Origin of the sequence: Phocaeicola acetigenes, assembly GCF_027529745.1 — a bacterium.
In the GTDB taxonomy this organism is placed as follows: Bacteria; Bacteroidota; Bacteroidia; order Bacteroidales; family Bacteroidaceae; genus Phocaeicola; species Phocaeicola acetigenes.
Window position 1 is genome coordinate 346029 of record NZ_JAPZVM010000003.1, and the last position, 57671, is coordinate 403699.

Genomic DNA, 57671 nt, shown 5'->3' on the forward strand with positions numbered 1-57671 from the left:
GTACCCGATTTTCTTTTTCTCCCCATAATACAGCTCCATGATATTGGAACAAATTAGCTTCTGTTATAGCTGCATACGTTCCATCTGGCAAACGAAATGTAGCGGGAGGAGCCAATAGTTCATTTTCCAAACTATCTACAGTCCGTTCTTGATAAGCTTGAATCCATCCATATTGAAAAGGACCGCTGGCATACCATACACGAGTAGAAGCTGGAAAAGTAAAAGCCGTTTGTTCTCCATAAATACAACGTGGTCCTTCAGACGGTATACGATAGCGGAAAGCCACTCCATCATCAAATTCACGGACATCTATGTAAAATGAAAGAGTTCCCTTACGTTTAACTTCATAACATTTTCCTCCCTGTCCCTTTGTTTCAACAGGAGTTATATTTACATCCTGCCCTAACAAGACATTATCCACATTCAAGCCTAAAGGAGAAGAATCTATTACAGAACGTCCTTCATAGCTTACATTATAAGAAAGCCTTTCTTTTTCAATACTTAGATTCATCTGAGCCTTTTGTCCCCATAAAGAGTTTGAAAAAAGCATCAGTGCACCCATACACACAATTTTATACTTCATTTCATCAAATATATTAGATTCTTACTCAAATACATACCAAGTATACCCTTTAGCAGGAATCTTGACAGTCAGTTCTATTTCAAACTCACGGTTCAAGCGGTAAACCACACGCTTTCCTTCCTGTTCTCGTACACTGACTTTTTCCTTCAGCCCAGTATAATACAAAGGAATTTGTATCTTACGAGTCATCTCCTTATCCGTTGGGTTAAAGAACATCGCCAGTCCCTTTTCCTTTCCTTTGGGATCCACATGCATCAGTCCATCCCAGTCACGTGCATCTGGCTTTCGCAAATGAATGATATCACTATTCAAAATCCGACGATACTTCTTATACCAATTTATAATTTCCATTACCACTCGTTTGGTTTCCGGAGTATCATACAAACGAGGTCCACGATAACAGGCTTGCACTCCTGCTCCATAGTTTTGAAACATCAGCATTTTATACTCATACAAATGTTCACTCAATGGTTCAAGAGTAGCAGCCTTGCCTCCCCCATGATATTCAACCAGTGGAACAAAACTCCAAAGAGAAGAAGGAATACGTTCCCAGGTACAATCGTAATTCAACTGACGGGTGTGAATCAATTGCCGGTCACGAGGCAAAGACCAGTTTACCTCCCGGTAGCCAATTCCAACTTTAGTTGAACCATTCAAGAAATAGAAATCCGGCACATTCAGATAGATACCATTCTCACACATCCAGTGATACAACTCGGTAATCTTATAAAACTGATTCCATTGAGAATCTTTCAAGCCTTTGTGATAAGCATGTGTGGTCGAAGCACAGACATCACCCGGATAAGAACCGTCGTGTTCGAAACAGCTCATTCCTGTTTTTTCAAAGAAGGTCTTTATCTTTCGGAAATAATCATATCCCCATTCACTACACAGACAAGGCGAACTGCCGAAATGCATACCACCACGTTTTCCAGTCTCCGGATTTATCACATCCACTTCATCACTGATCCACCGACTTGCCAACAAGGCATAGCATCCCATCTCTATTCCCTTGCTCTTTGCATAATCTACCAGTTTCTTCAGATGAGCTATATTTTCTTCCGACACATCTTCTGCATTGGCTCCAGAGCCAAAACTCAGGATAATCATTTCATAACCGGTCTCTGCACACTGATCAACAGCCTGACGCACCACTTCCGGATCGCTTGAGGTGAGATGCATAAAGATAGGATTCTCTGTAGTCCAAGGGGCTACCGTTTTATAGAAATGTCGGGTAAAAAGTCCTTTCCGTTCCCTGTCATCACTGTCAAAAGGCATTTCGTATACTCCAAACGACGAAAAGTGTTCTCCCGATTTTATCAACTGATCTGGACCTATAGGAGGAGCAACTTGCAAAATGCAAGGTGTCTGTAACAAATAATTACGTTGTGAAGTATAATCTTTGTCTTCGACCCATTTCTCTGTAATATCTGTCTCCTTCTCTGTAAAAGCACCGTTACAAGCATAATCGCTTTCTACATGAATATTGGGAAGACGGAATGTAGCAGGATCACCGGCACCCGGAGATTCCGGTTCAGCAAAAGCCAGATATTCCAATTGAAAATGATCGATATTCAACGGCATAGAGGAGCCATTCTCAACTTCAAACCATTTACGAATGACAGGAATCTTATCATAAATGGCAAAATGCAATTTCACTTTCACATCTCTCAGCTCTTTATCCCCACGTAAAGTAAAGATCAACTCCTTACCGGTGGCAGCTTCTTTATTCAAAGCCCAACGGCTACGTGCCCAACGAATGGATTCCTCTAAAGATTTTACCTCAAAATCTTCTACCAAGAATGACTCCGGAAGGGTATATAAATCATCCAACCATTCTTCCTTCAAATAAGCACGTTCGGGCTGACCACCCAAGCCTCCAAGTGTCCACTTCTTGCCATCAATCCATAAATTTCCCTCACTGCTGACAGCACGAAGCAAACTCTCACCCAACATACGGTTTGTAAAGTCTACTGTAGCCAAATTAGGGAATATACGAAAAGTACGAGAAACCATTGCATTGGCAATTACAATCCCTTTTCCATCTGCCGTACGATACACCCCGGCCTGCGACTTTTCCGGTGTAAGCAACCAGTCGAATGCTGTTTTCTCAGAAAGTAAACCATTCATAACAGGCAAGGATGATAATTTCTTTTCCAGATTCTGAACGACACTTTCAGACTGCGATGGTCCTTTCCCCATGGTACTTACATCCACTAATTGCGGTTTCTCACCTTGATAAGTCAATTGAGGAGAAACCAGCACCACATTGTCTCCACTTGCACCATCCTCCGTTGAATAAAATGCCATCTCCAAGATGTTGCCTTTTTCCAGATTTACATCTATAGTTTTCCATCCATCCGACGGACGAAGTACTCCACTATTATACACTTCCCGCCCGTCCAATTTCAAGACTAAAGACACACTTCCACAATCGACCTTTCCATCTTTTCCAACCAAGGCTCTGAATTGTTTCGTATTATCCGATGTTGTAGAGAATAAAAGCTTTGTTCCGTCAACCAAAGGCTGTACCATAAGAGATGAATCATTCACATCAATCTCAGTAGGAACCACCCCTACCTTTGCCGTAAATCGTATACACTTTCCGTCCAATTTAAGTTTAGCCAGTCCATTGGCATGAAAACCTACAACATCACTTCTTATCTTTCCTCCCATTAGGACAGGTTCGGCTGTTACAGATGTCCCCTTTGTCACTTTCCCATACTCCATCCACACTTTTGACAAATCCAGTTCTTCAAGTCCTACTTTCTGTTGCCCATACCCTGCTATATAGCAAAATAAAAGTCCCAAGACCCACAAGCTTTTCTTACTCATTATCATCTTATTTTTCATGTTATACATAATAGTGAAAATACTCTCCCCCAAGAATATTTTCCACTACTCTTTTAAGATATAAGGTTATCTCCATGAAAACAAAGTTACATAAGCTTTCCAAACAAAAAGATAGATTATTGTGCAATCATTATGCATTATATTCTGATTTGAATCTATAAATACATCTTTCAGAATACAAAGCCACAATATAAACAATCGATGCTTTTATAAAGAATAAAAAAAATCCTTCATGCTTCCCACCCATAAAAACAGGATGTCCACATGAAGGATATTAAAAATCGTAACTATTATTCTATTTACTCTACAATCAGTCTTAACTTATTTGCACCGGTACGTGCTTTTAACCAACTACGCATTTTTTCTTTCTCTGCCGTACTTAATTCTCTATTGCAATCGATAAAGGCAAAAGTCAAAGTATCCATACAGGCACTATCGACTTGCAACTGTAAGCCTTTCGAAACAGAAACAGCACGTACAGAAGGGAACAATACTTTCATCTCCTGTCCCATCTTTTTATCTAGCAAATTGGCACCGGAATAAGCGGACAGTTCTTCATGCAGCGAATCCAGTTCCTGTTTTTGACGAAGCAACTGCTGTTCACTGTTCTTATAGAAATCTTCCATCACCATCGACTTGATGTTGCTGATATCCATTCCGGCATTATTTACTCCCTGGAATACAACCAGGTTCGTATTCTTCAGTTTATATTGTTCCAGTTTCAGACGCAAGGCAGACAACTGTTCTTCCGGAATTTCTTTTCCTACCAATACAACCTTGATTTCACGCTTGGGATAAGACACCTCTCTACTCAATACCTGCGATTCCGGAGACTGTATTTCTGCGCTAATGAAACTATTTGCAGCACTTACATACAATGTTTCGCGTACAATACTATATGTCAAATAAATGGCAGGACACATCGTAGCAATGGCAATTCCCACGATATAGCGTTTTACCAACTTCTCCCGCGCCTTGTCTACAAACTCCTTTCTCTGAAAATGCATTACACGTACTCCAATGAAAGTAGCCAGACTGATGAACACGGAGTTGATAAAATACAAATAAAATGCTCCAAGGAAATAAAGCAAATTGCCTGTTGCCAGCCCAAAACCAGCTGTACAAAGCGGAGGCATCAAAGCAGTAGCAATAGCCACACCTGGAATCACATTTCCTTTTTCTTTTGTTGCCAGTGCCACAATCCCAGCCAAACCACCGACCAAAGCTATAAATACATCGTAAATGGTAGGGGAAGTACGGGCCAACAATTCCGACTGTACCTCGTCCAGCGGAGTAAAAGAAAAATAAATAGTAGCAGTAGTCACACTAAACAGAGTGGCTACCAGATAATTCTTGAGTGAACGCTTCATCAGCTCAAAGTCGTTCAGCCCCACAGAGAGTCCGACTCCCATAATCGGCCCCATCAGAGGAGAAATCAGCATGGCACCGATAATTACTGCTGTTGAGTTCACATTCAAGCCCAAAGAAGCAATGAAGGTTGCAAAAATCAAGACCCATAGATTGGTTCCCTTAAACTCAACTCCACTACGGATGGCATGGACCGTAATTTGCTCATCTTCTTTACTGCGATTCAAATCCAAATACTCATGGAAGAACTTACGAAGAAGGAACTTTCTGTCTTTTCTAACTTTCATCATGTTATTTCTTTATCAAACGGTTTAACACTGGAATATTTCGTACAGGCAAATCCTTTTTTAATACATAAACCACAAACACAATCAGCAAGGCAGTACGGAACGCCAAGCGGAAAAACAGATTTTCTATTATCACATATTGTGACAAGAAAAACAATACTCCTGCTAACAGCAAATACAAAAACATGCTATGCAGCGGATAATGCACCGGATATTTCTTCTGACCGATTACATACGACAATAAAGTGATTACGCCATAACCGGCTACCGAAGCCCAGGCAGAAGCTACATAGCCATAAAGCGGAACCAGCCAGATGTTCATCAGAAGCAAAATAGCACATCCGATAAGAGAGAAATAAGCTCCCCATCGTGTTTCATCGGTCAATTTATACCAGAAAGAAAGATTGAAGTAAATACCTTTCAATATTTCTGCCAACATCACAATAGCCACCACACTCAGCCCTTCCCAATAGTCGCGTGCTACCATGTACTTCAACACATCCATATAACACATCACAGCCAGAAAGGCTAGCAAAGAGAAAATAAAGAAGTACTTCATAGCCGATGCATATACCTTCCTGTTGTCTGCGTCCTTATTCTTACCGAATACAAAAGGCTCATAAGCATAACGGAATGCCTGAGTGAACATAGCCATTACCATAGCTACTTTACTGGTAGCACTATAAATACCCAATTGCACCAATCCTTCCTGACGATCGTCGAACAGGAACGGATAAATCATCTTATCAATGGTCTGATTCAGGATTCCTACCACTCCGAAAATCAATATAGGAAACGAATATGATATCATCCGTTTCATCAGGACTCTATCCATACGATAAGAGAATCCACGCAGTTCGGGAATAAAGAAAAACATCTGTACAGCCGACATAATCAGGTTGGATACAAAGATATATCCCACCAGATAATCCGGATTATAAAACCACGAAACAGTACTTGGTGCATGCTGAGCCAGATACGGGCAAAGCAGCAAAAAGAACAGATTCAGACCAATGTTTCCTATGATATTGAAAAGTTTGATGGCAGCAAACTTAATCGGGCGCTTCTTGTAACGTAAATACGCAAACGGAATACACTGAAAAGAATCCAATGCCACTACCACTATCATCATTCCTACATAATCGGGATGATCGGGATATTCCAAAAAAGAGGAAATGGGATGCAGGAAAAGCATACACAAGCTTACAAAACACAAGGAAAGCCCTCCTACAAACAGTAACGAATTAGCATATACTTTCTCCGGTTGCTCGTCCTGCTTGTTGGCAAAGCGGAAAAAACCGGTCTCCATGCCAAAAGTCAACAGCACCAGAATCAGAGCTGTATAAGCATATACATTCGATACCACTCCGTATCCTCCCGATGCTGCCGGAAGCACGGCTGTATAAAGCGGTACCAACAGATAATTGAGGAAACGGCCTACAATACTACTCAGACCATAAATAGCCGTATCTTTAGCCAATGATTTCAGTCCAGCCATAACATTTAATCAAATAAAGTTCGCTCTGTCTGATACAAGTTCTTTCCCAAATGCCGGTAAGCCAGTTCGGTTACTTCTCTTCCGCGTGGCGTACGTTTCAGGAAACCTTCCTTAATAAGAAAAGGCTCGTACACTTCTTCCAGTGTACCGGGATCCTCTCCCAATGCCGTAGCAATGGTAGTCAGTCCTACAGGTCCTCCCTTGAACTTGTCGATAATCGTACAGAGTATCTTGTTGTCTATTTCATCCAGACCATAACGGTCTATATTCAATGCCTCCAACGCATAACGGGCAATCTCTACATCAATGCGCCCCGAGCCTTTTACCTGCGCAAAGTCGCGTACACGGCGCAACAGTGCATTGGCTATACGCGGGGTACCCCGGCTACGCGAAGCAATCTCTCCTGCCGCATCCACATCGCAAGGGACTCCTAAAATACCAGCCGAACGCAAGATGATGCGCGAAAGTACAGAGTCGTCGTAATACTCCAGATGCAGATTGATACCAAAACGGGCGCGAAGAGGAGCTGTAAGCAATCCGCTTCGGGTAGTAGCTCCCACAAGAGTAAACGGATTCAGATCGATTTGAATACTCCGGGCAGAGGGGCCTTTGTCTATCATAATATCAATACGATAGTCTTCCATTGCCGAATACAGATATTCTTCCACAACCGGACTGAGACGATGTATCTCATCAATAAACAAGACATCGTTCGGTTCCAGACTGGTCAGTACTCCAGCCAGATCGCCGGGCTTATCAAGTACCGGACCGGAAGTGACCTTAAAGCCTACCCCCAACTCGTTGGCAATAATGTTACTCAATGTAGTTTTTCCCAGACCGGGAGGACCATGCAGCAACACATGATCCAGTGCCTCGGCACGAAGCCGCGCTGCCTTCACGAAGATACGCAGATTGTCCACCACTTTGTCCTGCCCGCTGAAGTCGCCAAACTGAAGCGGACGCAAAGCGTTTTCGAAATCGCGTTCTTTGCCGGAAGGTCTATAATCACGTATATCAAATTGTTCTTCCATGTATCTCTACTGTTACTCTAAGTATTTAGTATTTTCAAACAAATTCAGTCGTATACTTATGAGAACAAAAGTACAAATAAAAGAAGAATGAAGTACGAAAAACTCGTATCTTTGTTGAAATAACTAACTCAAACAAAGGTATGACAGCATATACAACTACCCGCCTTGTATTCTTCTCCCCTACACACACTTCAGCCCGCATTGCACGCGCTATAGGTGAAGGTATCGGTATGGGACGACGAATAGAAACCGATTTGACACTGGATGAAGAGGATACACCGATTCATGTAGAAAACGAACTGACCGTTATTGCAGCCCCCGTATACGGAGGACGCATTGCTCCGGTTGCTCTACAACGCATCAAACGACTCAAAGCGCAACATTCTCCGGCCATTTTGGTAGCCGTATACGGAAATCGCGACTATGAGGATGCATTACTTGAACTGCACAATACGGCCGTCGAACTTGGTTTTACTCCATTATCGGGTGCCGCCTTCATCGGAGAGCACAGTTACAGTACTCCCGACATGCCTGTGGCAGCAGGACGTCCCGATAGTTCCGATATTCAGAAAGCGTTTCTGTTCGGACAAGACAGTCTGAAAAAACTGGAAAATCATCCGGAGCTCCCGGCACTGACAGTCAAAGGAAACTTTCCATACAAGGAATTCTCTCCGCGTAACTCCAGTGTGCCAGAATGTACCGACGCCTGTTGTGCCTGTGGCATCTGTATTGAAGTATGTCCTACTCATGCCATCCGACTCAATGACGGAGGTGATGCAATAGAAACTGATACAGAACGATGCATCAAATGTTGTGCCTGCGTAAAAGAATGTCCTAACGGAGCACGTACTTACTACACTCCGTTTACACAGATACTGCACGAAAAATTCAGTGCCAGAAGAGAGTCCGAAATATTCTTATAAACTACATACAATGAAAGAGAAAGACAAGCGAGTATTAGTAGGCATGAGCGGCGGAATAGACAGTTCTGCCGTATGCATCATGCTACAGGAGCAAGGATACGAAGTGGTAGGAGTTACCATGCGTACATGGGATATTCCCTCTCATTTCTCCACGCCCGGACAATCACAGCCCGACGAAGTGCTGGAAGCACAAGCCTTAGCTGCCCGCTTGGGCATCGAACACCATGTAGCCGATGTACGGAAGGAGTTCAAGGAGGTAATCGTGAAATATTTCATCGATGAGTATATGAGCGGACGTACCCCCAATCCGTGTGTCATGTGTAACCCGCTTTTCAAGGAACGTATTCTTTGCGAATGGGCAGACCGCACAGACTGTGCGTGGATTGCTACTGGACATTACTGCCAACTGAAAGATATAAACGGAGCACGCTACATTGTAACGGGCGACGATTCTACAAAAGATCAGTCCTACTTCCTTTGGAAACTGCCACAGGATATCTTGAAACGCATGATGTTTCCACTGGGAGGAATGACCAAGACCGAAGTCCGTGCCTATCTGGCCTCCAAAGGTTTTGAAGCAAAAGCCAAAGGGGGTGAAAGTATGGAAATCTGTTTTATCGATAAAGACTATCGGGAGTTTCTGAAGGAACACTGTCCGGACATCGACGAACGGATTGGTGCAGGATGGTTTGTAGACAGTAAGGGGCTGAAGCTGGGACAGCACAAAGGATTTGCCTATTATACCATCGGACAACGGAAAGGACTGGAGATTGCATTGGGCAAGCCGGCGTATGTACTAAAAATAAATCCGGCCAAAAATACAGTCATGCTGGGAGATGCCGACCAACTGAAAGCAGAATACATGTTGGTAGAGCAGGTAAATGTAATCTGTATGGAGGAACTGCTCCGGTGCAAGGAGCTTTCCGTACGTATCCGCTACCGGAGCCGGCCTATTCCCTGTCAGGTAGCCTTACTGGACAACGGACAATTGCTGGTAAAATTTGAAGGAGAAGCCTCAGCCATTACTCCCGGACAGTCGGCCGTATTCTACGAAGGCAACCGTGTATTGGGTGGAGGATTCATTGCCTTCCAGCAGGCCATCAAGAAAATAGCGGCAGAGAATCAGGAAAAATTCAACCGATAAGCCGCTTACTGCCCGTTCCGGTTGTTGCAGAAACCATATAAAAAAGGCGTCCCACTACAATGGTACGACCGTCTCATTGCAAGGAGACACTCGTTTCATTGCAGTGGGACGGTCGTTTCATTATAATGAGACGCTCTTTGTCACTTATTCTTATAAGCCTCAGCAAAAGCTTTCGATACCGAATTGTTCACACTCTTGCACACATCGGCACTAAAATCTTTTCCACACTGTATAATAGCATCCCAGTCGGCTTCTGTCAGTTCTGCCAAATCGTTCCGGCGAATCCGGTTTTTCAACAAGCCGAATACCACTCCAGCGTTGAAATTATCTCCGGCACCGATTGTACTCACTGCCTGCAGAGGCTCTACCGGATAATTCTTCGTAACCTGTCTGGTCCGCAGACAAATATCCTTGTCGGCATCTGTACAGATAAAGTTCTGGCAATAGAACGCTACATGTTTACGATAAACAGCATCGGCCTCGGCCAATCCGAACATATTCTGAAAATCTTCTGTCGAACCACGCAGAATGTCGGCATACTCGAAGTTCTCCAAAATAGTAGGCATCAGCTTGATGGCTTCATTGCGGTGAGTACTACGGAAATTCACATCATAATAGATAATTGCTCCGGCTTTATGGGCCTGCTCCAGCAATTCCACTACTTTATCGCGCAATACCGGAGTAATTGCAAAATAGGAACCTATCATGATAATGTCGTCTGCCGTAATTTCCGGCATCTTTACTTCCAGGCGCTGACGCGGATAGTCTTTGTAAAAAATATATTCTGCATCATTTCGCTCGTTCAGAAAAGCGAGTGAAACCGGCGACTTTCCCTCGGGAAATACATTGACATGTTCTGTACTTACCCCATTGTCGCGCATATTCTGCAAAATCATTTCTCCTACACGGTCGTTTCCTGTTTCGCTGATGAACATTACATTGACTCCCATACGCCCCAATGAAATGGCCGCATTGTATACCGAACCTCCCGGTACTGCTGCCTGAGGCTGGTTGTCGCGGAACAAAATATCGAGGATGGTTTCTCCTATACCGATTACTCTTCTCATCTATCTGTTATTTGCTAAGTTCACGAGAACGTTCTCCCAAATATCCGCCATGATGACGTTTACTGTATTCTTCGATAGTGAAGTGAGTCTGCTTCATGGTTTCTACCACCAGAATATCACCAATTACAGTCATTACCGTAGTCGAAGTGGTAGGTGTCATGCCCAGCACACAAACTTCATCCGGATGTCCGGTAGCCAGACAAATATCAGCAGCCTGAGCCAAAGGACTATCAGGATTTCCGGTGATGACAATCTTCTTCAAAGCCGGATTCAGACGAGCTGCCAATTGTGTCAGTTCCACGATTTCACGGGTCTTTCCTGAGTTTGAAATAAGCAGCAGCAAATCGTTCTCCTGCAGGATACCCAAATCGCCATGCTGCGCTTCGCTCGGATGTAAAAAGACTGCCGGAATACCTGTAGAGCAGAATGTAGTAGCAATATTCATAGCTATCTGTCCGGCTTTTCCCATACCGCTAGTCACCAGCTTTCCATGTTTATGATGTACTTGCTCTACAATCAAAGCAACCGCTTTTTCATATCCGTCTGTTACCGGAATATTCAGTACAGCCTGTGCTTCACGCTGCAATAGTTCGTTAATAGATGAAATCATATTATATTTTGTTTGATTATGCCAATAATTGTATTAATTCTTCGAAAGTATTTGCTACCTGCATATAGTTGTTCAGCGGATGATGTGCAAATCGCTGTTCTTCCAATCCTTTCAGGAAATGAAGGATGTCGTCCCAAAAACCGTTCACATTGTAGAAAATGATTTTCTTGTCGTGATAACCGATAGTACCTCCTGCCATCACATGAAAGATTTCGTCGAGTGTTCCTACTCCTCCGGGCAGTGCCACCATCACATCGGCTTCCTGAAGCATGATGTCCTTCCGGTCGCTCAGATTGACTGTATGAAATGTTACATCCAGCAAATCACTCACCATTCCACGTTCTTCCAGCTTGGTAGGTACCACTCCCATAATCATGGCTCCCTTTTCTTTTGCCGCACGAGCCACTGTTTCCATCAGTCCCCTGTTCGAACCTCCGTAAACAAGCCATTTGCGGTTTTCTCCCATCCATGCTCCGAACTGTGCTGCCTTCTCGGTATACACAGAATCGATATAGTCGGATGCAGAGCAGAATACAGCAATTTTATTCATAGCTTATTGGGTTGTTTTTAGTCTTTATTCTGCAAATATCTGCATTTTTTAAAGAAGGACAATAAGTATTGTTGTATTTTTGCAAGCAGAAACAGATTCTAATAAAAAAACAATGGCTTACAATACTTTCACTTTGTCAAACGGTCTGCGTATTATACATACTCCCAGCCCCACCAACGTAGCTTATTGTGGTTTTGCCGTAGACGCAGGAACCCGCGACGAAATGGAGCAAGAACAAGGTATGGCGCACTTTGTAGAACATCTTATCTTCAAAGGTACACAAAAGCGAAAAGCCTGGCATATCCTGAACCGGATGGAGAATGTAGGAGGCGACTTGAATGCTTATACCAACAAGGAAGAAACCGTCATCTACAGTGCCTTTCTGAAAGAGCATTTCGCCCGTGCCGTAGAACTTCTTACAGACATTGTTTTTCACAGTACCTTTCCTGCACAGGAAATTGAAAAAGAGGTAGAAGTAATCATTGATGAAATACAAAGTTACGAAGACAGTCCTGCCGAGCTGATATTCGATGATTTCGAAGAGCTGATTTTTCCGGAACATGCCTTGGGAAGAAATATCTTAGGCAAACCGGAACTGCTACGCCATTTCCGCAGCGAAGATGCCTTGCAGTTTACCGGCAGATACTATAAACCTACCAACATGGTTTTCTTCGTACAGGGAGATATTGATTTCAAGCGGGTAATACGCACGGTAGAAAAGGCTGTAGCTGATATTCCTTATAGTGAAGTAGAGAACTATCAGAGACTGGCTCCACAGCCGTATTGTCCTAAAAATCTGACGTTACACAAAGATACCCATCAGTCGCACGTAATGATAGGTGGACGTGGATATCACGCATACGACGAACGCCGTACCGGATTGTATCTTCTGAACAATATTCTGGGAGGTCCCGGCATGAACAGCCGCCTCAACGTATCTTTACGCGAAAAACGGGGATTGGTGTATAATGTAGAATCAAACCTGACTTCATACACTGATACAGGAACCTTCTGTATCTATTTTGGTTGTGATACGGAAGATACAGACTATTGCATTGAACTGGTGCAGAAAGAATTAAACCGCCTGCGCATGCGGGCTTTGACAACAGCCCAACTGGCTGCAGCAAAAAAACAGATTATCGGTCAGATTGGAGTAGCCGGCGACAACTTCGAAAACAATGCCTTAAGCATGGGTAAGTGCTTCCTTCACTACAAAAAATACGAAGACAAAGAAGAGGTGTTCCAACGTATTGAAGCTCTGACCTCTTCTCAATTGCTAGAAATAGCTAATGAGCTATTCAGTGAAGAACAACTCTCTACACTAATCTACAGATAAGATATGCAAATGCAGTCGGGAAATATTACCGACTGCCTAAATCGTCATAAGAGCTTTGCAGAATAGCTTTTCCTCGCTTCAAACGGTTTTCATCGGATTGGGGCTCGTCGAGCAAAACCTGCCCGGAGTTATTGTCGAACAAGGTAACTCCAGTGCTGTCGCAAAAGACAAAACCGTTATTAAAGGTATAATAAACAAACGGATAAGTATATTCCTCTCCCAATACGTTACGGCTGAAATTAAACTCACTATGATCTATTTCCAACTGTCCGAGTAAGGTAGCTGCCAAATCGGTCTGATTCATTAACTTGTCAATAACCATTGGCTGCTTGACGGCACCTCCTAACCACAACATAGGAATATGATGCACCCAGGGAGCATGTCCGTGGCCTGTTGCCGGATAATGGAATCCATGATCGGGAAGACAAATAATCAGCAAATCTTTCCACTGCGGAAGTTGTTTCATCTTATCCACAAAGCGACCCAGGCAATCGTCTGTGAAAGCAAAGGCATTAGGTATCTTTTCCTCCAGACGGTGATAAGGTACTTCAAACGGTTCATGACTGCTCAAGGTAAGGAAAGCAGTATGCCAGGGCCCTTCTGTACGATTCTTAAGCTGGTTGTACAGATAATCAAAAGTGATATCATCGTTTACTCCCCATGGATTTTTACGCTGTTCTGAAGGAAAGTCAACATCTGCCGTCAGATGTTGATAGCCACTGCTCAGCAAATAGCTTTTCATATTGGTAAAATTAATATCTCCACCGTACAGGAAATCAGTTGTATATCCTTCTTTCACTAACTTGCCTACAATTGAAGGCAGAGTACGGCTTTTTGCCGGAATCTTCATTACCGATAAGTTCGGGAAACTCTGGTATCCGCTAAAAGTACAGACTGTACCTCTGTCGGTACGGAAACTGTTTGCATAACAGTTTGTAAAATAAATTCCTTCTTTCGACAAACGGTCAATATTAGGACTGGCCCCGGGAACTCCTCCCAACGAATCTACCATGGTAGCTCCAAAACCTTCCATCAGAATGATTAGAATATTGGGCCGCTTGGTATTCAGGAGTTCCACCGTATTCTTTCCCTTTACCGGATAAAGTCCGTCGAACAAGTGAGCACGTTCCTCTTCAGAAAAAAAATTGAATTGCTCCTCGTAATTCTGCGTTTTGCTTACAGATGAAAGCAGACTAAAGGCCGGATTGACCGCCGAATGATTCAGAAATTCATTGTTGCAGAAATAAACCTGACCGATATTGGAAGTTGATTCTGTCACTCCTCCACGAATGATGATAAACAACAATCCTCCCAGTACAAGCAGACCGGCTGTTCCGGAAAGTTTCTTCGTAGTAGCCGGTAAATGGGAAGGTGTCAACTTATATAATCCCCAGGCAGTGAGTCCTGCCAGCAATATCATTACCAATACACGGAGCAGGACGAATCCGACCGATACACTTGCCAAGGCATTTTTCGGCGAATCCATATAAAGAAAAATAGAGGCATCGAGCTTGAATTTCCAAAATGGATACAAACCCATATCCACCACAAAGATAATAGCCATCAGCAGGCTGATAAGAGCATAATAGCCTACCAGAACTGCACGTAAAGGAAATCTCTTGAACCAGACACTAACCAATACAGCCAAAAAAGGAAGTGCAACCAGGTAACCGGCAGTAGCAGCATCCAATGACAGGCCATGATACATGACTTTGAAATAATCTGTCCACGACACATCAGAACTGGCAGCACTATTGTACAACATAAAGAATGGCTTTTGTACTAAAAATATCAGTACCAATGCCACAAAGAATGAAATAAGGTAAGCAAATCTCTTCTTCATCAGTTTCTTATTTTTTTAACGAACTGTTCAATTTTAGTTACTTTCTCCCGAAATCGGCAGGCACTTCTCCCCATTTCTCTGTCTCCCACTTCAACAAAGGTGTGGTATATGAGTTTTCTCTCAGCCATTTTTCGGCACGTTCTATCATTCTGAAAAGCTCCTCTGTCCGGGAGGTGCGTTCCAGCTTTGTCTTACATTTCTTCTGCTTTACCCAAAGTAGCGCATTACGGCTATCGGAATAAATAGGCATGTCTATACCCTTCTGTTTTAACAAGGCAAGACCATGTACTATAGCCAGAAACTCTCCGATGTTATTGGTTCCATAAATAGGTCCGAAATGAAAGATTTCCTGCCCGGTAAGCAGATAAACTCCACGATACTCCATCGGACCGGGATTACCGCTACATGCCGCATCCACAGCCAGACAGTTCAAATTAAAGTTTTCGGGAATCTGACAGAGAGAAGGCTCTCTTTCCTGCTTCTTGTTGATATAATGATGGGCAGGAGTTTCAAAGGCATGCTCTGCCTCTTCCAAAGAATCAAATGATTTATATAAAGCTCCTTTATATCCTTGAATCTGAAGTTGACAATCTGTCCACGAAGTATAAACTCCAGGATTCACTCCTTTCCACACTACATAGAATTTCTGTTTGGGCATATGTTTCTTGTTAATAAGAACAAAAGTACACAAAAGGGTTGACATTCTTCTTGCCTTTCATAGTTTTTAAGAAGAAAGAGTATTCAAAGACGGATTATCTCCCTATATTTGCAGGCAACTAAAATCACATTTTACATTATTAAAACCGAAAAACTATGAAGAATATCGTAAATGTTCTATTTTTCACAGCTTTACTAGCTTCCTGCCAACCGAAGGGATATACAATTGAAGGTAATTTATCTGACGCAAATGCCAACGGAAAAGCGTATATCGAATATCCTTCTTTCCTGAAAGGTCCTGTAATGATAGACAGTACTACTATTACCAACGGAAAATTTGAGTTCAAAGGCGAAGTGGACAAACCGGAGCGATATCATATTCTGATTGACTTAGATAATTCAAATGACACATCTGATAGCTCAAATAAGAAATATCAAGGTGAACTGTATATAGACAATTCGAATATTACCTTTACAGCCGACATCAGTACTGCTACAAAAAGCCAGTGGGATTCGTTGCTGGTTATTCCCAATCCTGAAATATCAGGGTCTCCCACCCATGATTTCTATCTGAGTCTGAATAAAGAAATTGCTTCTCTTACTAATGAACTGAAAGAGCTTAACCAACGTCATTTGGAATTGCAGGCAGACAGTACTGTCAATGCAGATGCTCTGCAACAAAGTTTACAAGACAAAGAAAACAAGAAAGAGCAATTACTGGAACTATTGAAAAAAAATGTGACTTCCATTGTGGCTGTCAACGAAACGGTCAACGTTCTTTCTGATAAATCAATAGGATTCTCTGCCAAACAAATCGAGTTGCTGTTAGGTACTTTCAAGAAACACTGGGCCAATACAGCGCAGATGGTTGCACTGGAATTTACAGCAGCCCTTGCTTACCCAAGCCGCAGCATCACACAATAATATTATTTTCTTTCTTAAAAAGAAATGCCATTCACAGTACATTGCGGCACCGTGAATGGCATTTTCCTTTATTTTATCTGTTGTTTTTACATACGTTCCGGAACTTCAATACCGAGTAGTCCCATTGCAAGTTTTACTACCTTACCTACGTTCTGGCTCAATGCAAGGCGGAATACTTTCACTGCTTCATTTTCTTCGCGCAAGATGCTGAAGTCATGATAGAACTGGTTGTATTCTTTCACTAAATCGTATGTATAGTTTGCCAAAATAGACGGGTTATAGTCGCTACCAGCCTGTTTTACGACATTGGTAAAGTCTGCCAACATCTGGATGAGTCCTTCTTCTTTTGTGCTCAACTCTATTCCAGCAGGAATTACAGCAGGAATAGTCAATCCAGCTTCGGCTGCTTTACGCAAAATAGACTGGATACGAGCGTATGTATACTGAATAAACGGACCTGTATTACCATTGAAGTCGATAGATTCTTTCGGATTGAAGGTCATGTTCTTGCGTGCATCTACCTTCAGGATGAAATATTTCAATGCACCCAATCCTACGATACGTGCAATATCATCGGCTTCTTCTTTGGTAAGACCATCGAGTTTTCCCAACTCATTGCTGGTTTCCTTGGCTGTTTCAATCATGGCTTCCATCAGGTCGTCTGCATCCACTACAGTACCTTCACGGCTCTTCATCTTACCTTCCGGCAATTCTACCATACCGTAAGAGAAATGTACCAGATCTTTACCCCATTCAAAACCTAATTTATCGAGCAGGATAGACAATACCTGGAAGTGATAGTTCTGTTCGTTACCTACCACATAAATCATTTTATTGATAGGATAATCCTGGAAACGCAGCTTGGCTGTACCAATATCCTGAGTCATATATACAGAAGTACCGTCGCCACGAAGCAAAAGTTTATGGTCGAGTCCTTCAGCAGTCAAATCAGCCCATACCGAACCATCTTCTTTGCGGAAGAAGAAACCTTTTTCCAGACCTTCCATCACTTTTTCCTTACCTTCCAGATAAGTATCCGATTCGTAATAAATCTTATCGAAGCTTACACCCATCATACGGTAAGTTTCATCGAAGCCGGCATAAACCCATTCGTTCATCTTCTTCCAAAGAGCACGAACTTCAGGATCGTTTGCCTCCCATTTACGAAGCATTTCGCGTGCTTCCAACATCAATGGTGACTGCGCCTCTGCTTCTTCTTTGGTCAGACCCTTTTCCATCAGTTCGGCAACTTCTGCTTTATAATGCTTGTCGAAAGCTACATAATAATCGCCTACCAGATGGTCGCCCTTCTTGCCTGAAGATTCAGGTGTTTCACCGTTACCATATTTCAGCCATGCCAACATTGACTTGCAGATATGAATACCTCTGTCGTTGACAATATTGGTTTTTACAACTTTATTACCGTTAGCTGCCATTACATTGGCCAATGCATTTCCCAAAAGGTTGTTACGCACATGTCCCAAGTGCAACGGCTTATTTGTATTAGGCGAAGAATATTCAATCATCACCAAGGGAGCATCAGCAGCCGCTTCCTGAATACCCCATTTCTGGTCTGCATGAATCTTATTCAGTAATTCAATCCATACATCCGATGCGATAGTCAGATTCAGGAACCCCTTTATTACGTTAAAGTTAGCAATCGCCGGTTCATGCTGTTGCAGATATTCACCAATTTCCTGCGCTGTCTGCTCAGGAGATTTCTTTGACATTTTCAGAAAAGGAAATACGACTAAAGTCAAATGTCCTTCAAACTCTTTCTTTGTCTTCTGCAACTGTACCATTTTTGCAGGCACATCCTGCCCGTACAATGCCTTTACGCCTTCGATGATAGAGGCGGTCAGTTTATCTTCTACTTTCATATCGTCCTCTGTATATGTTTATTCTCGGTACAAAGATAGTGAAATTCTATTAGTTCAACCTATATCTGTACCGAGTTTCTTGCTATTTACATACACCGACTTCGGCAATGCCCAAAACCTTTTCTGCACCTTGAATACGAGGAGCACGGAATTCGAAATAACGTGCTTTTACCGGAGTAAAGTATACAGACTGAAGAATCGGATTGTTAATGATATTCGAGAATTCTCCACTCTTTACCAATTTGTTCACAGCAGTCGGTTCATTACCCACACGCAGCTCGTATGTCAATGCCATGCCTCCAGCCGTTCTATCCTGATTAGGCAGATAGTGGAAAGAAGAAATCATCTGCTCACTTCCCAAGTCGATCAGAATCTTATCACCTTTCACCATACAAACTGTTTTTTCGTCTTTATCTGATGCCTTGACTGCTTCTTCTTTATCTACTTCTGCCAGTGTAAACGGCAAGCTTTCGATTTTTCTTGTCGTTGCAGCTACTCCTTCATCAGCTTTTTCACCTGCATCGTATACACCAATGCTGCTCAGACACAAAGGACCGCGTGAATCAGTGATACGTATACGGATAGCTGTAGAGTTTACAGATTCGAAGCGAAGCAGACGCTTGTAACCGATAGTAGTTGTTTCCTCATTCATTCGCACAGGCAACCACTGATCACCATCCTTATATTCTACCACAAACGATTTTACACGCTGTCCGAGTGGAATATATTCCTGCAACAGCATACGGTTCATACGCTGAGCTTTCGGGAAGGTAAATTCGATATCGGCAGTTGTTACGCTATCTTCTGTGGCCCAATAAGTATCAAAGTTATCATCAGTCAGTGCAGAAGCTACAAAATCACCTCCACGTTCGTTAGAAACCTTCGGTGTCATACCAGCTACCAGGTTAGTCTTCAGCTCCTGAAGAATCATTTCATGGAACTTCACCGCATTGGCAGAGTCAATCGGATGAATCAATCCGTTCCGGTCTACCGGGAAATTCAGAAGCAAAGTGGCATTATGACCTACACTACGATAATAAAGATCTACAAGCTGCTCCGGAGTCTTCACCAGACTATCTTCTTCCGGATGATAGAACCATCCCGGACGGATAGATACGTCACATTCGGCAGCTACCCACTGGTTACCATCCTCATGTCCGTATTGCAACTCATAATATCTGGGATAACCCGGATACACTTCTCCCTTGCGTAAGAACGACCAGTTGGTAGCACCGGCAAAACCATTCTCGTTACCTACCCAACGACAGCCAGGGCCACCATCAGAGAACACAATAGCTTGCGGCTGAATGCTATCCAGCATCTCATAAATCTTAGGATAATTATAGTAATTCTTACGATCGATAGTACGCATATCCTTGGCACCACCATACCATCCGTCTCCACCATTTGCACCATCAAACCATACTTCGAACACATCCCCATAATTAGTCAGCAAATCACGAAGCTGCGCATAGAAATAAGGTAAGTATTCCGGTGTACCATAGTTAGCTTGATGTCTGTCCCAAGGTGACAAATAAACGGCAAATTTCAATCCATACTTTCTGCAAGCCTCTGCCAGTTCTTTCACTACATTTCCCTTACCGTCTTTCCATGGAGAGTTCTTCACACTATATTCTGTTCCTTCGAAAGGCCACAAACAGAATCCGTCATGATGTTTCGCAGTCAGGATAACCCCTTTCATACCTGCCTTGACAAGTGTTTGTGCCCACTGTTCACAATCCAACTTTTTTGGATTAAAAGTTTTCGGATCACTATCTCCATATCCCCACTCACGGTCATTAAATGTATTCAAGCCAAAATGAATAAACGCATACGTTTCCATTTTCTGCCATTCCACCTGCTTTGCTTCCGGTATCGGATATACAGGTTGTGGAGCTTCTACATGCTTGGAAGCACAAGAAAACAAAAGAGATGTAGCCGACAACGCCACTGATAGAGTTAATAATTTCATGATATTGATAGATTTAAATTCATCACAAAAATAAAATAAAAAAGCGGTTCCCCAAAAGAGAACCGCTTTTCATATAACGATATTGCAAATTCAAATTACAATTTTGGACCAGCAGCAACCAATGCTTTACCAGCTTCGTTACCAGTGAACTTAGAGAAGTTCTTGATGAAGCGAGCAGCCAAGTCTTTAGCTTTTTCTTCCCACTGGCAAGCGCATTCGTAAGTATCGCGAGGATCCAAGATCTTAGGATCAACACCCGGCAATTCTGTCGGAACTACGAAATCGAAGTAAGGAATAGTCTTAGTAGGAGCTTTTTCGATAGATCCGTCCAAGATAGCATCGATGATACCACGAGTATCACGGATAGAGATACGTTTACCTGTACCGTTCCAACCAGTGTTTACCAAGTATGCTTTAGCACCAGTCATTTCCATCTTCTTAACCAATTCTTCTGCATATTTAGTTGGGTGCAATGACAAGAAAGCAGCACCGAAGCAAGCAGAGAATGTCGGAGTCGGTTCAGTGATACCACGTTCTGTACCAGCCAACTTAGCAGTAAATCCTGACAAGAAGTAGTACTGAGCCTGTTCAGGGTTCAAGATAGATACAGGAGGCAATACACCGAATGCATCAGCAGACAAGAAGATAACTTGTTTTGCGTGAGGACCCTTAGACACCGGTTTAACGATGTTTTCAATGTGGTGGATAGGATAAGAAACACGAGTGTTTTCTGTTACGCTCTTATCAGCGAAGTTGATTTTACCTTCAGCGTCAACAGTAACGTTTTCCAACAAAGCGTCACGTTTGATAGCGTTGTAGATATCTGGTTCAGATTCTTTATCCAAGTTGATAACCTTAGCGTAGCAACCACCTTCGTAGTTGAATACACCTTCGTTATCCCATCCGTGTTCGTCGTCACCGATCAACTTACGTTTCGGGTCTGTAGACAAGGTAGTTTTACCTGTACCAGACAAACCGAAGAAGATAGCTGATTCAGTTTCGTCCATGTTAGTGTTAGCAGAGCAGTGCATAGAAGCGATACCACGCAATGGGTTGAAGTAGTTCATCATAGAGAACATACCTTTCTTCATTTCACCACCGTACCAAGTGTTCAGGATAACCTGTTCTTTAGTAGTCAAGTTGAATACAACTGCAGTTTCTGAGTTCAATCCCAATTCTTTGTAGTTTTCAACTTTAGCCTTAGAAGCGTTGTAAACAACGAAATCAGGTTCGAAGTTTTCCAATTCTTCTTTAGAAGGACGGATGAACATGTTAGTTACGAAGTGAGCCTGCCATGCAACTTCCATGATGAAACGAACTTTCAAACGAGTAGCTTCGTTAGCACCGCAGTAACCGTCAACAACGAACAATTTCTTGTTTGACAATTCTTTTGCAGCCAAAGCCTTCAATACATTCCAAGTTTCTGTAGTTACAGGCTTGTTGTCGTTTTTATATTCTTCAGAAGTCCACCATACAGTATTTTCACTTGTAGCGTCTTTTACCAAGAATTTATCTTTAGGAGAACGACCAGTGTAGATACCAGTCATTACGTTTACTGCACCCAGTTCAGTTTCCTGACCTTTTTCAAAGCCTTCCAAACCTGCTTTTGTTTCTTCAGCAAACAATACTTCATATGAAGGATTGTGTACGATTTCTACGGTACCAGTGATACCGTATTTGGTAAGATCTAAATTTGCCATTGTTTCAAATGATTAATTTGGTTATTATATCAAATGTTTAGTTTTTACTTTTCAAGTCTTTGACTAAGAGATTGTCTTTTCATCATCTCCTTGTCTAAGGCGCTACAAAAATAGTAGTTTTCTTTCAAACAAAGAAGTTATTACAGAAAAAATTCCGTAATACTGAAAGATTTATACTTGTGTAACAAATCTGCCATTTCCACATAGCAACTATGAAATCATTCCAATCATCGTATCATGGTTTTCCCACACTTTCACAGGTCTTTTCTTCTCATCTGGACATACCACACATGGCCTGCTTCATAAAACAATGTGCCCAAAACACCCATGGCAATACCTTTCCACCACCCTGTACACAGATCAAATATACAGATTACTCCATACACCAATCCATAACATCCCAAAAGCAAACAGAAATCCCGGATACTGTTTTTATAACTTTCTTTTATCAACCCTTTCATATACGGCATAGAACCTCAATTAAAATACAGCCCGTATACCACACATCAATTCGCTTGTATTAAACTTCAACTGATAGGGGTCATCCAAATCGGAAGTAGAACTTTCACCTTGTGATTCTACTTTAAATTCCTTTATATTATAAGCTCCCCAATAAGAGAGAGCACCGAATATATCCAGACGAGGAAGTAAACGATAGGCAATTTCAAGACGACCATTTACGCCCAAGGCATGCGCTGTCACTTTATACTCTGTAGTATTTTGCCATCCTTTATTTGCATACCATAAATAACCTGCTCCTATTGCTACAGACAAGGTCCATCGCTCGGCAAAATGCTTATCTGCCTTTAACTGAGGAGCAATATAGTTTACAGTAATATCTTCTGCCACCATATCCCCCTCTACCGTATAATTACCAGAAGTAGAAAGATTGGAAAACAGCACTCCAGCTTTCCAACCATCAAAACAATAGAAAGCATCCACACTTCCCGTAATGCCTCCCTTATAATTGCCACGATAATGCAACCCATAAGGAGACAAATTGGAATTAAGCAACCAGCCGTATCCAAGACCAGCAGAAATTTCCACTCTTTCTTTCTTCACTGACGATTCCTGTGCTTGCAGAACAACAGCTCCTGCAAATACCAAGAGGAGCAACATAACTAACTTCTTCATAAACTCAACATTTTATTTATATAGTGTTTATATCTATCTCCGAATAAAGTTATTAATTAACAACAAGAAAATCAATAGTATAAGTATTTTTTTACATTTCCCCTAATAAACAGCCATCTATAAACCAAATTCAACTATCAAAAAGAAACATTTAAACCAGCAGGAAGAAGAACCTTGAATAAACTTATTAAATATAATCAAGATTCTTCACCCTGCTAAAAGCAATATAAAGAAAGGTCAATATACTTTTAAGAGAGATTTATTGAACACACCAAAGCAATATGCTATTAGCTGAGACTTCTATTGCAGAACTAAGAATTTCTTTATCCTGCTGAGACAAATCAGATTCAGCAATTATAGACAAATATCCTCTTACATATTCATCAAGCTGACTTTCTGAAGTGCATGAAGATGCATTCTGAACAAAATCTTGAATTACATCCAAAATATTTGAATAATCCGGATAATAAGTTTTAAACAAAGCAATTATACTTTCAAGGTCTTCACATCCCTTCATATCCTTATTCAATTGTTCTATTACATCTTGTCTTATATTCTTCGAAACATGAAGCCCCCTTTCCTCAACGCACGCAATCGTTTTATCAACTATATACGAACAAGGTTTACTTAATATATCTTCATCTTCCTTATATATTTCAGAAATAATACTATTATGCATACTTCCAAAATTATTTCCTTCAAAGTTAATTACACGTACATATCCATCATATGTTACTGCCTCATTAATTGGAGGAAGCGGCATCTCTTCATCTAAATTGGGAGAGTAAGCCTTTTGAATCGGATTAGTATTTACCATTGGGAAAGAGGCATAATCGAATGGCCTTAAAGTCAAAGAGTCAGTAGGAATCATTACAAGACGAATATGTCTTTCATCTTCATATGAATGCATCTCAGCATTCATAAATTCATCCCCCATCGCAGCAAATAAAACAGAATTTCCAATACCTCCTACTAAAGCTCCAACACCTCCAAATAGTGAACCAATAGCAGCTCCAGCTCCATCAGCACCAAAAATGCCACATAATCTACGCCAAAAGCCACCTCTTCTACTGTCTAGATATGGGGATATATCAGTATTCAGACAGTGCGGTTTTCAACATTGTATACTCAAACATATTTTTCTGAACAACTTCTTTTTCAGAAGGTTCTGGAAGTGCTTGCTTGGTACATGAATACAAACCGCAAGCCATAATAGCTAAAATTAAAAATAGTTTTTTCATACCGAATAATTAATTTAAAGTAAAACAAATATTCAAGACCATATTGACCTGCGCAGATTCAATACTTTTTTTATTTCATAAAGTTACCCCATAAGAGATTTCCTTCTTTATCCTTAATATAGATAGTATATTCCCCTTTCTGATAAGAACTCAGATCTACATATACAGATTCAGGGAAAGGAGTTGTTACTTCCTTCTGATACACCACTCCTTCCGGACCAACTACTGTAATAGTTACATCTACTCCATTCAGAAAATGAACACCTAACAAAGAGTTGTTCATATCGGCATGTACCGGTATTTCCTGTTGAGGAACATTGGGATCTTTCACTTTCTTTGCCTGTAACTTCACATCAATGGCATTGGTTTCCAAAACCCACAGACACATTCCCCAAAGACATAAACTAACTTGTGCTTTCATACATGTTATCTTTAAAGTTTCTACCCCAAAATTAGTAGTAAACATCCACTTCATAGGTAGACAAATAGGGGACAAATCCATATTCATCACCTTCATCAATCATACTATAAATCAAGGTAATAACTGTAATTTCACTTATAAAAAAAGGGGACAAATAGTCTCATGAGGGCTTTACAAGAAAAATCACAGTATCAATAAGCTTTTAAGAAGTCATCTAACGCTATATCCAACTTCAGTTTATCGTGTTTGATACGATATTTCCTTTTCTTGAAAGCCTCATCCATTATGCCCAAGAGATAACAAATATCCTGATTTCTTATTCCTACTTTTAAAAGACAGCATATACACACATCAATCTGACTCAAAGTTGGATAATCTTTTTGTAAACGGCAAGCAAATTGATTGTAACAGGCATTGACAGCCGAAAGTAACTGTTCAATCTCCATTGCTGAAAGTCTAATTTGGCTTGCTTTCTTGTCTTTCTGAAGAGCAGGTAATTCACAAATATTCTCAATATGCCTTATTACCTCATTCATATGGAAAAAGCGTTCCTTCCAAACAGCTTCTTTCTCCAGTATTTCCTGTTTGTTTCTCTGTAACTCGTACTCTTTCTTTTGTTTATACCTGTTGTATATACCATAAAATACGAACAATAAAGCAATCGCTACTAAAGCTACTACCAATACCAATATTTTCATACGTTGCTCTTTCGCTTTCAGTCTGCCATTTTCATTCTGCATCAAGGAGTAGTCATACTTTTGCTGCAATTCCCCTAAACGGTTAGTTTCTTCCTTTTTCATAAAGGAATCTACACTACAAGCATACAACTCATGAAATCGTAACGCATCCTCATAATGTCCCAAACGCTTTTCAAGTTCGTACATCGACAAAGCATAAGCCGCTTTCTTTCTGAAATCAGCATCATTCCTACCTTTCTCTATATACAACCGAGCCGAATCCACTTGCTGCAAATCCAAATAAATATCTCCCTTTAACGCAAACACCGTTTTCCTAAAAACAGAATCTTTCCAAAAAGCAAGACTTCTATCAGCCAGTTCCAATGCTTTTTCATATTTATGAATCTTCCAGCAAAGAACGGAATAACAGTGGTTTAACCAGCCTAATTGTTTACCTCCTATATTTTCCGCATAACTAATAGCTTTCTCCAGTTTTTCAGAAGCCAACTGATAATCACCATTAGAAAGATAGCCCCAACCCATTTCACCCAAAACACTAATTATCATCGCCGTATCCCTATTCTGTACAGCATATTGACAAGATAATTCCATTTTATTCAAAGCCAATGTATACGGCTTCTCATCCTGTAACAAACATCCCCAGTGGTAATACAACAGACTCAGAAACTTATACTCACTGCATCCTTTGGCAGCACTGCCGGCTTTCTGAAAATAGTCCAATGCACGATGGCGGTCATAACGGTCACGACAGACCTGTGCCATATAGAAACAGCTTTTCGATTTGCGTAGCGAGTCAGCAGTATCGCTATAATATTCCACGGCAAAACGAATCAGTGAATCTCCCTCCACCGGTATATAATTTTTATAACAAGCCTGTGTATAGAGCAAAGAATAAAGTGCACGATTTCTCCCATACAGTCTGTCCGGGTGCTCCATTTTCGTCAAAATCTGCCAGGCACTGTCAGCCTGATGCTGCAACAGTTCCTCTATCTTCTCCAGCTGACGATAGATATATTTTTGTCTATATTGCCAACCACCGATTCCTGCTACCAGTACCAGCAGCAACAATGCATATATCGCAATTCTACTTACTCTCATATCTTATCCGGATAAATCCCCTGTATTCTTCAAATATAAGAAATTCCCATAAAAAAGAAACAAAAAAACTCTGTATATTTGCGGCATAAATATGTAGCAATCAACTTATAAAAGAAACAAGACATGAAAATTGTAGAACTAAACCAAAGCAACACTATTCTAAACCGCTATCTGGCAGAGATCCGAGACATACATATACAAAAAGACAGCCTGCGCTTCCGCCGCAACATTGAGCGAATAGGAGAAATCATGGCATACGAAATCAGCCGTGACCTGCCTTATCATCCATTGGAAGTACAGACTCCGCTTGCCCTGGCTACCGAAAACGTACCTGCTATCCAGCCTGTAGTGGCCACTATCCTGCGTGCCGGCTTACCACTACATCAGGGATTCATCAACTATTTCGATCAGGCAGAGAATGCCTTTGTTTCGGCATTCCGCAAATATATCGACGAAGACCATTTCGACATTCATATCGAATACATCGCCTCTCCTCGTCTTGACGGAAAAACACTGATTATTACCGACCCTATGCTGGCTACAGGAGGTTCAATGGAACTGGCTTATAAGGCACTGCTTACCAAGGGAGAGCCGGCACACATCCACGTGGCTTCAATTATCGCAAGCCGTCAGGCAGTAGAACATGTAAAAAAGACTTTCCCAGCCGACAAAACGACCATCTGGTGTGCAGCAGTCGATCCGGAATTGAACGCTCACTCGTACATTGTACCGGGACTGGGTGATGCCGGAGACCTTTGCTACGGAGAAAAAGAATAAAAAAGAAGCGTATCAGCCTTTCTTTCCTCAAAAGACTGATACGCTTCCTTATTTCAAACCTGTCCCCTATAAACAATTGCTATTACAACAATAAATAAAGGTCGAAAAACAACAATATTCTCGACTCAACAATTATTATATAGACAAATCTGTTAAAAAATTGATAATCTGCATGAAAGTCCCTATTTTTAGGGAAAATGCAGATTTATGATGAAACGTTTACCTTTCCTTCTATCTATATTATTAGTTCCCCTACTTCTGTACGGAGCTTCACCTGTACACCTCAAATATGTAGAACAAAAAGTAAAAACCCTTTTGTCAATTGACAATCCAGACAGTGCACTTTGGTGCTCCGTCAGATTTATCACCAGAGACGACTCCCTCAGCAATGAAGAAACCGAACAGCTATTTGCCAAATGGGTTTTCCCGTTTGCCGACACGCATAAAGCAAAAGTTTCAAACCTCACATTTGCTGTCATTTACCGAAGCCGGGCACTAACAGTATCAGCTCTGAACCGTCTCGATGAATACCGCAAACACATGGAAACCTCCTATCAATATATTAACCAAGTGGAAGATAGCGGTTACCAAAATCTACTCCAAAAAGGAGCAATCTGTTACAACTATGGTTACATGCAGCTTACGATGGGAGACATAACGACAGCCCATAAAGTCTTCTACCAATCTATACGGGCCGCAGAAAAAGTTCAAGATTACAATAAAGTGATGGATTGTCTCTATGCCATGGCAATCTACTATAGCCAAACATTGGATACCAAACAATTGGATCAGATTCTTGCAGAGATGCAAAAGTTTTCCATCCAAGCCGGTAATAAGATACAGCCGAGGGCACTTTACTCATGGTATTCTGTAGCAACAGCCCGTTATTCAATCGAAAAAGGAAATCCAGCCTTCCGAGATTCTGCCATGTTATATTCCAGGAAATCTATTGACCTTATTGAACGCAATTGGGAAGAATTCAGGCGAGGCCCTGTAAATGCAGCATGGAGCTATTATAACCATGCTTTGTTTTTTACAGACAAACCATTTATCAATGAAGACAGTGCTTCTTATTATCTGGAAAAGGCAAGAGCTGTACCATTGCGTATGAAAATGGAAAGACATGAAGTTGCTTTGAATATCCACTGTGCATACGCCACACTCTACAAAAGCCAGAGCCGTTATTCCAAAGCTCTTCAGGAGTTCAAGGCTGCACTCTGCATGATGGATGCCGATACCATAAACAACGGTATCCGACAAGAACGGCTGGATGCTTACACCAATATAGTAGATATCTATTCTATTTTAGGAAATTATAAAGAAGTATCTCTCTATCAACAGAAAATAATCGACTACCATCAAAAAGTATACAATCACCAACTGACTCAGCAATTAAAAGAGATATCAGCCAAGTTCAATGTGGAGAAAAAAGATCTGGAGTTACGCAATATGCAAGAGAAGGCACATCAACAAACCATCATTTCACGGCTATTAACTGCAGGGCTCATTGCTACACTCGTCATTATTTTGTTTGTTATCTGGATTTATCTATTACACCGCCGGCGTTTGGAAGACCGGCTCTATCAGGCTGCCCTCGAAGCTGAAATGCATCTTCAGGAACTGGATACAATCAAATCACAATACACCAGTCTGAAAGAAGTAGTCAATGCCCAGCAGATTTCGCATCTTTTTGAAAAAGGTCTTGAAAAAATGAAAACCATTGTAACTGAAGCACAGATAGAAGAATCCATTCGCAATGAATACTTAAAGCGCCTTTCTGCAACCAACCCCAACAATCTGGAGCAGCAGTTTGCCACTTCTCTACCTGCCATGACACCCATGGATGTCAAATACATCCTCTGTTTCTATCTGGAATTTGAAGCACGAGACATTGCCACAATCTTCAATGTAGAACCGGCAAGTGTATATACAGTGCGTTACCGTCTACGTAAAAAATTCAGAGACAATCCAGCTTTTCAGTTCCTCATGCGCTGATATTCATAGGCTCAAAACGTGTTTTATCTATATTTGTCTATTTTTTTGACTGGGGAATGGGGCTAATTTTGTTTGCAGAAAACAAAATCAGTCTCTTTATGTCGGATATCTATCATTCTAATCTGGAACTTACCGAGCTGTCAGTTTCAATAATAGCGAAAAAACTAAGCTTAGCCATCGCACATACAGAAACAAAAATCAGCGATGAGCGAAAAGCTGAATATCTTGAGCGGCTTGCATCTTATCAACGCAAAAATGAGCTGATCAAAGTAATACAGCAATGCTATGATGTACTGACCAATACCGATATAAGATACTTGCTATGTTTCGCAATTGAAATGGAATATACCGACATCGTCAAACTTTTTCATGTGGAAAGAAGTTCAATTTACACGGTGCGATATCGTATTCGGAAAAAATTAAAAAGCTATGGCGGTGCAGTTGCCTTATTATTATAAAAAGTAAAAACACTTCCTTTGGCATATACTTTATTATTCACTTAAAATACTAATCGCTTATGAAAAAGTCTTTTTTTATCCCAGTTTTAGGATTTGCAGTAGCAACGATGTTCATCTCCTGCGGCGGTGGAAGTAAAGCATCTTCTTCCGGTCCCTTGGGCGAAATACCCGGTTTAATCGGTGAGTTCGAAAACCTTTCAAACAAGAAAAAAGAGGAGCTGAAAAACACTAAAGACCTCAAAGTCGTAGAAAAACTCATGAACGAAATGAAAGAAGCCGAAGGAAAGCTCAAAACAGACATAGAAGCCGCCCTTCCCACAATTAAAGGCAAAGAAATTACTACCGAAATAGATCCGGCATTGCCTTTAAAAGTAAGCAAGCCAATGAAAATTGAAGCAGCAGAAGCTACCAGAAAATGGATAAAACTAACCGGTGAACTGGAATTGACTGCCAAAGCTATCGGTTTCCATTCTTACCAACCCACTGATGCATTCGAACTCGACAAGTTATATGCCGTATTTTACGACAATGACGGGAAATCTTTTGCCTCAGACGGTATATTAAAGGATATGAGCAGTGAAGCAATGCCTGCCGGTTCGAAAGTCCCAGCCGAAACCTATATTCGAATCAAGGCATACAACGCAGCATCAATGGGTAAACTATCTAAACTCATTATTACCTTAAAAGACAGTGAAATCTACAAACAGGCGAAAGCCGCAGAAGACGCATTAAAATCTTCTTCTGAAAAAGAAAAATAAGATGAAAGAATTTCTTACTTCCAATATACTGCCTTACTGGCTGATATTTGCCCTGGTAGCAGCTTCCCTGATTATAATGTTATGGGGATTGCGTACCCAAAGGCCCAAAGTTTATCTTCGTCCGGTTTTAGGATGTATGCTCCTAGCCACCGTCCTCGAATTAAGTATTTATTGGGGAATAGGAAACAGCGCATTATGGTGGTGCACCTCCAGTGAGTACGGCTTCTTTGCCAAACTGCTTCGTCTCATTCCGTTTGCCCTATTTCTGACTATGCAGGTAGCCATGATTTGGATAGGCAAACTGTTTATCGAAGCCGCTATTGAGAAAGAATTCTCTATAAAGACCACTTTCTGGGGAATTCTGTTATCGTTTCCTATAACATTGGTCATCGTCATCTTATGCAAACTCTTTGGCATGCCCGACGGTCCATTAAGTATCGTATCTGCGGTACTGTTCATCGGTATTTTATCGGCCGGTATAGGCTTCTCCTTACTTAAGAACATCCAGAAAATTGGTAAGCGGGATGGACTTTTGCTTACAGCTTTCTCTGCACTTTGTGTTTTGTCATTAGGAGCTGGCATCATTCTCTTCTTTGTAGCTTTGCTACAGCTATTTCTACAAGTATTAATGGTAGGAGCCGTAATAGGAGCTGCATTCTATTTCTTCTTTGGCAGTGGTTCAAAGATGATGAGTGCAGAAATGAGCAGACAATCCAGTTCCCGACCTGTTTTCAGAGATAACGACGGACATCTCCATTATACCGCTACAAGCCGGGATACAGCCAACCAGCAAATAGCAGACCGAAAAGCAAACAATTAACCTACGCTCTCTCAAAAATAAAGAGTACCGTCCTTCTCTTCTGGAGAAGCCGGTACTCTTTTCTATATCCAACTTATACAATTGTTTCTTACTGCATGAATGTAATCAGTATTCTACCTGCAAACAACGGTCCAACCCATTATTTAATTTCCCAAGTATCATTCGTATCCAGCAGCTCGGCAAAGGTATGATACTTCTTCTTGGCTGCAACCTCTTCAATCTGTGCTTCTACCGCTTCTTCGTAAGTAGGAGCTTCCACATCGCGAATTACACCCAGAGCTATCGGGAAATCCGGTCCTTCCATCAGTGCCAGTTTCAATTGCAACGTATGGTCTTCGCAATGTGCATCGTGTACAAGAATATCTTTCTCCGTGATTCCATTTTCTCCCAGCTTCACAACCTTCAGTCCGAAACCTTCCTGCATCAGTCCAAATTCCTTATTCGGACCAAACAACATCGGTTTTCCATGTTCCAGGTAAATAGCGTTCCGCTCACGGTCTTCCTTCTTTGCCACCGCATTGTGCGTTCCGTCGTTAAATATCACACAGTTCTGAAGTACTTCCACCACAGAAGCCCCTTTATGACGGGCTGCCGCTTTCAGTACCTCCACAGAGGGAGCCATATCCACCGCCACACAACGGGCAAAGAAACGTCCGCGTGCTCCAAAGCACAATTCAGCCGGACGGAAAGGATCTTCTACTGTTCCGTAAGGCGATGACTTGCTGACAAATCCACGTGCCGAAGTCGGCGAATACTGTCCTTTGGTCAAACCATAAATACGATTGTTTAATAGAATCATATTCAGGTCTACATTACGCCGGATGGCATGAATAAAATGATTACCTCCGATAGCCAGTCCGTCGCCATCTCCCGAAATCTGCCAGATGGTAAGATTCGGATTGGCCACCTTGGCACCGGTAGCAATGGCTGCCGCACGCCCGTGAATGGTATGCATGCCATACGTATTCATATAGTAAGGAAGACGGGAAGAACAGCCAATTCCCGAAATTACCGCTATTTCATGAGGAGGAATCCCTAACTCAGCCAATGCCTTATGAAAAGAATTCAGAAAGGCATGGTCGCCACATCCCGGACACCAACGAGGTTGTCCGGCTTTATAATCGGCTGCTGTATATTTTTGTTCGCTCATACTTGCAAATTAAGAATTAAGAATGATGAATGCTGAATGAAAAATGAAGAATAAAGATGACATATCTTTATGCATCACTCTTCATTCTTTATTAATTCCGTAAAAGCCTCTACCAGTTCCTGTACGACAAAAGGCTGGCCTTTTACCTGATTGAACTGATGCAGACGGATACCTTCTATCTTCATACGCAGATAGCCGGCCAATTGTCCCATATTCTGCTCGGCTACTACAATCTTCTTGTAGCGACGCAATACTTCTTCCGTATTGCGGGGAAGCGGATTGATAAACTGGAAGTGAGCCAATGCCACTTTGTATCCACTGCGGTTCAATGTATCCATAGCCGAATGCAAATGTCCGTATGTACCGCCAAAGCCCACAATCAGCAAATCGGCATCTTCCTCTCCTTCCACCTTCAGGTCGGGAATAATATCTGCAATCCGTTCTACCTTCTGTGCACGAAGCTGTGTCATAAGGTGATGGTTTTCGGGCTCGGTAGAGATAGCTCCGTTTTCATTGCTCTTTTCCAGTCCGCCAATACGATGCATAAAGCCTTCCATACCTGGTACAGCCCAATAACGTACCCCGTTTTCAGCACGCTGGAAAGGAGTCCACGAGCCAGCCATTTCGGGCTTCACATAAGGAGGAACAATAGACGGATACTCCTTCAAGTCGGGCAAACGCCATGCCGCAGAACCGTTGGCAATGTATGCATCTGTAAGCAACACAACCGGAGTCATGTATTCCAATGCAATTTTACAAGCCATATAAGCCGAGTCGAAGCAATTGGTCGGCGAAGTAGCTGCAATCACCGGCATCGGACTTTCTCCGTTTCGTCCATACAATACCTGCAACAAGTCGGTCTGCTCCGATTTGGTAGGAAGTCCGGTAGACGGTCCGCCACGCTGTACATCCACAATCACCAAAGGTAATTCGGTAATCACCGCCAGATTCATTGCCTCACTTTTCAGACAGATACCCGGACCGGAAGTTGTAGTAACCGCCAAAGCTCCTGCAAAAGCAGCTCCTACAGCCGATGCACAACCTGCAATTTCATCCTCACACTGTACGGTCTTTACACCCAACGACTTATGCTTTGCCAGTTCATGCAAGATATCGGTAGCCGGTGTAATGGGGTAAGAACCCAGATACAACTGCAATCCGGCCTTTTCCGCTGCAGCTATCAAGCCATAAGCCGTAGCCTTGTTTCCGTTGATATCCATATACCGGCCTTTTTCTTTCTGTTTTTTAGAAGGCACCGTATAACTTGTCGATACGGAAGCGTGCGTATTTTCACCAAAGTGATAGCCGTCATAAAGCACCTTGATATTGGCTTCTGCAATCTCGGGCTTCTTGGCAAATTTTTCATGTAATAATTTCTCACCGACCTTGATATCACGATGGAACAGCCAGCACACCAGCCCCAATGCAAACATATTCTTGGTTCGCATAATGGTTTTATTGTCCAGTCCGCTGTCTTTCAGACTCTCCTTGCACATGGTAGTAATAGCTGCTTCTACCACCTCATTTTTAATACCTAATTCGGAGAAAGGATTTTCCAGTGTGAATTTTGCCTTTTCAAGATCACGGGGTGTAAACGAGTCGGAATCGATGATGATTACCGCCTGCGGTTTACAGAATTTATATTGTGTTTTCAAAGCAGCCGGATTCATCGCTACCAGCACATCGCATTTATCTCCTGGAGTATAGACTTTGTCGGAGCCAATGTGTACCTGAAAGCCCGATACACCGGTCAGTGTTCCTTGCGGTGCGCGAATATCAGCCGGATAATCGGGGAATGTACTGATATCATTTCCCTCAGTAGCCGATATATTGGAGAACATATTTCCGGCCAACTGCATACCGTCGCCCGAGTCACCGGAAAAACGTACTACGACATCTTCCAACTCTTTGACAATCATTTCTTCTGCCATAATATATTATTTAAAGTTCACAAATTCGATAAACGCAAAAATGGCAAAGTTCTTGCTAAAATCAAAATAAATCAACGCTTATTTACAGAAATGGATAGATAAGAGTTTTTTATACAGAATTATTGGGATATCCATAAAAAAAAGTAACTTTGCAGACACATGGCCTTGTAGTTCAACGGATAGAATAGAAGTTTCCTAAACTTTAGATAGGGGTTCGATTCCCCTCGGGGCTACCTTTTTGTTCCAACAAAAAACAGGAAAGTCCGGCAATGATTCGCACATTGCCGGACTTTCTTATTTTTACCGGAAAAACCGATTAAATTACTTTCAGTTCCTTGCCCACTTTGATAAAGGCTTCGATAGCCTTGTCGAGGTGTGCACGTTCGTGTCCGGCAGAAAGCTGTACACGGATACGTGCCTGTCCTTTCGGCACTACCGGATAATAGAAACCGGTTACGTAAATACCTTCTTCCTGCATGCGTGCAGCAAAGTCTTGAGAAAGTTTAGCATCGTACAACATCACCGCACAGATGGCACTCTGAGTTGGTTTGATATCGAAACCAGCAGCCAGCATCTTGTCGCGGAAGTAAGTTACGTTGTCCATCAGCTTAGTATGCAAATCGTTGCTTTCCTTCAGCATCTTGAACATTTCAAGGCTTGCTCCGATAATGGCAGGAGCTACTGAATTAGAGAACAGGTATGGACGAGAACGCTGACGCAACATAGCAATGATTTCTTTCTTACCGGTAGTGAAACCACCCATCGCACCACCGAATGCCTTACCCAGTGTACCGGTAAAGATATCTACCTTGTCGTATACACCAAACTGTTCGGCTACACCATGTCCGGTCGGACCTACTACACCAGCCGAGTGTGATTCGTCTACCATAACCAGCGCATCGTATTTCTCAGCCAGTTCACAAATCTTGTCCATCGGAGCTACGTTACCGTCCATTGAGAACACACCGTCTGTAGCAATGATGCGGTGACGCTGTGCCTGAGCTTCTTGTAGACAACGTTCCAGATCCGCCATATCAGCGTTGGCATAACGGTAGCGTTTTGCCTTGCAAAGACGTACTCCGTCGATAATAGAAGCGTGGTTCAACGCATCGGAGATAATGGCATCTTCTTCTGTAAAGAGCGGTTCGAACAAACCTCCGTTGGCATCGAAACAAGCAGCATACAGAATAGTATCTTCGGTGTGGAAATAATCGGAAATAGCTGCTTCAAGCTGTTTGTGCAAGTCTTGTGTTCCGCAGATAAAACGTACGGAAGACATACCGTATCCATGAGTATCCATTGCCTGCTTGGCTGCTTCTATCAGGCGTTTGTTGTCGGACAGCCCCAGATAGTTGTTGGCACAGAAGTTCAGCACATCACTTCCGCTTCCCACCTTTATGTCAGCACGCTGAGGAGTCGTAATAATACGTTCGTTTTTATACAATCCGGCTGCTTCTATGCCAGCCAGTTCCTGCGTAAGGAACTCTTTAAATTTACCATACATACCTGTCCAAATTTAAGTTCTATTATTGCAAATATCCGATTTTTTTCCCGAATATCCTCATTCTGCCGGAAGAAAAAGGAAGGGATAAGGAAGGAAAACACAGCCGGTACCCGATTCATAATGCGTCTCCTTGCAGTGGGACGGTCGTCTCCTTGTAATGGGACACTCGTCTCCCTACAGTGAGATGAGTGTCTCACTGCAAGGAGACGGCTGAAAATACCAATACCCAATTACTCCTTCCGCAGAGAAGTATCTTATTTACACTGTAACCCTAAAGTTTTAGGTATAATTCTTGACTCAGACTGACATAAAGACAATTTTTTTCCGTAAGTTTGTATAACTAAAACAAAAACCTACCCAACATGAAAAATATTCTAATTATCGGCTCTACCGGCCAGATTGGTTCGGAGCTGACCATGAAGTTACGTCATATCTATAATGGAAATGTAGTGGCCGGCTATATTCCAGGTGCAGAACCTAAAGGCGAACTGAAAGAATCCGGACCGTCTGCTGTAGTAGACATTACAAATGCACAGCAAATAGCCGATACTGTAGCACAGTATAACATTGATACAATTTACAACCTGGCTGCACTGCTCTCTGCCGTAGCCGAAACCAAACCACAGTTGGCCTGGAAAATCGGAGTAGGCGGATTGTGCAATGTATTGGAAGTAGCACGCGAGAAACAGTGTGCAGTCTTTACTCCTAGTTCTATCGGTTCATTCGGTCCCGGTACACCCAAAGACCAGACTCCACAGGATACACTGCAACGCCCGAAAACAATGTATGGTGTAACAAAGGTAACCGGTGAATTGCTGAGTGACTATTATTTCAACCGCTTCGGAGTAGATACACGTTCTGTACGTTTTCCGGGACTGATTTCTTACGTAACTCCTCCGGGGGGAGGTACTACCGACTATGCAGTAGATATCTACTATTCTGCAGTAAAGGGAGAACGTTTTAAATGTCCTATTGCAGCAGGTACTTACATGGATATGATGTATATGCCGGATGCTCTGCGTGCTGCCATCGAAATCATGGAAGCCGATCCTAGCAAACTGGTACACCGCAACTCGTTCAATATTGCATCCATGAGCTTCGAACCGGACACCATTTATCACAAGATTCAGGAATATATCCCTGAATTCCGTATGGATTACGAAGTAGACAGTCTGCGTCAGGGCATTGCCGAATCATGGCCAAACTCACTGGATGATTCTTGTGCACGTGAAGAATGGAACTGGAAACCGGAATACGACCTGGACGGCATGACACGTGATATGATAGAAAAACTAAGAGCAAGAAAAGATCTGTAAGAAAACGATAAAACCAAAAACTAAAGGAGGCAGGGTTTAGTCATCATAAAACCCTGCCTCCTTTGTTTCTATATTACAAAAGCAAATTTATATGGCAATAGATAAAGGGAGTACGATAATCCTATCCTACCGAACAAAACAAATAAGGCCCAATCCAAAGATTGAGCCTTATTTGTTTATATAGCTAAAAGCTTATGCTTCTACTTCTTTAGTATCTTCCGGCATTTTGTTACCCATAGTAAGGTAAGCAACCGGAGCTGCAACGAACAGAGAAGACAATGTACCGATTACCACACCCAGAATCATTGCGAAAGCGAAGCTGCGGATGCTGTCGCCACCCAAGATAAAGATGCTCAGCAATACAATCAAAGTACTCAATGAAGTATTGATAGTACGGCACAAAGTAGTATTCAATGAATCGTTGAACAGTTTTGCACGGTCACGTTTCGGATACAAGTGGAAGAATTCACGTACACGGTCGAAGATAACCACCTTATCGTTGATAGAGTAACCGATTGCTGTCAGGATAGCACCGATGAAAGTCTGGTCGATTTCCAAAGAGAACGGCATCCAACCATAACACAATGAATATGCACCGATAATCAGTACTGTATCGACAGCCAATGCAACGGTTGCACCCACACTATACGCAATGTTGCGGAAACGGAGCAGGATGTACAAACCAATTACAATCAAAGCCAGAATAACCGACCAGATAGCTGAAGTCTTGATATCGTCTGCAATACTTGGTCCTACTTTCTGAGAACTGATGATAGATCCACCAGCACGGTTATCGCGGTCGATAAAGATTTCGAGAGTAGTACCTTTACCCAACAGGTTGCCTTCTTTCAAAGCATTGTACAAGAACTCTTCGATTTCAGCATCGATAGTAGGAGAATCTTCTTCGATACGGTAGTTGGTAGTTACACGAATGGTCTTTCCATCTGTACCCAACGCAATAGCCTGTACATTGGCATCGCCTACCTTAGGCTGCAACAAGTCGCGCACTGTTTCAGGCTGTACTACCTGTTCGAACTGAACGACAAAGTTACGTCCACCGGTAAAGTCGATACTCTGAGCCAAACCACGTACAAAGAACGATACGATACAAACCAAGATGATTACGCCCCAGATAGTGAACGAACGCTTGGTAATACCCATAAAGTTATAATGTACGTTCTGCATCAAGTTCTTAGACAACTTGGTAGTAAATGTCAGATTCAGCCATTTGTCTTTTGACATATAGTGTTCGTATACCAGACGAGTCAAGAATACGGCACTGAAGAATGAGCAGAGGATACCGATAATCAAAGTAGTGGCGAAACCACGGATCGGACCTGTACCGAAATTGAACAGGATAATACCTGTCAGGATAGAAGTCAAGTTAGAGTCGAAGATAGCAGAGAATGCGTTTCCGTAACCTTCAGCCAAAGCCTGCTTAGGTCCTTTACCAGCTTTCAACTCTTCTTTGGTACGTTCGTAAATCAATACGTTTGCATCCACAGCCATACCCAGAGACAATACCATACCGGCAATACCGGACATTGTCAAGGCAGCCTGGAATGAAGACAGAATACCCAATGTAAAGAAGAAGTTCACAAACAAAGCACCGTTTGCAACCATACCCGGGATGAAACCATACATAGCGCACATATAAATCATCAATACGATGAGAGCTACTACGAATGAAACGATACCCTGGTTAATAGATTCCTGACCCAAAGACGGACCTACGATATCTTCCTGAACGATACGGGCAGGAGCCGGCATCTTACCAGTCTTCAATACGTTTGCCAAGTCTTTAGTCTGTTCCGGAGTAAAGTTACCGGTAATGCTTGACTGTCCTCCTGTGATTTCGTTGATTACATTCGGAGCACTATATACATAACCATCCAATACGATAGCGATGGCACGCTGAATGTTTTTCTTGGTCAATGTAGCCCAACGACGTGCACCGTCGTTGTTCATTGTCATGCTTACAGCCGGTTTGTGGAAGTCGTCGTATGTATCGCTTGCGTCTACTACTACATCACCTTCCAGCGGTGCACGACCGTTACGTTCTGTAGAACGGATTGCATAAAGTTCGAAGATACGGCCTGTCTTGTCGAAGTCAGAAGCAGCTACACCCCACATCAGTTTCAAATCGCGAGGCATTACTTTCTTCACTTCATCCAAACTCAGGATACGGTTTACTTCAGCAGTATCTTTATAGTCGGCATAACCTACTACACAGCTTTCCTTATACTGATTAGGACTCAGAACTGCGAACAACGGATGTTCTTTTTTCATGCGTTCCATATCCACATTGGCTTCTGCTGTTTCACCCTTCAAAGCAGCAGTCAGGCTGTCTTTTGCAGATACGGCAGCAGGAGCAGCTGTAGCAGAATCTGCTGCAACAGTGGTAGTATCCATGCTCAGCACATCGTATGCACGGCTATCGATTGAAGCCAACAAAGAACCCAGTTCACTTACCTTATAAGTTTCCCAGAATTCCAGGTTAGCAGAACCCTGCAAAAGTTTTCTTACACGTTCCGGTTCTTTGATACCCGGCAATTCCACCATGATACGCCCCATCTTTCCTTCCAATGTCTGGATATTAGGCTGAGCCACACCAAAGCGGTCGATACGTGTACGCAATACATTATATGAATTGTCTACTGCAGCTTTTACTTCTTCACGCAATACAGCTTCTACTTCCGCATTGCTGCTACGGGTAGTAATTCTGTCTTTCAACTGCTGAGTAGCAAACAGTTCTGCCAGACTACCTTCGGGAGCCAGTTTCTTATACTCTCTTACGAACAAGGTAATGAAATCTTCCTGGCTTGTTACCTGAAGACGAGCTGCTTCGTCTACCGCTTTGTTGAAAGCTTCGTCGGTCTTGTGATCGGCCAATGCACGTACAACATCTGGTACAGAGACTTCCAAAATCACATTCATACCGCCCTTCAGGTCCAGACCCAACCCGATTTCCATCTCACGACACTGTTTCAGCGTATAACTTCCCAACCAAACCTTTTCATTCTGTATAGAATCAAGGTAGTGTGCCGCACCTTTCGGGTCTTCTGCCGCTTTATTCATATGATAGCGGGTCACGAATGAAAACGAAAGATAGAACACACAGACAAGGGTCAGTAATATCGCAAAAACCTTTACAAATCCTTTGTTTTGCATGTTACTTTAATTTATGATATTTACTTTTTTAATTAATATACGTTTATTCAAGGTTGCAAATATAGTTTTTTTTTCATTTACACAGGGAATGCATGCTAAATATTTAAACATTAGACAATAAAAAAGAATGAAAAGACAAGATTTAAAGGCTTGGAAAAAGCAAAATAACACAAACTACAGCCTCTAAAACAACAGGACGTAAATTTCAAAGATAAAGGACAGATAAACAGAAGAATGGGAACACCAAGGTTTTTGTCAATACTCCAGTATACACCATACCGGATAATGATCGGAAGCAATTATACTGCGGTCGACCTTGCATTGTAATACCCGGAATGCACTTCCGGCAAAGATATGGTCGATACGAAAATAGAAATGATCACGATTGTAGGAAATACCCAGGCCACTTCCTCCTTCGGCATACGCATCTTGCAGTCCCTGCCCGATTACCCGATGGGCGTAAGAAATGGGAGAATCGTTGAAATCACCGCAGACCAGCATAAAAGGAGAACTGTTCCGGGAGATAAAAGCGGCTATCGAATCGGCCTGTACGGCTCTGATTTTTACGGCATCTGCCAGTTTGTGGAGCAACAGTTTCCCTCCTTTTTCCACATTTTTCTGATTTGGAGACTTCAGCAAATGGTTATAAATTTCCTTGTCTTCGCTATTCAATTTATTAGACTCCAGATGGTTATTGACAACAAGCAACGTATCGTCTTCTACTTTCAGCCGATAAAGCATACTTCCATTATTCAGGCTTTCATAAGAAATACGTTCGGCTGACAAAATAGGGAAACGGGAAAAACATGCAATTCCGTTTTCTCCTGCCAACGCAAGATGTTTGTAGTAAGGATAAGAAGAAAGAGCTTTCTTCACCTGCTTATCAAGCGTACATTCTTGCAAACAGATGACATCAGCCTCACTTTTATTCAGATAAGCCAGAATAGAATCTTTACCTTCAGAAAAATTGAAGACATTGTAAGTAAGAAGTTTCAATGTTCTTTTTTGCGATTCCATCGGTTTGTTGATGGGACAATAGGTCCATGTCGCATTCCAGCAGACAAACAAGGTCAGTAAAGGCAACATTGCAAACCAGCGTCTGGCAATCAGCCATAAAAGAAGAAAAGCTAAATTCAGTAAAAAGAAAAATGGGAACAACAGACCGGAACAAGCCCAAATGGAATGTTCTACCGGAGAAATATAAGGGCTGTACGAACAACACAAAAAGCCCAATGATACAAGAATATTTCCTCCCAATAAACAGAGACGCATTATACGTCCTATAGATATCATCTTTTTACTCACAAGCTATTTTTTACTGGCATCAAACAAATGTTTTTTTTCTTCTTCACTTAAACTGCTATAACCCGACTTTCTCAACTTATCCAAAATACGGTCGACCTCTGCTTCACGTTCCTTTTTCCGTGCATTAAAATCATAGTCCTTCTGCTTGTCTCCATAATAAACCTTCATTTTAGGCTTACGCACCGGTTTCTTCCATCCCATACAGAAATCAATGACATAATTAATCCAACGCGTTACATCGGTACCTCTGCGAAGTCCTGCAGCAAACCACCATCCAGCCAATGCTCCACCAAGATGCGAAATGTGTCCTCCTGCATTTCCGGAAGTAATGAGCATCAGGTCTAGTAAAATAATAACCAGTGCGATGGTACGCAAACGTACTGTTCCGAAAAGTAGAAGTTGTACAGGATAATTGGGCTCTCTCACAGCCACAGCTACAACAATAGCTAATACGGAAGCAGAAGCACCCAACAAATAAGAAGTGGGAAGAGCATGTTCAAAATAAGGGAAGATATGATAAGATATCATATACAATACTCCCCCACAGATACCTCCCAACAAATAAAGGCCACGCAAATGTTTGGATGAGAAGAAACTCAGGAACAACTTTCCAAACCAATACAGCCACAACATATTGAACAGGATATGCAGCACATCGGCGTGCATAAACATATAGGTAATCAGTGACCAGGGCTGACGGATGAACTTCTCCCACCAGGCAGGAAGTTCCAGTACATTCATCCAGGGAGAGAACGGGACTTTAAACAACATCAGAATAATCCCGACCAAAGAACAGATCAGAAAAGCTCCCACATTGATGTAAAGCAGGCGGGTCACAATATTCCCCTGCCGGAAGTTCTCTTTCAGATTAGTAATAAAGTCGTCCGCTGCCATTTTTCTTTCTCCAATATAGAATAAGTATCAATCCGAATAACATTCCTCCCAAATGGGCAAAATGAGCGACTCCGTCGCCTCCGGATAATCCAAGGAAAAGTTCCAATACCGCATATCCTATTACAAAATACTTCGCTTTAATGGGCATTGGTATCGGGAAAACGAACATCTGACTGTTTGGAAACAGCATACCAAAAGCCAACAGAATAGCATATACTGCACCTGATGCTCCTACGGTAATCCATCGATTCAAGAACTCTGTCACGAAAATGGCTTCAGCTTCAGTTCCGCTCTCAAGATACTGCGAGAAGTTTACTACATACTCTATATATTGAACGGCTTCTTGTATAAGACCTGCACCTATTCCGCAAAGGATATAATAGAACAAGAAACGTTTGGGACCCCATACTTGTTCCAACACACGTCCGAACATCCACACAGCAAACATATTAAAGAAAATATGCTGGAAATTGGCGTGCATAAACATATAGGTAATAAGCTGTGCGGGATTAAAATCGGGAGCAAGAAAAAAATGTAATCCTAACCAATTATTAACATTGATGCCATAGCGCTCTCCCACAATAGTTCCGAAAAAGCACAGTGCATTGATAATTAACAGATTTTTTGTTACTGCTGGAATATTATTCATATTGTATTTTTTAATCAATTGCACAAAAGTACAATTTTATTCTCTCTTACTATCACCTCTTATATTTTTTTACAATTTGCCTTACAAGTTTTATCAAATCAAAAAGAAAAAACTAATTTTGTGTTCAGAAACAATCATCTAATCACTAATTTAAAACATGAAGACAACCTTATCTAACATCATGAATAACCTTTGTTATTCATTGGTTGGGATAACCTGTCTGACCGGATTTACACAAACCGCATATGCAGACAACGCTACCCTTCCTTACTGGAAAGATATCCAGACTGTCTCTGTCAACCGCGAAGCACCTCGCTCTGCTTTTATGACTTATGCCGATAAAGCTCAGGCAGCTACCGGTGACTATGAAAAGAGTTCGTACTATCAATTGCTTAACGGTACATGGAAGTTCTACTTCACTGAATCGTATACCCAACTTCCGGCAAATATTACAGACCCGGCAATCAGCACTACCGACTGGAAGGATATCAAAGTACCGGGTAACTGGGAGATGCAAGGTTTTGGTACGGCTATTTACACCAACCATGGCTATGAGTTCCAACCTCGTAATCCGCAGCCTCCTCAACTTCCAGAGAATACACCGGTAGGAGTATACCGCCGCGACATTACTATCCCAGACAATTGGGAAGGCCGTGATATCTATTTACATATCGCCGGAGCAAAATCGGGATGTTATGTGTATCTGAACGGAAAAGAAGTAGGCTATAATGAAGACTCCAAGAATCCGGCAGAATATCTTATCAACGAGTATCTGCAACCGGGGAATAATGTACTGACATTGAAAATATTCCGCTGGAGTACGGGATCTTATCTGGAATGTCAGGACTTCTGGCGCATCAGTGGAATAGAACGTGATGTCTTCATCTACTCACAGCCCAAAGCATCCGTACAGGATTTCCGTATTACTTCCACTTTGGACGATACTTATCGTAACGGTATCTTCCGCCTGCAAATCGACTTGAAAAATCATCGGACATCGACTGCAAATCTGAGCGTAAGCTATGAACTGACCGACAAAAACGGTAAGACTGTAGCTGCTGAGGAACAACCGGCACAAGTGGAAAACGGCAAACTTACTACGGTATCCTTCAGCAAAGAACTGCCACAGGTAGCTACATGGACATCGGAAGCACCGAATTTGTATAAACTGTATATGACAGTAAAAGAAAACGGAAAGGTGAGCGAAGTGATTCCTTATAATGTAGGATTCCGCCGCATCGAAATAAAAGAAACTAACCAGAAAGCTGCCAATGGAAAGAATTACGTAGTACTTCTTATCAACGGACAACCTATCAAACTGAAAGGGGTGAACATTCACGAACATAACCCGGAAACAGGTCATTATGTGACTGAAGAGCTGATGCGGAAAGACTTTGAACTGATGAAACGTAACAACATCAATACTGTACGTCTGTGTCACTACCCACAAGACCGCCGCTTCTATGAGTTGTGCGATGAATATGGTCTGTATGTATACGATGAAGCCAACATCGAAAGCCACGGTATGTATTACGACCTTCGTAAGGGAGGTACATTGGGAAATAACCCGGAATGGCTGAAACCACATATGTACCGTACCATCAATATGTTTGAACGTAACAAAAACTATCCTAGCCTTACCTTTTGGTCTTTGGGTAATGAAGCTGGAAACGGTTACAACTTCTACCAGACCTATCTTTGGGTGAAGGAAGCAGACAAAGATATTATGAACCGTCCGGTCAACTATGAACGTGCACAGTGGGAATGGAACTCGGATATGTATGTACCCCAGTATCCAAGTGCTGGCTGGCTGGAAAGTATCGGTAAGAACGGAAGTGACCGACCGGTGGTTCCATCGGAATATGCACATGCCATGGGTAACTCTACCGGAAGTCTATGGGACCAGTGGAAAGCTATTTACCGCTATCCGAACTTGCAGGGTGGATATATCTGGGACTGGGTGGATCAAGGTATGCTGACACACGATGAGAATGGAAAACCATTTTGGGCATATGGAGGAGACTTTGGAACTAACATGCCAAGTGACGGTAACTTCTGTTGCAATGGTCTGGTAGGCCCCGACCGTGTTCCTCATCCGGCAATGAATGAAGTTAAATATGCACATCAGAACATAGCGTTCGAAGCTGTCGATCTGGAAAAAGGTACTTTCCTTGTAAAGAACCGTTTCTACTTTACTAACCTCAAAAAGTACATGATTACTTATCAGGTAAAGGCGAACGACAAAGTAGTCCGCTATCAGAAAGTATCGCTCGACATCGAACCACAGGGAAGCAAAGAGCTGCAAGTGAATGTGAGCGAATTGAAAGAAAAAGTCGGTACAGAATATTTTGTAGAGTTTGCTGTTATAACAGTAGAGCCGGAACCTCTCATTCCGGAAGGCTACGAAATTGCACATGAGCAGTTCCGTCTGCCTATTGATCCTGCCAAACAGACATTTGCGACTTCAGGTCCTGCTTTGGAATGTGAAACAGAAGGCGATGTGTTTACTGTCCGCTCTTCACGCATGCAGTTCTGCTTCGACAAATCGACAGGTCTGGTGACATCGTATAAAGTAAAGGGTACAGAGTATTTCAACGAAGGATTCGGTATCCAGCCTAATTTCTGGCGTGCACCAAACGACAACGATTATGGTAATCAGATGCCGAAGCGTCTTCAAATCTGGAAGCAGTCGAGCAAGAACTTCAAGGTTGTAGATGCCGTACTTAATATGGAAGGTAAAGAGGCTGTGTTGAAAGCTACTTATCTGCTGGCTGCTGGCAACCTCTACATCGCAACTTACCGTATCTATCCGTCGGGAGTAGTGAAAGCTGACTATACTTTCACTTCAACAGATATGGATGCTGCCCAAACAGAAGTATCGGAAGCTACCCGTATGGCAACATTCACTCCGGGCAACGATGCATTACGCCGTGCAAGCTCTAAACTGGTAGTGCCTCGTATCGGAGTACGTTTCCGTCTGCCGGCTACTATGAACGAAATAACCTACTTTGGACGTGGCCCGGAAGAAAACTACTGCGACCGCAACAACGGTACTATGGTAGGTATCTATAAGAATACAGCCGACAAGATGTATTATCCGTATGTTCGCCCGCAGGAAAACGGACATCATACTGATACACGTTGGATTAAGTTGAGCAAGAAAAACGGAAAGGGACTGGCAATCTATGCCGACCAGACTTTAGGATTCAACGCTTTGCGTAACTCTATTGAGGACTTCGACGGTGAGGAAGCTACACACCGCGATTATCAGTGGAACAACCGTGATGCAGAAGAACTGAAGCATGACATCAATACTGCCCGCAACCTGAAACCCCGTCATACTCATATCAACGACATCGAACCACGCAACTTCGTAGAGGTATGTCTGGATATGAAACAAATGGGTGTAGGAGGTTACGACAGTTGGGGAGCACAGCCCGACCCACAATATCTGATTCCTGCCAACCAGGAATACAAATGGGGATTCACCATCGTTCCGATGTAAAATTTAAAACCAAATCTATGAAACAAATATATTGTCTTTGCATTTTATTATCTATCTTCAGCAGCCTGCGCATACAGGCTGCTGATGTGGATAAACAATACCATCTGATTGGTCACAGAGGGGGTGTAACAGAAAACTGTTGCCACCCAGAAAACAGCCTGGCTGCACTTGATGAAGCAGTAGAAAGAGGATATACCGGAGTTGAAATAGACATCAGAGAAAGCAAAGACGGAGTACTTTTTCTTTATCATTATGCTACTCTCGAACGTGACTATGCCAGTAAGGCACGTTGTGCAGACTTAACCTGGGAGGAAATACAGCAGTTAAAGCCTTTGCATAAGGAAGGGAAAGCCCCTGTTTCTGTAGAGGAATACTGCCGGTATGCACAGGGAAAAATCACTGAACTGATGCTTGACATCAAACTCGACCATCCTTCTCAGGCTTTTTACGAAGAGCTATACCGTATTCTGAAAGAAACCGGTTTCATCAATCACTCCTATTTCATCGGACACGGAAACTTCTTTCTCGGAAAAGGAAAGATTACGATGCTTATCAGCGAAAGAGAAGAATTCTTCCAGAAATACGGAGAAAAGACGAAAGATTATTATTTCCTCTTTGCCGGAATTGATGAACTGAACTCCCGCCTCATCCGCTGGTGCCAGGAGCACGGAATTCAGATTATGGCTTGTGTAAACCGTCCGTATAAGTATCCTGTTACCCAACAGGGACTGGAGGAAGCATTCCGCGATTTGGAATGGTTAAAGTCATGGGGAGTTACCTACTATCAGATTGACTCAGACTACGACCGTCCTTTCCGTTCTTCTACCGCTCCTTCTCTCTGATTCATTAGGATAAGATAAATGAAAAAGCTTCAGGTGAAGCCTTTACGTGAGGACAACATAAAAGAATATAGCCGTGAAAAAGCAAAAAACTCTTTCACGGCTATATTCTTTTTTATCTGATTTATTTCACGATACTGTCTCTCAACACCAGCAGACTCTCCGGCCCCATATTGAACAACAAGTCTGCTATACTCAAATTAGGCTGAAAGCCTTGCTTTGCATCGAACACCTGATAATAAGGAACTGGAGAAAAATCAGGATCTGCTTCGGTATATACCTTCTTGGGATGAATCTGCTCGCGATAGTCGTCCATTCCCTCCGGAACAGCTACATAATCGTCTGTAGGTATCATTACAGGCTGAAGGTCTATCTGCTCGCACATCCAATGACACAATTCCAGATTAAAGTCATAAAGAAAGTCATACCGCTTCTCATAAAACCGATGAAACTCGTCGGCATAATAATCAAAGAAAGGGCTATGCTTATAAGCAGCCACAAACGCATTCCAGTGCACATGACGCCAGTTGCCGTGATCGGAAATCCGGATATCCTTCATCAGACACTTTGCCCCTTCCCCTTTCTCCGTAGGAATAGTCAGTGCCTGAGGGCCTCCTGCCGAAGCAATGACACAGCGGTTACGGTACGTCTGCTTCATGTAACTGTCGAAACGTTCTACATACACCTTGTCGTATGCAAACAGCTTGGCATAGTACTCCACAGGAGCCAGATAAGCCGAACTAAGTATGATTTGATTCATTTTATATTCCTTATTCTATACGTTGAAAAAATCTCCCTTTCTGCGAGGTAAACCACACATAAAGAGCCTTCCCGATAATATGATCTTCGGGTACAAAACCGAACAGCCGCGAATCGCACAGATTCACCGGATTGTTAGAAGCCATCCAATAATAGTTTTTGCTGAATACATACATTTTCACTGGCTTTCCCTCTACGAACAATGTATCCCGACGAATCTCAGCCCTTTTATGTTCATGATTACGGATAGTATTACACAGCAATGCCCGATTCCACGGATGCACCTCTACAGCTCTTCCCTTTTGCGGCACCACATAAGGATACGCCTTTTCCTTTATTCCATCCTGATACAGCGAGAAAGGAATACGCTCTCCCGCAAGCTGTGTCAGCAGATAATATTCATAATGACTGAAACTCCGTATATATGCTCCTTCCGGTGTATATCCTACCAGTGCATTGCCACTTATTCTCAGCGAATCCAGCATCATCCGTACACTGTCTTCGCAGGAAGCCGGATAACAATAAAGCGATTTACTGTCCGGACTGAATACCTTACCGGCAGTATCAATCAGTTCCCGGTTCAGCATCAGCGTATCTCCTGCCGTACCGATACAGCGACTGATAAACAACTCCCGGTTTTCTATTCTACGGTCTTTATCAGACGGATTCGGATTGTTGAACAGCACGATATCTCCACGTTTCACCGGCTGTTCTCCAATACGATGATATCCGAACACAGAGGGGAAAGGCACACGCAGCCCATAACTCCACTTACTTACCAAAACCCCTTCGCCCTGGTACAACGTATTCTCCATACCCGACGACGGAATGAAACAAGAGGTTATAAGCAGGGTTTTTATCAGCAAAACAGCAATAACAGTCATTGCCATCAGCCTCAGCCATACGCCCCAACGGTTTTTCACTATCCGGTTCTTTATTTGATATTATCCACACACTTCAGCAGACGGTTCCAGCGAATCTTGCCATTCAGCCATCCTCTGTCCTGATCCAAAGACAACCAGATAAAGATAGGCTTACCTACGATATGGTCTTCGGGCACAAATCCCCAGAAACGCGAATCGGCAGAATCATGACGGTTATCTCCCATCATCCAGTAATAATCCATTTTAAAAGTATATTGACTGGTCTGCTGTCCGTTGATGAAAATCTTTCCATCCTTCACTTCAAGTGTATTTCCTTCGTAAGCAGCAATCGGTCGTTCGTACAGCGGCAGATTATCCAAAGTCAAGTCGATGGTAGCCCCTTTCTTCGGTATCCATATCGGACCGTAATTATCCACCGTCCATCCGGTAAGCTTATTCAGCGGATAAAGTCCTCCGGCATCATCATCAGCCACCTCCTGAATACGAATCACCAAATCTTTCCGAGCCAGCAAAGCCTCTTTCGTTTTCTTTGTCAGCGGCATGTTATACACCGATTCATCGGCATAATACATTCCCAGATTCTCCTTGCTGATACCCAATTCGTGACAGAGCTCCTCTGGCAACTGTCCTTTGGTATATACAAAATAACGATACTGCACATTATCCGGCTCCTTGTTGGCCTTTCCGTCCAGATAAATAATGCGGTCTTTTATCTCCAGCGTCTGTCCGGGCAATCCCACACAGCGTTTCACATAATTCTCTCTGCGGTCTACCGGACGCACCAGAATCTTTCCATAATCCTGCGGATTCTGGTCAATGTATTCCCTTCCGGCATGATAATAAAAGTCGAATACCTGACGCTGCTGTTCTACAGTCAGCGAAGCCATATCGACCGGTTTGGAAAGCTGCTTGCCCAACTGATAACTGATGCGATACAAATCATCATTAGGGATGGCACTCACCACACTGTCTCCAGCCGGGAAATTGAACACCACAATATCATTCAGCTGCACCGTACCCAGTCCCTTTACACGCTTATACTCCCATTTGGGCCAGTCCAGATACGACTTACAGTTCAAAACCGGCAATGTATGCTGTGTAAGCGGCATATGAAGCGGTGTCTGAGGAATACGGGCACCGTAACTCATCTTACTCACAAAAAGATAGTCACCTACCAGCAGCGACTTCTCCAGTGAAGAAGAAGGAATCACATAATTCTGGAAGAAATACAGATTCACAAAATAAATCGCCACCAATGCAAAGACAATGGCATCCACCCAGCTCATCACGGTTCTTACCGTCTGATTCTTGGCAGTCTTCCACCATGTCCAGGGAATCTTCTTCGAAATATACACATCAAAGATAAACGGAACCACAATCAGTCCCAACCAGCTTTTCAGCCATAACAGAAACAAGAGATACAAGGCCAGAATTACTCCGAACTTGATCCACTGCGTACGCGAAGCCTGTATCATAAATTAAAACTTGAATAAATCATTCATACCCAGAAATCCTGTATGTGCAGCCGTATACTCAGCAGCCAGTACAGCTCCCAAAGCAAACCCCTTGCGGTTCTTTGCATCGTGTGTGATAATGATAGAGTCTGCCTCCGATTCATAACGGATAGTATGGATACCCGGCACCTCTCCTTCGCGGATGGCACTCACCGGCAATTCATTGGCAGCACATTCAGTCGTTCCGCTCACAGTACCATCCGGAGCAGTCAGCGTACCCATCACCCACTTATCCTTGCGGTCCAGATTTTCCAGAATACCTTCTGCCAGTGTAATGGCAGTACCACTCGGTGCATCCAGTTTATGCACATGATGTGTTTCCACCATCGATACCTCATAATTCGGGAAATTATTCATAATCTTGGCAAGATACTTGTTGACCGCTGCAAACACAGCCACGCCCAAGCTGAAATTCGACGACCAGAACAGTGTCTTTCCTTCCTCCTCGCACAGTCTGCGCATTTCCTCTCCATGTTCACCCATCCATCCGGTACTTCCCGATACCACTTTCACTCCATTGCGGAAGGCACTCAGGCAATTGTCGTAAGCCACAGCAGGTGCTGTAAACTCGATGGCTACATCTGCCGAACGGAAAGCTTCCGACTCAAAATCCTGACGGTTATTTATATCAATAATACTTACAATCTCATGTCCGCGGGCAACAGCAATCTTCTCTATCTCTTTGCCCATCTTTCCATATCCAATTAATGCAATTTTCATAATTATCTTCTTTTTTCTGTACAAAGATAGTGTTTCTCATTATTAATCATTACTTTTGAGATACATTTATACCTCGTTAACATGGAGCAACTTCTACACTATGTATGGAAACACAAGCTTTTCCCTCTGCAACATCTGCACACCCCCGAGGGAGAATCCATCGAAGTCATCGATCCGGGACTTCCCAACCCACATGCCGGAGCTGACTTTTTCAATGCCAAAATCAAGATACAAGGCGTACTTTGGGTAGGTAATGTAGAAATACACCAGCGTGCTTCCGACTGGTACCGCCACCGTCATCATCAGGATACAGCATACGATTCTGTCATCCTGCACGTAGCTTCCGATATCGACACCGCAGTAACCCGCACCAACGGCGAGCAGATACCCCAACTGGAGCTTCACTGTCCGCCACAACTGGCAGAGAACTACGAAGAACTCCTGCAAACCGACCGCTATCCCGCCTGCTTCTCCCTCATTCCCCGACTCTCTTCCTTCCTGCTGCACAGCTGGATGTCACGGCTGCAAACCGAACGTTTCGAAAACAAAGCCCGGCAAATAGCCGAGCGTCTGGAACATTGCGGAAAAGACTGGGAAACCGCCTTCTTCATCACCCTTGCCCGCAACTTCGGTTTCGGAGTAAACAGCGATACCTTCGAGTTCTGGGCCAGACAAGTCCCCCTTGCCGCCGTCAACAAACACCGCGACAATCTGTTCCAGATAGAAGCCTTCTTCTTCGGACAAGCCGGGCTCCTGCAAGAACTTCCCCACGACGAATACACAGAGAAACTTATCAAGGAATACACCTATCTGCAACACAAATTCCAGTTACAGCCTTCTACCGACTGTCACTGGCGGTTCCTGCGCATGCGTCCAGGCAACTTCCCCCATATCCGCATTGCCCAACTGGCGTGTCTTTATCACCGCTCCCAGGGAATGTTGTCGCGCCTGCTCGAACTCTCCACCCTGAAAGACCTGCGCGACCTGCTCAAAGGAGGCACCTCCACATACTGGCTCACCCATTACAGTTTCGGTACCCCTTCTCCTTCCCGTCCCAAAACCCTGAGCCAGTCGTCTATCGACCTACTCATCATCAACACAGTCGTTCCCTTTCTGTATGCATACGGCAAGCACAAAGGCAACGAACTCCTCTGCCAGCGTGCCAGCCAGTTCCTGGAAGAACTAAAGCCCGAAAACAATTACATTGTCCGATTATGGAAAGAATGCGGTCTGGAAGCCGCCCATGCCGGCGACAGTCAGGCCCTCATTCAGTTGAAAAAGAACTATTGCGATACAAAGAAATGCCTTTATTGCCGTATCGGCTACGAATATCTGAAACAAAAGAAAGAATAATCACTGTCCATCGGGTCGGTCACACCATTCATCTCCCGCCGGAGCCGGCCCGTTCCTACCCGCCTTATCCATGATTCACTACCGGCTGCCGTTCTATCCCCTCAGCGCATTTTCCACAGCCAGCAGATAGCCATCCAGCCTGTTGCTCTTCAAAATCGCCTTACGCGCCTTCTTATCCATCTGTGGCAGCAAATACTCCCACATTGTCTTCAACTTGCCCAGCAATTGTGCCTCTCCCCCCTCAATCTGACGGCGATACCCTTCCACCATCCGCATGTGCATATGCTCCACCTTCCGATACAGTTCAGTCTGCCCGGGCATATGTCCCGTACGGAATTCATCTGCCAGCGACGGATTTGCCAGCAGTCCCCGTCCCAACATCAGCCCACACAAATCCGGAGCCCTGTCCACCCATTCGTACATATCAGCCACACCACACAAATCACCATTATACACAAGCGGAATACGGCACTCCCTGTAAAACTCCATAAAAGCCTTCGTGTTCACCTCCCCCTTATACTGCTGTTTCCCGATACGAGGATGCAACACGATACGATGCACACACGAGTCATTCAGCAGCGGAAGAATCGCTTTCCATTCCTCCTGCTCCTGCCAGCCCAGCCGCATCTTCACCGAGAAAGCCACCTGCGGATAACGCTCCATTGCCTTGAGCAACGCCCCCACCCGGTCCGGGTAAGGCAAAATGCCCGATCCCTTCCCCCGATTCGCAATCAGAGGAAACGGACATCCCATATTCACATCCACCTTCCGGTATCCCAGTTCCACCAGAAAATCGGTTATCTTGCACAATTCGTCCACTTCTCCAGCCACCAGTTGCGGAATAAGATGCACCCCCCGGTTATTCTCCGGAGCCACATCCCGACGGTCTTTATTTCGGAAATCCCCCTTCTCCAGCCTCACAAAAGGGCTGTAATAGGCATCAATACCTCCAAACGCTTCTGCATGCGCATTCCGCCACACTGCTTCTGTAAATCCCTGCAAAGGGGCTGCATAAAGTGTAATCATCCTTTCCTCTGTTTTCGGCAAAGATACGAATTTCAGGCAGATCGTAGGTATAGACACAAAAATCATTAACTTTGTAAAGTCACATAATCAAGAAACAGCATGGAAAAATACGTTTACGAACTAAAAATGAAGGTACGCGATTACGAATGCGATTTGCAGGGCATCGTAAACAACGCCAACTACCAGCACTACATAGAGCACACCCGTCACGAATTTCTGTCTGCTACCGGCATCAGTTTCGCCCAACTCCACACCGAAGGCATCGACCCCGTAGTAGCCCGCCTCAATATGGCCTTCAAGACCCCACTTAAAAGCGGCGATGAGTTTGTCTCCAAGCTCTATCTCAAGAAAGAAGGCATCAAATACGTATTTTATCAGGACATCTTCCGCCTTCCCGACATGAAAGTCGTCATCAAAGCTACCGTAGAAACCGTCTGTGTAGTACACGGCCGCTTAGGAAACAGCGAACTCTTCGACACCGTATTTGCTCCTTACCTATCGAAATGAAACAAGAAGAACTTCTATACCGGCTGGCCCTCCCTCTTTTACCGGGTATCGGCCTTATCACTGCCCACCAGCTGATACAGGCAGCCGGCAGTGCCTCTGTTTTGTTTGAAGAAAGAAAGACACTGAAAGAAAGAATACCGGAGCTTCCCGACCGAATCCTTCAGGCTCTCGATGCTCTGGACGTATTGCGCCTTTGCGAAGCAGAGCTCCGTTTTGCAGAGAAAAACCACATTACCTGCCTGACAGCCTTAGACGAGGCTTACCCCTCACGGCTTCGCGAATGCAACGACGCTCCCCTCGTACTCTTCTACCGGGGTACAGCCGACCTCAACCGCCGTCACATCATCAGCATGGTAGGTACCCGCAACGCCACCGAATACGGCAAAGACATCTGCCTCCGCTTTCTGAAAGAGCTACAGGCCCTCCTGCCCGATGTACTGGTAGTAAGCGGACTGGCATACGGCATCGACATCCACGCTCACCGTGCTGCCCTGCAATACGGCATCGACACGGTAGGCGTACTGGCACACGGCTTAGACCGCATCTATCCCAGTGTACACCGCCGTACAGCTGCCGATATGCTTTCGCAAGGCGGACTGCTCACCGAGTTTATGAGCGGCACCAATCCCGACAAGCAAAACTTCGTAAAACGAAACCGCATTGTAGCCGGCATCAGCGATGCCACCCTTGTGATAGAATCTGCCGAGAAAGGAGGTTCACTCATTACTGCCGGAATTGCCGAAAGCTACAACCGCGACTGCTTTGCCTTTCCCGGACGTATCGATGCTCCTTATTCGGCAGGCTGCAACCAGCTCATTCGTCTCAACCGCGCTGCCCTTCTGCAAGACGCGGCCCAATTTGTAGAAGCCATGAACTGGAACACCCCTTCCGTACAGCCCCCACAGGCCATTCAGCGGCAACTCTTCCCCGACCTGTCGGACGAAGAAGAAAAAATCATCAGTCTGCTGTCCGCTCAGCCCGAAGGCATACAAATCAATGCACTGGTAGTAGCCAGCAACATTGCCATTAACCGTCTCACCGGTATTCTGTTCGAACTGGAATTAAAAGGAATGGTCCGCACACTGGCAGGAGGAATGTATAAACTGATCTAAGATTTCCGGAAACAACCGGCAGACCGTCCGGTTTCCGGAGCAATCAGTAAAGGGCAAAAAAAATGGGAGAACGCTTTCTCCCAACCTTGTTAACCTTAAATCTAATACTATGAAAAAAATCACGACACAAATGTAACACTTTCGCAATAAAAATCCAATAGAAAATCAATCTATCACAATCCGTTTAAAGTTATTTTACGTTTATCAACGTTTGAAAAGAAGCCAGTTCCTTTCTTCTCCCCTTGCATACGTGCAAAAAAAGAAGTTGTGCAGAATTTACATTCCACACAACTTCCTCAAAATTCTATTTCACGGAGAACAAACTCCTATCAGTCTTTCAGTTTAGCCTTGATAAAGTCGCGGTTCAAGCGAGCGATGTTGCTGATAGAAACGCACTTCGGACATTCAGCTTCACATGCACGAGTATTTGTACAGTTACCGAATCCCAGTTCGTCCATTTTTGCAATCATTGCTTTAGCACGACGCAAAGCTTCCGGTTTACCCTGAGGCAACAGGTTCAACTGGCTAACTTTAGCAGAAACGAACAACATAGCCGAACCATTCTTACAAGCAGCTACACATGCACCACAACCGATACAAGAAGCAGCATCCATTGCTTCGTCTGCGATTGGTTTCGGAATCAGGATTGCATTTGCATCCTGAGGAGCACCAGTACGTACACTAATGAAACCACCAGCCTGCATAATCTTATCGTAAGCAGTACGGTCTACCATCAAGTCTTTGATAACCGGGAAACCGGCAGAACGCCATGGTTCTACAGTGATTACATCACCATCTTTGAAACGGCGCATGTAGATCTGGCAAGTAGTTGCACCTGTAGCAGGTCCGTGAGGATGTCCGTTGATATACAAAGAACACATACCGCAGATACCTTCGCGGCAGTCATGGTCGAATACCACCGGTTCTTTACCTTCTTCGATCAACTGCTCGTTCAAGATATCCAGCATTTCCAGGAATGAAGTATCACCCGGGATATCCTTCATCTGGAATGTATCGAAATGACCTTTTTCCTTCGGTCCGTTCTGACGCCAAACTTTCAGCGTAAATGATATATTTTTATCCATTTTGTCTATTATTTAAAGTAGACCAGGTTTCAGGGGACAAGGGAACAAGGTTTTAAAAACCCTTCTTTTCCATAAAAGCACTTCTCTTTGAGATTAAAGAAGTGAGCATTCTGATTATCTCATTATTCAGCCCATTCAACTCTTCGTACTGTTCTTCAAACAAATATTGAATATTGCGAGAAATAATCAACTGAGTTTCCAGTTCAGAAGCGGAGCCTAAAGACATATATAGAAAATGAAGTAACTCTCTGTCATGTCCTCTACCGAATCCCTCCGCTATGTTAGACGGAACAGAAACAGCTGCTCTCCTCATCTGAGAAGTAATTCCATAGATCTCATCCTTTGGAAAAAAACGCGTAATCTCATACAGACGTTGCACAAGAAAGATAGCTTTCTGCCATACAATTAAATCTTTATGGTTACACATTTTAAAGCCTTGTCAACTTGTCAACTCGTCACCTTGTCAACTGTATTCAACTTAAGATTTGTAATTTCGAGTCTGTACTTTGATTGCTTCGTAAACCAATGGTTCTTTGTACAATACCGGAGCCTTGTCGTCGCTTCCCTGGTATTCCCAGCAAGCCACGTAGAAGAAGTTTTCGTCATCACGTTTAGCTTCACCTTCTTCAGTCTGGTGTTCTTCACGGAAGTGACCACCACAAGATTCTTCACGGTTCAACGCATCGTAAGCGATAAGCTGACCCATTGTGATAAAGTCGTCCAGACGGAAAGCCTTGTCAAGCTCGATGTTCATACCTTCTTTTGCACCCGGGATAAACAGTTCAGTTTCGAATTCCTTGCGGATTTCTTTCAACTTAGCC

At 43.1% G+C, this 57671-nt stretch carries 49 protein-coding genes and 1 tRNA gene (2 of these 50 cut by a window edge); 16 read left to right on the plus strand and 34 right to left on the minus strand.

The window, feature by feature from the left end; genetic code table 11:
* From O6P32_RS06090 to ruvB, 5 genes are all read right to left on the minus strand, one after another.
* Window positions 1–583, minus strand: partial view of a glycoside hydrolase family 97 protein gene (locus O6P32_RS06090; protein ID WP_269877449.1) — the start only. Its footprint begins 1331 nt before the window's first position; only the first 583 of its 1914 coding nucleotides appear in the window; its start codon is at window positions 581–583; its stop codon lies beyond the left edge, outside the window.
* A gap of 21 nt (window positions 584–604) precedes the next feature.
* On the minus strand, window positions 605–3418 hold the full coding sequence (locus O6P32_RS06095; RefSeq protein ID WP_269877451.1) for an NPCBM/NEW2 domain-containing protein: 2814 nt from the start codon (window positions 3416–3418) through the stop codon (window positions 605–607).
* Window positions 3419–3735: 317 nt separating this feature from the next.
* Window positions 3736–5091, minus strand: coding sequence for a TIGR00341 family protein (locus O6P32_RS06100; RefSeq protein ID WP_408636048.1), 1356 nt, complete (start codon window positions 5089–5091; stop codon window positions 3736–3738).
* A 4-nt stretch (window positions 5092–5095) separates the two neighbouring features.
* Window positions 5096–6589: a lipopolysaccharide biosynthesis protein gene (locus O6P32_RS06105; protein WP_269877452.1), complete on the minus strand. Its 1494-nt coding sequence runs from the start codon at window positions 6587–6589 to the stop codon at window positions 5096–5098.
* 5 nt (window positions 6590–6594) lie between these two features.
* Window positions 6595–7620 (minus strand): Holliday junction branch migration DNA helicase RuvB, encoded by a 1026-nt coding sequence (ruvB, locus tag O6P32_RS06110; RefSeq protein WP_178267340.1) that lies wholly within the window; start codon window positions 7618–7620, stop codon window positions 6595–6597.
* Between the two features lie 140 nt (window positions 7621–7760).
* On the opposite strand from ruvB, the gene O6P32_RS06115 reads away from it, so the two are divergent.
* Window positions 7761–8543 carry a 4Fe-4S binding protein gene (locus O6P32_RS06115; protein ID WP_269877453.1) on the plus strand — a complete coding sequence of 261 codons (783 nt, stop codon included), beginning with the start codon at window positions 7761–7763 and terminating at the stop codon, window positions 8541–8543.
* A 10-nt stretch (window positions 8544–8553) separates the two neighbouring features.
* A complete protein-coding gene (gene mnmA, locus O6P32_RS06120; protein ID WP_269877454.1) occupies window positions 8554–9687 on the plus strand; it encodes a tRNA 2-thiouridine(34) synthase MnmA in 1134 nt (377 codons plus the stop codon).
* A gap of 140 nt (window positions 9688–9827) precedes the next feature.
* On the opposite strand, the gene O6P32_RS06125 is transcribed toward mnmA, so the two are convergent.
* Genes O6P32_RS06125 through O6P32_RS06135 form a run of 3 tightly spaced genes read right to left on the minus strand, consistent with a single transcriptional unit; the run spans window position 9828 to window position 11914 of the window.
* Window positions 9828–10754: a carbohydrate kinase family protein gene (locus tag O6P32_RS06125; protein ID WP_178267343.1), complete on the minus strand. Its 927-nt coding sequence runs from the start codon at window positions 10752–10754 to the stop codon at window positions 9828–9830.
* Window positions 10755–10761: 7 nt separating this feature from the next.
* Complete coding sequence (locus tag O6P32_RS06130; protein WP_178267344.1) at window positions 10762–11364, minus strand: SIS domain-containing protein; 603 nt, start codon at window positions 11362–11364, stop codon at window positions 10762–10764.
* Window positions 11365–11380: 16 nt separating this feature from the next.
* The gene (locus O6P32_RS06135; protein WP_178267345.1) at window positions 11381–11914 is read right to left on the minus strand and encodes an LOG family protein; all 534 of its coding nucleotides are present in this window, start codon (window positions 11912–11914) and stop codon (window positions 11381–11383) included.
* Window positions 11915–12026: 112 nt separating this feature from the next.
* On the opposite strand from O6P32_RS06135, the gene O6P32_RS06140 reads away from it, so the two are divergent.
* On the plus strand, window positions 12027–13250 hold the full coding sequence (locus O6P32_RS06140; RefSeq protein ID WP_269877455.1) for a M16 family metallopeptidase: 1224 nt from the start codon (window positions 12027–12029) through the stop codon (window positions 13248–13250).
* Between the two features lie 25 nt (window positions 13251–13275).
* Here the strand turns inward: O6P32_RS06140 and O6P32_RS06145 are convergent, their stop codons facing one another.
* Together O6P32_RS06145 and O6P32_RS06150 are read right to left on the minus strand one after the other, a co-directional pair.
* Entirely contained in the window at window positions 13276–15093 is a 1818-nt protein-coding gene (locus tag O6P32_RS06145; RefSeq protein ID WP_269877456.1) for an LTA synthase family protein, read from the minus strand.
* A gap of 37 nt (window positions 15094–15130) precedes the next feature.
* Window positions 15131–15751: a ribonuclease H1 domain-containing protein gene (locus tag O6P32_RS06150; protein ID WP_178267348.1), complete on the minus strand. Its 621-nt coding sequence runs from the start codon at window positions 15749–15751 to the stop codon at window positions 15131–15133.
* Window positions 15752–15906: 155 nt separating this feature from the next.
* Between O6P32_RS06150 and O6P32_RS06155 the strand changes: the two genes are divergently transcribed.
* A complete protein-coding gene (locus O6P32_RS06155; RefSeq protein ID WP_269877458.1) occupies window positions 15907–16674 on the plus strand; it encodes a DUF4369 domain-containing protein in 768 nt (255 codons plus the stop codon).
* A gap of 86 nt (window positions 16675–16760) precedes the next feature.
* Here the strand turns inward: O6P32_RS06155 and argS are convergent, their stop codons facing one another.
* The 9 genes from argS to O6P32_RS06200 all read right to left on the minus strand — a co-directional run bounded on the left by argS (window position 16761) and on the right by O6P32_RS06200 (window position 26818).
* Window positions 16761–18554: an arginine--tRNA ligase gene (gene argS / locus O6P32_RS06160; RefSeq protein ID WP_178267350.1), complete on the minus strand. Its 1794-nt coding sequence runs from the start codon at window positions 18552–18554 to the stop codon at window positions 16761–16763.
* A gap of 82 nt (window positions 18555–18636) precedes the next feature.
* Window positions 18637–20526, minus strand: coding sequence for an alpha-L-fucosidase (locus tag O6P32_RS06165; RefSeq protein ID WP_269877459.1), 1890 nt, complete (start codon window positions 20524–20526; stop codon window positions 18637–18639).
* Window positions 20527–20621: 95 nt separating this feature from the next.
* Window positions 20622–22226, minus strand: a complete 1605-nt coding sequence (gene pckA / locus O6P32_RS06170; RefSeq protein WP_178267352.1) for a phosphoenolpyruvate carboxykinase (ATP) — start codon at window positions 22224–22226, stop codon at window positions 20622–20624.
* A 254-nt stretch (window positions 22227–22480) separates the two neighbouring features.
* Window positions 22481–22696 carry a hypothetical protein gene (locus O6P32_RS06175; protein ID WP_269877461.1) on the minus strand — a complete coding sequence of 72 codons (216 nt, stop codon included), beginning with the start codon at window positions 22694–22696 and terminating at the stop codon, window positions 22481–22483.
* Window positions 22697–22706: 10 nt separating this feature from the next.
* Window positions 22707–23360: a hypothetical protein gene (locus O6P32_RS06180; RefSeq protein WP_269877463.1), complete on the minus strand. Its 654-nt coding sequence runs from the start codon at window positions 23358–23360 to the stop codon at window positions 22707–22709.
* A 259-nt stretch (window positions 23361–23619) separates the two neighbouring features.
* Window positions 23620–24297: a hypothetical protein gene (locus O6P32_RS06185; RefSeq protein WP_269877465.1), complete on the minus strand. Its 678-nt coding sequence runs from the start codon at window positions 24295–24297 to the stop codon at window positions 23620–23622.
* Window positions 24298–24451: 154 nt separating this feature from the next.
* Window positions 24452–24601 carry a hypothetical protein gene (locus O6P32_RS06190; protein WP_269877466.1) on the minus strand — a complete coding sequence of 50 codons (150 nt, stop codon included), beginning with the start codon at window positions 24599–24601 and terminating at the stop codon, window positions 24452–24454.
* A 70-nt stretch (window positions 24602–24671) separates the two neighbouring features.
* The gene (locus tag O6P32_RS06195) at window positions 24672–25022 is read right to left on the minus strand and encodes a DUF3244 domain-containing protein (RefSeq protein WP_178267355.1); all 351 of its coding nucleotides are present in this window, start codon (window positions 25020–25022) and stop codon (window positions 24672–24674) included.
* Between the two features lie 191 nt (window positions 25023–25213).
* Complete coding sequence (locus tag O6P32_RS06200; protein ID WP_269877468.1) at window positions 25214–26818, minus strand: hypothetical protein; 1605 nt, start codon at window positions 26816–26818, stop codon at window positions 25214–25216.
* A gap of 123 nt (window positions 26819–26941) precedes the next feature.
* Here O6P32_RS06200 and upp point away from each other — a divergent pair, with 123 nt between their 5' ends.
* From upp to O6P32_RS06225, 5 genes are all read left to right on the plus strand, one after another.
* Window positions 26942–27595 (plus strand): uracil phosphoribosyltransferase, encoded by a 654-nt coding sequence (gene upp / locus O6P32_RS06205; RefSeq protein WP_269877469.1) that lies wholly within the window; start codon window positions 26942–26944, stop codon window positions 27593–27595.
* A 207-nt stretch (window positions 27596–27802) separates the two neighbouring features.
* Window positions 27803–29590, plus strand: coding sequence for a hypothetical protein (locus O6P32_RS06210; RefSeq protein WP_269877470.1), 1788 nt, complete (start codon window positions 27803–27805; stop codon window positions 29588–29590).
* 98 nt (window positions 29591–29688) lie between these two features.
* The gene (locus O6P32_RS06215) at window positions 29689–30048 is read left to right on the plus strand and encodes a hypothetical protein (protein WP_269877471.1); all 360 of its coding nucleotides are present in this window, start codon (window positions 29689–29691) and stop codon (window positions 30046–30048) included.
* Window positions 30049–30107: 59 nt separating this feature from the next.
* Window positions 30108–30806, plus strand: coding sequence for a hypothetical protein (locus O6P32_RS06220; protein ID WP_269877472.1), 699 nt, complete (start codon window positions 30108–30110; stop codon window positions 30804–30806).
* 1 nt (window position 30807) lies between these two features.
* The gene (locus O6P32_RS06225; protein ID WP_269877473.1) at window positions 30808–31626 is read left to right on the plus strand and encodes a hypothetical protein; all 819 of its coding nucleotides are present in this window, start codon (window positions 30808–30810) and stop codon (window positions 31624–31626) included.
* Between the two features lie 139 nt (window positions 31627–31765).
* On the opposite strand, the gene O6P32_RS06230 is transcribed toward O6P32_RS06225, so the two are convergent.
* Both O6P32_RS06230 and O6P32_RS06235 read right to left on the minus strand, forming a co-directional pair.
* Window positions 31766–32776, minus strand: a complete 1011-nt coding sequence (locus tag O6P32_RS06230) for a 2-oxoacid:ferredoxin oxidoreductase subunit beta (RefSeq protein ID WP_178267358.1) — start codon at window positions 32774–32776, stop codon at window positions 31766–31768.
* A 74-nt stretch (window positions 32777–32850) separates the two neighbouring features.
* Window positions 32851–34707 (minus strand): 2-oxoacid:acceptor oxidoreductase subunit alpha, encoded by a 1857-nt coding sequence (locus O6P32_RS06235; RefSeq protein WP_269877474.1) that lies wholly within the window; start codon window positions 34705–34707, stop codon window positions 32851–32853.
* A gap of 161 nt (window positions 34708–34868) precedes the next feature.
* On the opposite strand from O6P32_RS06235, the gene O6P32_RS06240 reads away from it, so the two are divergent.
* Window positions 34869–34940 (plus strand) — tRNA-Arg (locus O6P32_RS06240).
* 83 nt (window positions 34941–35023) lie between these two features.
* On the opposite strand, the gene kbl is transcribed toward O6P32_RS06240, so the two are convergent.
* Window positions 35024–36211, minus strand: a complete 1188-nt coding sequence (gene kbl, locus O6P32_RS06245) for a glycine C-acetyltransferase (RefSeq protein ID WP_178267360.1) — start codon at window positions 36209–36211, stop codon at window positions 35024–35026.
* A gap of 362 nt (window positions 36212–36573) precedes the next feature.
* Between kbl and O6P32_RS06250 the strand changes: the two genes are divergently transcribed.
* The gene (locus tag O6P32_RS06250; RefSeq protein WP_269877476.1) at window positions 36574–37527 is read left to right on the plus strand and encodes an NAD-dependent epimerase/dehydratase family protein; all 954 of its coding nucleotides are present in this window, start codon (window positions 36574–36576) and stop codon (window positions 37525–37527) included.
* A 192-nt stretch (window positions 37528–37719) separates the two neighbouring features.
* Here O6P32_RS06250 and secDF read toward each other — a convergent pair whose 3' ends face one another.
* The 4 genes from secDF to O6P32_RS06270 form a co-directional block, all read right to left on the minus strand.
* A complete protein-coding gene (secDF, locus tag O6P32_RS06255; RefSeq protein ID WP_269877478.1) occupies window positions 37720–40698 on the minus strand; it encodes a protein translocase subunit SecDF in 2979 nt (992 codons plus the stop codon).
* A gap of 255 nt (window positions 40699–40953) precedes the next feature.
* Window positions 40954–41991: an endonuclease/exonuclease/phosphatase family protein gene (locus O6P32_RS06260; RefSeq protein WP_269877479.1), complete on the minus strand. Its 1038-nt coding sequence runs from the start codon at window positions 41989–41991 to the stop codon at window positions 40954–40956.
* Between the two features lie 15 nt (window positions 41992–42006).
* Window positions 42007–42897 (minus strand): rhomboid family protein, encoded by an 891-nt coding sequence (locus O6P32_RS06265; RefSeq protein ID WP_269877480.1) that lies wholly within the window; start codon window positions 42895–42897, stop codon window positions 42007–42009.
* Window positions 42872–43546: a rhomboid family intramembrane serine protease gene (locus tag O6P32_RS06270; RefSeq protein WP_269877481.1), complete on the minus strand. Its 675-nt coding sequence runs from the start codon at window positions 43544–43546 to the stop codon at window positions 42872–42874. The genes O6P32_RS06265 and O6P32_RS06270 overlap by 26 nt, the downstream gene beginning before the upstream one ends.
* A 157-nt stretch (window positions 43547–43703) precedes the next feature.
* Between O6P32_RS06270 and O6P32_RS06275 the strand changes: the two genes are divergently transcribed.
* Window positions 43704–47051 (plus strand): glycoside hydrolase family 2 TIM barrel-domain containing protein, encoded by a 3348-nt coding sequence (locus O6P32_RS06275; RefSeq protein ID WP_269877483.1) that lies wholly within the window; start codon window positions 43704–43706, stop codon window positions 47049–47051.
* Between the two features lie 17 nt (window positions 47052–47068).
* The gene (locus tag O6P32_RS06280; RefSeq protein ID WP_269877484.1) at window positions 47069–47893 is read left to right on the plus strand and encodes a glycerophosphodiester phosphodiesterase; all 825 of its coding nucleotides are present in this window, start codon (window positions 47069–47071) and stop codon (window positions 47891–47893) included.
* 121 nt (window positions 47894–48014) lie between these two features.
* On the opposite strand, the gene O6P32_RS06285 is transcribed toward O6P32_RS06280, so the two are convergent.
* The 4 genes from O6P32_RS06285 to dapB are packed head-to-tail and all read right to left on the minus strand — an operon-like array spanning window position 48015 to window position 51767.
* Window positions 48015–48650 (minus strand): WbqC family protein, encoded by a 636-nt coding sequence (locus tag O6P32_RS06285; RefSeq protein ID WP_269877486.1) that lies wholly within the window; start codon window positions 48648–48650, stop codon window positions 48015–48017.
* Window positions 48651–48660: 10 nt separating this feature from the next.
* The gene (lepB, locus tag O6P32_RS06290) at window positions 48661–49539 is read right to left on the minus strand and encodes a signal peptidase I (protein ID WP_269877521.1); all 879 of its coding nucleotides are present in this window, start codon (window positions 49537–49539) and stop codon (window positions 48661–48663) included.
* A gap of 44 nt (window positions 49540–49583) precedes the next feature.
* Window positions 49584–51008 carry a S26 family signal peptidase gene (locus O6P32_RS06295; RefSeq protein ID WP_269877487.1) on the minus strand — a complete coding sequence of 475 codons (1425 nt, stop codon included), beginning with the start codon at window positions 51006–51008 and terminating at the stop codon, window positions 49584–49586.
* Window positions 51009–51011: 3 nt separating this feature from the next.
* Window positions 51012–51767: a 4-hydroxy-tetrahydrodipicolinate reductase gene (dapB, locus tag O6P32_RS06300; RefSeq protein WP_178267376.1), complete on the minus strand. Its 756-nt coding sequence runs from the start codon at window positions 51765–51767 to the stop codon at window positions 51012–51014.
* An 81-nt stretch (window positions 51768–51848) separates the two neighbouring features.
* On the opposite strand from dapB, the gene O6P32_RS06305 reads away from it, so the two are divergent.
* Entirely contained in the window at window positions 51849–53120 is a 1272-nt protein-coding gene (locus O6P32_RS06305) for a DUF2851 family protein (protein WP_178267377.1), read from the plus strand.
* 93 nt (window positions 53121–53213) lie between these two features.
* Here O6P32_RS06305 and O6P32_RS06310 read toward each other — a convergent pair whose 3' ends face one another.
* Window positions 53214–54143, minus strand: coding sequence for a tRNA-dihydrouridine synthase family protein (locus O6P32_RS06310; RefSeq protein WP_269877523.1), 930 nt, complete (start codon window positions 54141–54143; stop codon window positions 53214–53216).
* A 102-nt stretch (window positions 54144–54245) separates the two neighbouring features.
* Here O6P32_RS06310 and O6P32_RS06315 point away from each other — a divergent pair, with 102 nt between their 5' ends.
* Together O6P32_RS06315 and dprA are read left to right on the plus strand one after the other, a co-directional pair.
* Window positions 54246–54653: an acyl-CoA thioesterase gene (locus O6P32_RS06315; RefSeq protein ID WP_178267378.1), complete on the plus strand. Its 408-nt coding sequence runs from the start codon at window positions 54246–54248 to the stop codon at window positions 54651–54653.
* Window positions 54650–55765: a DNA-processing protein DprA gene (dprA, locus tag O6P32_RS06320; protein ID WP_269877489.1), complete on the plus strand. Its 1116-nt coding sequence runs from the start codon at window positions 54650–54652 to the stop codon at window positions 55763–55765. Before O6P32_RS06315 ends, dprA begins: the two co-directional genes overlap by 4 nt.
* Before the next feature lie 329 nt (window positions 55766–56094).
* On the opposite strand, the gene O6P32_RS06325 is transcribed toward dprA, so the two are convergent.
* The 3 genes in view from O6P32_RS06325 to O6P32_RS06335 are tightly spaced (at most 52 nt apart) and all read right to left on the minus strand, a layout consistent with a single transcriptional unit that may run on beyond the window.
* Complete coding sequence (locus O6P32_RS06325) at window positions 56095–56850, minus strand: succinate dehydrogenase/fumarate reductase iron-sulfur subunit (RefSeq protein ID WP_178267380.1); 756 nt, start codon at window positions 56848–56850, stop codon at window positions 56095–56097.
* Window positions 56851–56902: 52 nt separating this feature from the next.
* On the minus strand, window positions 56903–57277 hold the full coding sequence (locus O6P32_RS06330; protein WP_269877490.1) for a four helix bundle protein: 375 nt from the start codon (window positions 57275–57277) through the stop codon (window positions 56903–56905).
* A 51-nt stretch (window positions 57278–57328) separates the two neighbouring features.
* Window positions 57329–57671 carry the 3' portion of a fumarate reductase/succinate dehydrogenase flavoprotein subunit gene (locus tag O6P32_RS06335; protein ID WP_269877491.1) on the minus strand. Its footprint extends 1640 nt past the window's final position, so only the last 343 of its 1983 coding nucleotides appear in the window; the start codon falls outside the window, past its right edge; it ends in the stop codon at window positions 57329–57331.

Coding starts and splice junctions, on each gene's coding strand:
- O6P32_RS06330 (WP_269877490.1), bottom strand. CDS start 57,277: ATGTGTAACCATAAAGATTTAATTGTATGGCAGAAAGCTATCTTTCTT.
- O6P32_RS06145 (WP_269877456.1), bottom strand. CDS start 15,093: ATGAAGAAGAGATTTGCTTACCTTATTTCATTCTTTGTGGCATTGGTA.
- O6P32_RS06165 (WP_269877459.1), bottom strand. CDS start 20,526: ATGAAATTATTAACTCTATCAGTGGCGTTGTCGGCTACATCTCTTTTG.
- O6P32_RS06180 (WP_269877463.1), bottom strand. CDS start 23,360: ATGAAGAAGTTAGTTATGTTGCTCCTCTTGGTATTTGCAGGAGCTGTT.
- O6P32_RS06230 (WP_178267358.1), bottom strand. CDS start 32,776: ATGAGCGAACAAAAATATACAGCAGCCGATTATAAAGCCGGACAACCT.
- O6P32_RS06140 (WP_269877455.1), top strand. CDS start 12,027: ATGGCTTACAATACTTTCACTTTGTCAAACGGTCTGCGTATTATACAT.
- O6P32_RS06190 (WP_269877466.1), bottom strand. CDS start 24,601: ATGAAAAAACTATTTTTAATTTTAGCTATTATGGCTTGCGGTTTGTAT.
- O6P32_RS06125 (WP_178267343.1), bottom strand. CDS start 10,754: ATGAGAAGAGTAATCGGTATAGGAGAAACCATCCTCGATATTTTGTTC.
- upp (WP_269877469.1), top strand. CDS start 26,942: ATGAAAATTGTAGAACTAAACCAAAGCAACACTATTCTAAACCGCTAT.
- O6P32_RS06095 (WP_269877451.1), bottom strand. CDS start 3,418: ATGAGTAAGAAAAGCTTGTGGGTCTTGGGACTTTTATTTTGCTATATA.
- O6P32_RS06250 (WP_269877476.1), top strand. CDS start 36,574: ATGAAAAATATTCTAATTATCGGCTCTACCGGCCAGATTGGTTCGGAG.
- O6P32_RS06175 (WP_269877461.1), bottom strand. CDS start 22,696: ATGCCGTATATGAAAGGGTTGATAAAAGAAAGTTATAAAAACAGTATC.
- O6P32_RS06115 (WP_269877453.1), top strand. CDS start 7,761: ATGACAGCATATACAACTACCCGCCTTGTATTCTTCTCCCCTACACAC.
- argS (WP_178267350.1), bottom strand. CDS start 18,554: ATGAAAGTAGAAGATAAACTGACCGCCTCTATCATCGAAGGCGTAAAG.
- mnmA (WP_269877454.1), top strand. CDS start 8,554: ATGAAAGAGAAAGACAAGCGAGTATTAGTAGGCATGAGCGGCGGAATA.
- O6P32_RS06325 (WP_178267380.1), bottom strand. CDS start 56,850: ATGGATAAAAATATATCATTTACGCTGAAAGTTTGGCGTCAGAACGGA.
- O6P32_RS06155 (WP_269877458.1), top strand. CDS start 15,907: ATGAAGAATATCGTAAATGTTCTATTTTTCACAGCTTTACTAGCTTCC.
- O6P32_RS06295 (WP_269877487.1), bottom strand. CDS start 51,008: ATGATACAGGCTTCGCGTACGCAGTGGATCAAGTTCGGAGTAATTCTG.
- O6P32_RS06305 (WP_178267377.1), top strand. CDS start 51,849: ATGGAGCAACTTCTACACTATGTATGGAAACACAAGCTTTTCCCTCTG.
- O6P32_RS06235 (WP_269877474.1), bottom strand. CDS start 34,707: ATGGCAGAAGAAATGATTGTCAAAGAGTTGGAAGATGTCGTAGTACGT.
- dapB (WP_178267376.1), bottom strand. CDS start 51,767: ATGAAAATTGCATTAATTGGATATGGAAAGATGGGCAAAGAGATAGAG.
- pckA (WP_178267352.1), bottom strand. CDS start 22,226: ATGGCAAATTTAGATCTTACCAAATACGGTATCACTGGTACCGTAGAA.
- O6P32_RS06210 (WP_269877470.1), top strand. CDS start 27,803: ATGATGAAACGTTTACCTTTCCTTCTATCTATATTATTAGTTCCCCTA.
- O6P32_RS06195 (WP_178267355.1), bottom strand. CDS start 25,022: ATGAAAGCACAAGTTAGTTTATGTCTTTGGGGAATGTGTCTGTGGGTT.
- O6P32_RS06220 (WP_269877472.1), top strand. CDS start 30,108: ATGAAAAAGTCTTTTTTTATCCCAGTTTTAGGATTTGCAGTAGCAACG.
- O6P32_RS06225 (WP_269877473.1), top strand. CDS start 30,808: ATGAAAGAATTTCTTACTTCCAATATACTGCCTTACTGGCTGATATTT.
- ruvB (WP_178267340.1), bottom strand. CDS start 7,620: ATGGAAGAACAATTTGATATACGTGATTATAGACCTTCCGGCAAAGAA.
- O6P32_RS06185 (WP_269877465.1), bottom strand. CDS start 24,297: ATGGGGGATGAATTTATGAATGCTGAGATGCATTCATATGAAGATGAA.
- dprA (WP_269877489.1), top strand. CDS start 54,650: ATGAAACAAGAAGAACTTCTATACCGGCTGGCCCTCCCTCTTTTACCG.
- O6P32_RS06130 (WP_178267344.1), bottom strand. CDS start 11,364: ATGATTTCATCTATTAACGAACTATTGCAGCGTGAAGCACAGGCTGTA.
- O6P32_RS06285 (WP_269877486.1), bottom strand. CDS start 48,650: ATGAATCAAATCATACTTAGTTCGGCTTATCTGGCTCCTGTGGAGTAC.
- O6P32_RS06150 (WP_178267348.1), bottom strand. CDS start 15,751: ATGCCCAAACAGAAATTCTATGTAGTGTGGAAAGGAGTGAATCCTGGA.
- O6P32_RS06280 (WP_269877484.1), top strand. CDS start 47,069: ATGAAACAAATATATTGTCTTTGCATTTTATTATCTATCTTCAGCAGC.
- O6P32_RS06200 (WP_269877468.1), bottom strand. CDS start 26,818: ATGAGAGTAAGTAGAATTGCGATATATGCATTGTTGCTGCTGGTACTG.
- O6P32_RS06275 (WP_269877483.1), top strand. CDS start 43,704: ATGAAGACAACCTTATCTAACATCATGAATAACCTTTGTTATTCATTG.
- O6P32_RS06270 (WP_269877481.1), bottom strand. CDS start 43,546: ATGAATAATATTCCAGCAGTAACAAAAAATCTGTTAATTATCAATGCA.
- O6P32_RS06265 (WP_269877480.1), bottom strand. CDS start 42,897: ATGGCAGCGGACGACTTTATTACTAATCTGAAAGAGAACTTCCGGCAG.
- O6P32_RS06260 (WP_269877479.1), bottom strand. CDS start 41,991: ATGATATCTATAGGACGTATAATGCGTCTCTGTTTATTGGGAGGAAAT.
- O6P32_RS06135 (WP_178267345.1), bottom strand. CDS start 11,914: ATGAATAAAATTGCTGTATTCTGCTCTGCATCCGACTATATCGATTCT.
- O6P32_RS06100 (WP_408636048.1), bottom strand. CDS start 5,091: ATGAAAGTTAGAAAAGACAGAAAGTTCCTTCTTCGTAAGTTCTTCCAT.
- O6P32_RS06215 (WP_269877471.1), top strand. CDS start 29,689: ATGTCGGATATCTATCATTCTAATCTGGAACTTACCGAGCTGTCAGTT.
- lepB (WP_269877521.1), bottom strand. CDS start 49,539: ATGGCAATGACTGTTATTGCTGTTTTGCTGATAAAAACCCTGCTTATA.
- O6P32_RS06105 (WP_269877452.1), bottom strand. CDS start 6,589: ATGGCTGGACTGAAATCATTGGCTAAAGATACGGCTATTTATGGTCTG.
- secDF (WP_269877478.1), bottom strand. CDS start 40,698: ATGCAAAACAAAGGATTTGTAAAGGTTTTTGCGATATTACTGACCCTT.
- O6P32_RS06315 (WP_178267378.1), top strand. CDS start 54,246: ATGGAAAAATACGTTTACGAACTAAAAATGAAGGTACGCGATTACGAA.
- kbl (WP_178267360.1), bottom strand. CDS start 36,211: ATGTATGGTAAATTTAAAGAGTTCCTTACGCAGGAACTGGCTGGCATA.